Origin of the sequence: Brucella tritici (genome assembly GCF_008932295.1) — a bacterium.
Lineage (GTDB): Bacteria > Pseudomonadota > Alphaproteobacteria > Rhizobiales > Rhizobiaceae > Brucella > Brucella tritici.
Genome location: NZ_WBWA01000028.1, coordinates 1 through 57,671, shown reverse-complemented (window position 1 = coordinate 57,671; position 57,671 = coordinate 1). Strand labels below are relative to the sequence as shown.

Sequence of the window (57,671 nt, the reverse complement as noted above, 5' to 3'; positions counted from 1 at the left end):
TTCCTCCGCGCGCGCTGTACCGTCGACAGCAGTTGCCGCAACGGAAGCAAACAAAGCGAAACGAAGCATGCGTGTGTAATGCGCCATGAAGAATGCCCTGGGTGATCGAGAGATCATGGATGCCGCTAATATGGTTAACAACTGATTAGAGCATTTCCAGCAAAAGTGCGAAGCGGTTTTGCGTCGGATAATGCGACGAAACAAATAGTTAGAGCAGTTCCTGCGACTCCGTTTTAGCTGAAACCGCTCTAGCTGATAGAGCAGATGCCAGATGAACTGGACATGAAGATGGCCGACATCGAAGGAAAGCCGGAAAACTTGTCAGGCCAGACATGAAAAAGGCGCCGCAACCTATCCGGTTGCGACGCCCAAAGCCTTCAACTCATGAACGTTCAGGCGTTCTCACCGACCTTCTGGCCTTCATCCTCAAGCGCACCGCGAATCGGACGGAAATTGAGCCTGTCCGAACCAGCGGTAATCTTGACGATAGAACCATCCAGAATATCGCCCAGAAGAATGCGCTCGGCGAGCGGATCCTGAACTTCCTTCTGGATGACACGCTTCAACGGACGTGCGCCATAGGCCGGGTCGTAACCCTTGTTGGCCAACCATTCGCGTGCATCCTCTTCCAGCTGCAGCACGATCTTGCGATCGGTCAGAAGCATCTGGAGACGCTGCATCTGGATATCGACAATCGCACCCATGTCTTCGCGGCGCAGCCGGTGGAACAGGATGATTTCATCGACACGATTCAGGAATTCCGGACGGAAGGCAGCCCGCACCACGCCCATCACTTCGTCACGAACCGACTCGACATCGTCCTTCTCGCCAAGATTGACGAGATACTCGGCGCCGAGATTCGAGGTCATGATGATGACCGTATTGCGGAAATCGACCGTACGGCCCTGCCCGTCAGTCAGGCGTCCGTCGTCCAGCACCTGCAACAACACGTTGAACACATCCGGATGCGCCTTTTCGATCTCATCGAACAGGATCACCTGATAAGGCCTGCGACGCACAGCTTCCGTCAGAACGCCACCTTCTTCGTAGCCGACATAGCCGGGAGGCGCGCCGATCAGCCGACTCACGGAATGCTTTTCCATGAACTCCGACATATCGATACGCACCATGGCCGTATCGTCTTGAAACAGGAATGAAGCGAGCGCCTTGGTCAGTTCCGTCTTGCCGACGCCCGTGGGGCCGAGGAAGATGAACGAGCCGATAGGCCGGTTGGGGTCCTGAAGCCCGGCGCGCGCACGGCGAACCGCCTTCGAGATAGCCTGAACCGCCTCGCCCTGTCCGACGACCCGCTTCGCGAGTTCGTCTTCCATACGCAGGAGTTTCTCACGCTCGCCTTCCAGCATCCGGTCGACCGGAATACCGGTCCAGCGCGAAATGATCTGCGCAACGTGGTCTGGCGTAACAGTCTCTTCAAGCAGAGAGCCCTTGTTTTCATGGCTTTCGGCTTCGACAAGCTGCTTTTCCAGTTGCGGAATCTTGCCATAGGCCAGTTCGCCTGCCTTCTGGAATTCACCGCTTCGCTGCGCGATGGCGAGAGCATTGCGTGCCTCTTCAAGCTGACGCTTGAGATCGGCGGCAAGTCCAAGCTTCTGCTTTTCAGACTGCCATTTCGACGTTAGTTCCGCCGATTCCTCTTCCAGATCGGTCAGTTCCTTTTCGAGGCGCTGGAAACGATCCTTGGAAGCGGCGTCGGTTTCAACCTTCAGCGCTTCGCGCTCGATCTTCAACTGCATGATGCGACGGTCGATTTCATCCAGCTCTTCCGGCTTGGAATCAACCTGCATGCGCAGGCGCGATGCTGCCTCATCGACAAGATCGATTGCCTTGTCGGGCAGGAAACGGTCGGTGATGTAACGGTTCGACAAGGTTGCCGCAGCAACCAAAGCCGAATCCGAAACGCGCACCTTGTGATGCTGCTCGTATTTTTCCTTCAGGCCACGCAGGATCGAGATCGTATCCTCGACTGTCGGTTCATCGACGAATACTGGCTGAAAGCGACGAGCAAGGGCTGCGTCCTTCTCGACATATTTCCGGTATTCTTCGAGCGTCGTCGCGCCGACGCAGTGCAATTCGCCGCGTGCAAGAGCAGGCTTCAAAAGGTTCGATGCATCCATGGCGCCATCGGATTTGCCTGCGCCGACAAGCGTGTGCATTTCATCGATGAAGAGGATGATCTGGCCAGCAGCCGTTTGCACTTCCGAAAGCACCGCTTTCAGACGTTCTTCGAACTCACCGCGATATTTGGCACCGGCAATCAGCGCGCCCATATCGAGCGCCATCAACTGCTTGTCCTTCAAGGATTCGGGCACATCGCCATTGACGATGCGAAGCGCCAGACCTTCCGCAATTGCGGTCTTGCCGACGCCTGGCTCGCCAATCAGAACCGGATTGTTCTTGGTGCGGCGCGACAGAACCTGAATCGTGCGGCGGATTTCCTCGTCGCGGCCGATCACGGGATCGAGCTTGCCTGCGCGCGCATCCTCGGTCAGATCGCGGGCATATTTCTTCAACGCATCATAATTGCTTTCAGCGGACGCCGAATCGGCGGTGCGGCCTTTGCGCATATCGTTTATGACCTTGTTGAGCGCCGTCGGGGTCACACCGGCAGCGGACAGAATTTCAGACGTCTTTGCGGATTTTTCCATCGCCAGCGCCGTCAGAAGGCGCTCGACGGTGACGAAGCTGTCACCGGCCTTGCTGGCAAGTTCCTCGGCAAGCGAGAAGACCTTGGCAAGCGGCTGCGATAAATAAAGCTGGTCGTTGCCACCCGACACTTTGGGCAGCTTTTCGAGCGCGTTCTGCAGGCCGATGCGCACATCGGCGATCCGGCCCCCTGCCCGTTCGATCAAGGATGAGGCAAGCCCTTCGTCATCATCGACGAGAACCTTCAACACGTGTTCCGGCGTGAATTGTTGATTGCCGGATGACAGTGCGAAAGTCTGGGCAGACTGGATAAAGCCCCGGACGCGTTCCGTATATTTTTCGATATTCATCATGTCTCCTTTGCCCTCCAGCCCGTCAAGCGGCACCGGAAGATGTATGGTGACGAAGCCCCCACACTGGGCGGGCTTCTTTCCAAGACAGCATATGGGACGATGGCCGGGGTTCGGCAAGGGTTACATGCACTTGCAAAACCAAATAAAAATGGCGCGGAAACCGCGCCATTTCTTTGATTTGATACAGAAGGACAATCAGGCGTCGGAATTCGCAGGTTCCGTCGCCGGCGTCTCGTCACCGCTATCCTTGGCGGCACGACGCGGGCGACCCGGACGGCGCGTGGCGCGACGTGGTGCGGCTTCTTCGGCAGATGCTGCATCGGCAGCAGGAGCGACTTCAACGACAGCGGGTGCTGCCTGCTCGGCCACGACTTCAACCGGAGCCGAAGCCTCTTCAGCCACCGGCTGAGCCTGCTTTTCCTGCGGCTGTTCATCCGAACGCTCGTCAGCGTTGAAGCGCTCACGCTGCGGACGGCGACCACGACCGAGACGACGATCACGATTATCGCGTTCGCGCGGCTGCTGGCGACCTTCGCCGGACTTTACCGGCTCGCCACCTTCTTCGCCGTAGACGACCTCGGCAGGGGTGCCTTCGATGACCGGCTGCGGGCCGGAACCGTTGACGGGCTGCGGCTGTGCTGCGACAGGCGTGAAACCTGCTTCCTCATCATCCGAACCGTCATCGTCGAAGGTTTCTTCGCGCTGGAACGGCACCGGATTCTGCGCCATGGCAGCCATGATGATGCGATTGTAATGTTCGGCGTGCTGAAGATAGTTTTCTGCCATCACGCGATCGCCAGATGCCTGTGCGTCCCGCGCAAGTGTCGAGTATTTTTCTGCAATATGTTGCGCATTGCCACGGATCTTCACATCCGGGCCATTGCTTTCGTAATTGCGCGACAGAGGATTGGGGCCCTTGCGGTTATTGTTGTTGTTATTATTGTTATTCCCCCGTCCGCGCATGCGCCTGTTCTGCTGTGCTGGCCTCATATTCATCTCTTTTCAGATTAAAGGGCGTAGAAACTCCACAGCCAAAAAAGCTGCCGGTTTCACGCTATCGAGCCATGGAGGAAGTACGCCCTAAAAACTTCCCACAAATCGACTGCTCCTGAGTTAGGTGCACCTCTATGGGTCACCGAAACTCCGCGGTTGCATTAATGCATAACCATTCCGAAAAGCCTTGCTCTTCGAGATTATGCTTGAAAGTCGTGTACTTCCGCACAAGCCATCCCCAAAGAACCCTCCGGGGAGCATGACCAAAAATCGTCATGGAGCATTTCCGCCACCGCCCATCAGCGGGCAAAACCATTCTGGCTGTATACGGTGGCCGGAAACTAAACGGCTTCGCCGCAAATTCCAAGTGTTTTTTAGCGGTTCGCCGCATCAAAATTACGTATTTGATTTGTGCGCGAAAAGCATGGCCCTTCTGTGGCCGCCAAGATCGCTCGCATCGCCTGCGAGAGAAAAACCTGCGCTTTCAAAAAGCGCCTCAACATCCTGGAATTGTCCGGCGCCGATCTCTACGGCAACCATTCCATCCTTATATAGGTGATCTGCTGCCTTCTGTGCAAGGGCTCTGTAGAAATTCAGTCCATCGGCGCCGCCATCAAGTGCGGCAAGCGGATCATGGTTGCGCACTTCGCGCGACAATTCCGCAATGTCTTCATGCGGAATATAGGGCGGGTTTGAGACGATAAGATGAAACAGCCCGCTCACATTCTGGAACCAGTCGCTTTTAAGTGCTGCAAAACGGTCGCTTACACCATTGGCGACAGCGTTGATTCGCGCCATCGCGAGCGCACCTTCGGCCATGTCGAGGCCAATGCCATGCGCGTGTTCGAAGCGATGGAGAAGCGAAATGACGATCGCGCCCGTTCCCGTGCCCATATCGAGAAGCTCAAGCACGCTGTTCTTTCCCGCAAGCGCCTCCAGTGCCGGAATAACCAGTTCCACCAGCACTTCCGTATCGGGGCGCGGTTCAAGCGTCGCGGCGGAGAGCCTGAAAGGCAAGCCGAAAAACTCGCGAACACCCATGATCCGGTGAACCGGTTCGCCCTTTTCACGGCGGTCGAGGGCATCGGAAAGCGTCTCGATGACAGCAGAATCCACCAATTGCTCCGGTTCAGATATCAGATCAAGACGGGTCTTGCCGGTGGCCCATTCGACCAGAAGCCGTGCATCGAGGTCTGGTGTATCCAGTCCTGCCGCACGAAGCCTCGTCCGTGCATCAGCCATCAGGCGGTCGAGACGCATTTCGCTCACCCTTAGAGCGCATCCCGAAAGTGTGAAACGGTTTTCGGAAAAGATGCGCGGTTCAAAACAAATATCTAGTGGTCTGCTTCCGACATTTGCGCCCCTCGGATATGAGCGCCGGGCAAATGTCGGAGTCAAAAAGACCACTAGTAACTTTATGAATCTAGTGGATTTTCCGAATTTGACCTTTGAAACGTGATTTATATCGGACGGATATCAAACGTCAAATTCAATCCACTAGAGCGCCGATCTGGCCAATCTGCTTGAATCAGATCGAAACGCGCGCTACTGCCCCAGTTCCGTCAGAAGTGCGGTCTGATGATCGGAAATCAGCGCATCAACCAATTCGTCCAGATCGCCTTCCATAACCCGGTCGAGCTTGTAGAGCGTCAGATTGATGCGATGATCGGTAACACGTCCCTGCGGGAAATTATAAGTGCGGATACGCTCGGATCGATCGCCCGAACCGACCTGGCTACGGCGCGATTCAGAGCGTTCGGTTTCTGCCTTCTGGCGCTCCATGTCGTAAAGGCGTGCCCGGAGAATCTGCATGGCGCGGGCGCGGTTCTGGTGCTGGGATTTTTCAGCCTGAACGACCATGATGCCGGTCGGGATGTGCGTAATGCGAACCGCCGAATCGGTCGTGTTCACGTGCTGGCCACCGGCGCCCGATGCCCGCATCGTATCGATGCGGATATCCTCATTACGGATCTCAATGTCAATATCCTCGGCTTCGGGCAAAACCGCGACGGTTGCCGCCGATGTATGGATGCGCCCGCCGGCTTCCGTTTCAGGCACACGCTGCACGCGGTGCACGCCTGATTCGAACTTGAGCTTGGAGAACACGCCCTTGCCGGATACGGTAGCAATGATTTCCTTGTAACCGCCAGCATCGCCTTCGCTGGCCGAGACCAGTTCGACCCGCCAGCCTTTTTCGGCGGCATAGCGCTCATACATGCGGAACAGGTCACCGGCGAACAGCGCCGCCTCCAGACCGCCCGTACCGGCCCGAATTTCCAGAATGGCGTTCTTCTCGTCGGCGGCATCCTTTGGCAGCAGCAAAATCTGGACTTCCTGCTCCAGCGTTTCGATGCGCTTTTCGACTTCCGGCAGTTCTTCGAGCGCCAGTGCGCGCATCTCCGCATCCGTGGAGGCATCGTCACGCATGGCTGCGAGATCAACCGCTTCCTTGCGGGCATCGGTCAGTTCGCGAATCTTGCCGACCACGTCCTGCAGTTCGGAATATTCCGATGCGAGCTTCACATAGGTTTCCGAATCCGGATTATTGGCCATCTGGCTTTCGATCATCGAGAACCGCTTAAAGAGCTGGTCCATCCGGTCCTGCGGCAATGCAATCATGTCATGTCCTAAAAATTGTCAGCGGCGGCAAGAATGCAAAACGAAACGCTGCGCAACCCTGCACCGCGACCGTTCAATCAGATCAATCTGCTTCGCTATAACGGAATATCGTTGTCTTCGGCAAATCTCATCAACAGTTCACGCAATGAATGCGCGCTGTTCGGCTTGTCCAGCTCTTCCGCCAACAAGGCCGTGAGCTTGCCCGCATCAAGCGCATCGAGCATGGCCTTGACGGGACCGATTGCTGCCGCCGACATTGAGATCGACCGAAACCCGATGCCGACCAGCGCCATGGCTGGAAGCGGCCTGCTGGCCATTTCACCGCATAGCGTAACCGATTTGCCGTGGCGATTGCCGGTTTCCACGATGAAGCGCAGTGCCCGCAGGAATGCGGGCGAAAGCTGATCGAAGCGACCAGACATCAGCGAGTTGCCACGATCCGTCGCCATCAAAAACTGGAAAAGATCATTCGAACCAACGGAGATGAAATCGACAAGCGACATCAGTTCCTCAAGCTGCCAAAGCAGCGACGGCACCTCGATCATTGCTCCCAGTTTCAGACACATGGGCAACTGATGGGCGAATCGCGATAAATGACGGACCTCACGATCGATGATCTCGCGTGCGGCCTTCACTTCGCTGACTTCCGTAATCATCGGCAGCAAGATTTTCAACTCGCGGCCGCCCGCCGCCTTCAAAAGCGCCCTTAGCTGGGTGCGCAGCAGCCCCGGACGGTCAAGCGTCAGACGGATGGCCCGCCAGCCGAGTGCCGGATTTTCTTCCTGTACGGTTGAACTGAAATAAGGGAGAACCTTGTCTCCGCCAATATCCAGCGTCCGGAAAGTCACCGGCTTGTCGCCTGCAGCCTCAATGACCGAGCGATAAAGACGTTCCTGCTGCTCGGCACGCGGGAATGTCGAGGCCACCATGAACTGAAGTTCGGTGCGAAACAGGCCGATCCCCGCCGCACCCGAAGCCGACAGTTGCGGCAGATCGACGAGAAGCCCCGCATTCATCAGAAGCGATATATCGACGCCATCCTTGGTGACGGACGGCTTGTCCCGCAACTCACGATAATGGGCCTGACGCCGCGCCCGGAACCGAACCTTTTCGGCGTAGGCCGTTTCCAGATCGGATTGCGGACGCAGATGCATGATGCCTTCATCGCCATCGACGATTGCCGCATCGTTGTTTTCGGCCATGGATACAATACCCTTGGCCTGGCCAACGACCGGAATGCCCATTGCTCGGGCCACGATCACAACATGGCTCGTGGCTGCGCCGTCTTCAAGAACGACACCGCGCAAACGCTCGCGCGGATAATCCAGAAGCTCGGCAGCCCCCATCGAACGGGCGACGATGATCGCGTCCTTGACCAGCGATTCGGCGATGGTCTTGATGTCGCGCCCCATGAGCTGGCGCAGCAGACGATTCGCGAGATCATCGAAATCCGACAGGCGCTCACGCATATAGGGGTCGGTCAGATGCACCATGCGCGCACGTGTGTCGCTCTGCACCTTTTCGACCGCCGCCTCGGCGGTCAGACCGTTGTGAATGGCTTCTTCCAGACGCCGCACCCAGCCGCGATCATGGGCAAACATGCGATAGGCTTCGAGCACTTCGCGATGCTCGCCCTCCGCCGCCACATCGCGGCGCGACAGCATGTCATCGATGGATATGCGCAGGCTGCCAAGCGCCTCGTCCAGCCGGTTCAGCTCTGCCTGACTATCCTCGTTGAAAAGATTGGTGACGACAATGCGCGGCTCATGCAGCACCACATGGCCAAGGCCGATACCGTCGTTGAAAGCCTGTCCTGTCACGCTCATCGGGCGACCGAGATCAAGCTCTATGCCGGGACGGGCCAGACGCAGCCCGTCACCGGTCGCGATGATTTCGGCAAGGACCATGGCGGTGGTTTCAAGTGCTTCGACCTCGTCTTCCCGATAAGCCCGCTTGGTCTTGTTCTGGACGACAAGAACGCCCAAAGTGCGGCCAGCACGCAGAACAGGAACGCCGAGGAAGGAATTATAGGCCTCTTCACCAGTTTCCGGCAGATAGGCGAAAGCCGGATGGCTTTGCGCATCGGTCAGATTGAGAGGACGGGCGCTCGCGGCAATCGTGCCAACCAGACCCTGACCGAGGCGAAGCTGGGCAAGGTGGACAGCCTGCGGATTGAGACCTTCAGTCGCGTAAAGCTCAAGGACGCCATCAGCGCGCAATATATAGAAGGAGCAGACTTCCGCGACCATATTCTGGGCGATTTCACGAACGATCCGGTCGAGGCGCGCCTGCGGTTCCAGCGGCTCTGCCATCAATTCGCGCAACCGCTTAAGCAGTACGCGGGGACCGGTTGTCAGCTCACGCATGATCGTCGGGGGCTCCTTCAAAATTGGTGACGTGCGTTCCGCCAGCCGATTCCCAATACCCGCCCGCGAAGCGTTACGCCAACCCCTTTGTGAGCATTTTTGACACCCGCGTCCAGAACAAATAGTCGCTGCTCGCAAAATGTTGCGGGGCCGCGCACCCTTTCGGCTGCGCGGCCCCGCATACAACTCTGTTTCAAACGGAAACTAAACCGGCTGATTACTTGTCGAGGCCATAGACCGCGTGCAGCGTGCGCACGGCCAGTTCTGCATAGGGGCCGTCGATCAGGATAGAAATCTTGATTTCAGACGTTGTGATGGCGCGAATGTTGATGCCTTTTTCGGCCAGTGCCTTGAAGGCGGTGGCGGCAACGCCAGCATGGCTGCGCATGCCGATGCCAATGACCGAAATCTTGGCAAGGCCGGTTTCGGACTGGATATTGTCGAAGCCGATCTCGCCCTTGACCTTGTCCAGCACCTTCAGGGCCTTGTCGATATCACCGGTTGGAATGGTGAAGGTCATATCGGTCTTGGAGCCGTCTTCCGACACGTTCTGCACGATCATGTCGACATTGATGTGCTCTTCAGCGAGCGGCCCGAAAATGGCTGCCGAAACGCCCGGCCGGTCGGCCACGCGCCGCAGCGAAATCTGAGCTTCATCCTTCGCAAAGGCGATACCTGTGACGACCTGCTGTTCCACGATTTCATCCTCGTCGCAAATAAGGGTTCCGGGCGGGTTGATCGGATCACCCATGCCCGGCGCATCTGGGTCCGTAAAGCTCGAGCGCACGAACGTGCGCACCTTGTGCACCATGGCGAGTTCAACCGAACGCACCTGCAGAACCTTGGCACCGAGCGATGCCATTTCCAGCATTTCCTCGAAGGAAATCTTCGAAAGACGCTTTGCCTTCGGCTCCACGCGCGGGTCGGTGGTGTAGACGCCATCGACATCCGTATAAATATCGCAGCGATCAGCCTTCACACCGGCAGCGATGGCGACGGCAGACGTATCCGAGCCGCCGCGCCCGAGCGTTGCCACGCGGTTGTCAGGACCAATGCCCTGGAAACCGGCAACAACGGCAACCTGTCCCATTTCCATGCGGCGGACGATTTCCGAGCCGTCGATGTCCTGAATACGGGCAGCGCCATGGGCATTGTCGGTCTTGATCGGGATCTGCCAGCCCTGCCACGAACGTGCGTCGACACCGATGGACTGAAGCGCAATCGCCAGAAGCCCGCTCGTTACCTGCTCGCCGGATGCGACGATGGTGTCATATTCGCGGGCATCATAAAAAGGCGAGCTTGCGCCGCAGACTTTCGGCATGTTCTGCACCCAGCCGACCAGTTCGTTGGTCTTGCCGGACATGGCCGAAACGACGACGGCAACCTGATTGCCCGCTTCGACCTCGCGTTTGACGTGGCGCGCCACATTATAGATGCGTTCCAGATCGGCTACCGAAGTGCCGCCGAATTTCATCACGATGCGCGCCATTTAAGGTTACGTCCCGCTGTTTAGAAAAATTACACTCTCACCTGCCCAAATCTTATATTGTTGCGACAGGCAAACCCGGGGTCACATAGCTAAAATGCCACGCTTCCGCAAGGCCGCGATTCGTATCGGGCCTCTTGAGAGCGAAATTGATTTGTTCCTTGACTTTGGAGTACTACCTTGAGAGCAGAACTGCACGCTTCCGCCGCTGGAGAATGAAATGACCGAGACCGCCCGCACCACCATCGACGCTTCGGAAATCGAGCATTTTTCGCGCATTGCCGCGGAATGGTGGAATCCGCAGGGCAAGTTCCGTCCCTTGCACAAGTTCAATCCGACGCGGCTTGCTTATATCAAGGAAAAGATCTGCGCCAAATTCAACCGTGATCCCAATGCGCCGCGCCCCTTCGAAGGTCTGCGCCTGCTCGATATCGGCTGCGGCGGCGGGCTTCTCTGCGAGCCTATGGCGCGCCTTGGCGCAACCGTCATCGGAGCGGATGCCTCCACGACAAATATCGAAGTGGCGAAAATCCACGCCGCGCAGAGCGGCGTCGAGGTCGACTACCGCGCCACGACAGCAGAAGCGCTGGCCGACGCCGGTGAGAAATTCGACGTCGTGCTTAACATGGAAGTGGTCGAACACGTTTCCGATGTGGACCTGTTCATGTCCGCGACCAGCGAAATGGTGAAGCCCGGCGGACTGATGTTCGTCGCCACGATCAACCGCACGCTGAAGGCTTACGGTCTGGCGATCATCGGCGCGGAATATGTCCTGCGCTGGCTGCCGCGCGGCACACATCAATATGAAAAGCTGGTCCGTCCGGAAGAACTGGAATCAGCACTTGCGAAAGGTGGCCTGCGCCTTATCGACAAGCTTGGCGTGACCTATAATCCGCTGGCCGACAGCTGGAGCCGCTCCCGCGACACCGATGTGAACTATATGGTGCTTGCCGAACGCCCCGCCTGATCTCAACCTCTTTGCGCGCGCGTTGTCATGGCAACGCCTGCACAAATGACCAGCGCACCGATCCAGGTCAGCGGCGGATAATGTTCGCCGAGAAAAAGTGTTCCCGAAATAAGCCCAAGTGCGGCTGCGACATAGCCGATCTGGCTAAGATAGACCGGCCCGCCAACCGCCTGTAGTCGGAAGAACAGGGCGAACATGCCAGCCGACGCAATCGACTGGGCCAGCGCAGCCCATGGCGCGAATGCAAGTGTTTCAATCGGAAACTGGCCGGTGAATATGAGTATTCCAGCAAAAAGCATCAGTGCCGATGCGAGATGGCTTCCGGCTGCAAGCTCGGTCGGATCGGAACTCTTCGGCCAGTCAAGCGTGCGATAGACATTGCCGATGGCGAGAAACACAGGAATGAGCAATGCAGCGGCGATCCACAATGGATCGGCTGGTTTCCCCACCTCGCCGCGCGTCATCGCCACCATCACCGCACCGATAAATCCGGCAGCGATGCCGCCAATCCCAAGCGCGTTGGGACGTCGCAGTCCGAACCCCATCGACAGAACAAGCGTGATGACCGGCGAGAGCGTATACATGATGCCGGTAAAACCCGCTCCAAGGCGCGGAATGGCAGAAAGAATGAGAAGATTGGGCACGGCATAGGAGATGAACGCGGTGCAGATATAGTAACGCAGCCGCCCGCCTGAAAAGCCGATCTTCTTTCCCTGCAGGCGAAGAACAGCGAATAGAATGATCCCTGCACTCGCCGAGAACAGAAATGTCCAGATCGCGGGCGGAATACCGGCCTGCGCGGCAATCTTGCCGAGCGGCAAGATGAGGCCCAGCAAAGTGCCGGTTGCAATCAGCAAAAAAGGCGCAGAATCCGTCAGTTTCATGCGCCTTGTCTCCTATGAGGCAATCAGTTCTTGTCTTCTGGAAATACCGGCAACGGCAGAACGTCGACACCGTCTTCAAGCAGCGAATGCAGATCCTCGCGCGACGCTTCGCCGTAGATACCACGTGTTTCAGTCTCGCCGAAATGAATCTTCCTGGCTTCCTCGGCAAATTTGTCGCCGACATAATCCGCATTCTCGCGAACCTTGCGGCTCAACTCCCGCATTTCGTCCAGTATCTGCTTTTGCGTATCGCCCAGCACCATGGCAATCTTTTCCTTGCCGCGACTTGTCGAAACCGCAGGCGCCATCAGCGACTTCTGAACGGCTTGCGAATTGCACACCGGGCAGGCGACAAGCTTCCTTTCCGACTGACGGTCGAAATCGGCATTGTCGCGAAACCAGCCCTCGAATTCATGGCCCTGATCGCAATGAAGCGAAAAGCGGATCATAGAATTTACGCGTCCTCTTTCTGTTTCGCGGAGCAAGTCCGGACATCGAACTCCCGCGCATTTTTCAGGTTCGGTATCTTGCCGCGCGCAGTAGCGCTTTCCGCCACGTCGATGTCGGCCAGAATGACACCCGGTTCATCGTGATCGGCCTCAGCGAGAATCTTACCCCATGGTGAAACGATGATCGAATGACCATAGGTTTCGCGCCCATCCTCATGCAGACCGCCTTGCGCGGCAGAGATCAGGAATGCACCATTTTCGATGGCACGCGCACGCTGCAAGACGTGCCAGTGGGCCTCTCCTGTCTGTTTCGTGAAGGCAGCCGGGCCGGTGATCACATTGGCACCGGCAAGCGCCTGGGCACGGAACAATTGCGGAAAGCGGATGTCGTAGCAGATCGCCATGCCGAGATTTGCGAAAGGCAGTTCGGCAACGACAGTTTCCTTGCCCGGCTCATAGGTCGCCGATTCACGCCAGCTTTCACCATTGTCCAGATCGACGTCGAACATGTGAATCTTGTCATAGGTGACGAGTTTCTCACCTGAGGGCGTGAAAATTCCGGCGCGATTGGCAATCTTGCCATCACCGGCATCGATAGCCGTTGATCCGATATGCAGGAAGATGCCGTGCTTCGCCGCCAATGCCGAAGCTGCCTTGAAGACCAGATCATTGGCTTCGTCACGCAGGCTTGCCTTGAAGGCCACCCGATCACGCATCATTGCGCCGGTCATTTCCGGCGATTGCACGTAAGTCGCACCCTGAGCTGCCGCTTCAGCGACAAGTTTCTCCAAAGCCTCGATATTGCGGACAACATCTGTGCCGGAACGCATCTGTACTGCAGCAGCGCGGAACGTACTCATCGGCTTCTCCCCTATCCGATCAAATTCTAGGCCAGTTCGCCAGTCTTCAGGAGGCCATCCAGCTTACCCTGGTCTTCCAGCGCGAAAAGATCATCGCATCCGCCAACATGAACAGGCCCGACGAAAATCTGCGGGAAGGTGTTACGGCCCGAACGCTCTTGCATTTCAGCACGCAATTCCGGCGATGCGCCTGCATCGATTTCATTATAAGCAACGCCCTTGCGGGTCAGAAGATCCTTCGCCCGGGTGCAATAAGGGCAACCGATACGCGTGTAGATCGTTACATCAACCATTATAAACTCCAATCGTTTTGGCCACTATATAAGCGGCAAAAGCGCTATCTGGAAGCCCTGACGCTTTTCACGAGCCTGTGTAGCCAATTATCCGGTTCAATCCGGAAGAACACGGCTGAACGTCAGCACATCCACGCTTTTTGCGCCGCCGCGCAGCAGGGCCCGCGTCACCGCCTTGACCGTGGCGCCGGTCGTATAGACGTCGTCGATCAGCAGAACCCGTCGCCCGCGAACATGAATCTCGTGTTCCTGCGGCACACGAAACGCGCCGTCCACATTGCGCTTTCGCTCCTTGATGCCAAGGCCGATCTGCTGTTCGGTCCGGCGCACGCGCTTCACGCCTTGCGGCGCAAAGGGTTTCGCCTCCAGTTTCGCCAAGGCGCGGGCAAGTTCCGCCGACTGGTTGAAGCGCCGCTGCCAGAACCGCCAGCGATGCAGGGGCACCGACAGTATCACATCACATTCATCCAGCAATTCGCGGCCCGCGCGCTGCATCCAGCGCGCCATCCAAGGAGCCAGATCAGTCCGGTCATGAAACTTGAGCGAAACCGCCATCCGCTGTGCCGCGCCCCGGTGCAGGACGGCGGACCGGAGACGCCGGAAAGGTGGAGGATCGGCAATCGCCTCCGCACTCATGAAATTCTCACCGAAATCATGACTGAAAGGTATGCCCAGCACAGGACAGTAAGGCTTTTCTATAAAGCGCAGTTCCGGCCAGCATTTCGGACACAGCGTCCCCGGTTCGGACACATGCATCCGACAACCGATACAAGTTGGCGGAAACAACATGTCTGCCGACGAGCGAACAGCGCTGCTGGCCAGACGCCGAAGCCTTTCGCCCGCGCTACGCAAAAAGGTTTGATGCGTTCTATCGTCATCCGCCATTGCATTCGCCCCCGTTCGAATGCATCTATCCCCGCAACGATTGTACTGAACCTTGCTCGAAAGAGAAGACGAATTCCATGCCTGCGCCGACTGATGATAGCGCGATCTTTGATCGCGATCTCCTGCTCTCGTTTCGCCGCCGCGCCTTTGCGCGCGCCGAACCCGGCGCGGATTTCCTGTTGCAGCGCATTGCCGACGATCTCGCTGATCGTCTCGACGCAGTGGAGCGCCATTTTCCCGTCGCCGTCGATCTGGCTGGCCATACCGGCGCGGCGGCTGCAGCCATAGCACAGACTGGCAAGGCCGACCTGATTGTCCGCATCGAACGCGACAGAGATTTCTTGGACAGCCCATACCCCGCTATTGTCGGCGATGAGGAAATGCTGCCGCTGAAGTCCGGCAGCGCCGATCTTATAGTGTCGCTGATGGCGCTTCACGCCACCAATGACACGCCGGGCACAATGGTGCAGATCGCCCGCGCCCTGAAGCCGGACGGGCTTTTTCTCGCCGCCCTGAGCGGCAGCGGAACGCTGGGTGAATTGCGCGAAAGTCTGCTTCAAGCAGAAATCGAATTGACGGGCGGCGCCTCGCCGCGCATTTTCCCGTTTCCGGACGTACGCGATGTGGGCGGCCTTCTGCAACGTGCAGGTTTCGCCCTGCCTGTAACCGACGTCGACAACATCACGGTGCGCTACGATTCGCTGTTCAACCTGATGGCCGATCTGCGCGCCATGGGCATGCAGAACATCCTGCGCGACCGTTCCCGCAAGCCGGTTTCGAAACGCCTTTTCCTGCGTGCCGCTGAAATCTACGCCGAGCGGTTCTCCGATCCGGACGGACGCATCCGCGCCACTTTCTCTGTCATCTGGCTTTCCGGCTGGGCGCCACATGAATCGCAGCAAAAGCCATTGAAGCCTGGCTCTGCAAAAGCATCGCTCGCGGAAGCGCTAAAAAAGGCTGAGGAAGAATAAAGCATGTCTCCCAAAAGCGGGAACCGGTTTTGGGAATAAAGACATGCGAAAGACGGCTAACAATCGCCGTGGTGGCTGCCGTTTGTCTCGATGATGCAGACGGAATTGGGACTTGGCTGAAGCACGCTCTTGCGCACTGTATAGGTCTGGCCTGCCGCGTGCGGCTGGTTGCCGGTATCACGCTTGATCGAACCGGTCATGGTGCGATCGATCCCGGCCGGGAGCACTGACTGGGCTGCAACTTTGTTTGCCTGATCGTTGAGAACCGGCACAATGATGAGAGCCAGAGCAACAACGGCAGAACCGAACAACAGCACAACGCGCAGGATTCCACGACCAGCCTTCGTTAGCGGCTTGGCCGTATATTCGTTGTGATCAGCGCTAAAATAATTGTTGTCGAAACTCATGCTTCAAGACTCCGGGGCAGCTCGAAAACGAGAATGCCTCAACGGAGTGAATCATAGATTAACCAGCCAGCGGAATCGTAACAAATTGCCAACCTTTTTCCACAGTTGTGGACAGGACCCTCTTTACAGAAGATCCAAAAGGAACGGGATCAGCGGTTCGTCGGCTGGTGGCATCGGATAGTCGCGCATATCCTTCGGGCGAACCCATTTCAGCGCCTGCCCTTCGAGTCCCCGCGCGATACCTTCATAACGGCGGCAGACATAGAGCGGCATGAGCAGGTGGAAGTCATCATAGGTGTGGCTGGCAAATGTCAGCGGTGCAAGGCAGGCCACCTTCGTGGTAATGCCGATTTCTTCCTGCAATTCGCGGATCAGCGTTTCTTCCGGTGTTTCGCCCGGTTCCACCTTGCCACCGGGAAACTCCCACAGCCCGGCAAGCTGCTTGCCTTCCGGGCGCTGCGTCAGCAGAACCCGACCGTCCGAATCCACCAGTGCACAAGCTGCGACCAGAAGAATGCGCCGTCCCTTTGCCTCGGTCATTTCTCGTTGCTCTCCCGATAGGCATAGCGATAGGCTTCCTGAAAGCCGAAGCTCTCGTAAAGAGCAAGTCCGGCGACGTTGTCCGCCTCGATCTGCAGCCATGCCGTCTTCGCACCGAGCTTCGCCGCCCATTTGAGCGCAGAACCGACAATCGCGTGCCCATGCCCCTTGCGCCTTGCGTCACGCAGGGTTCCGACATCGAACAGACCCGCCATCACACCGTCCTGCACACACAGCAGGTTGGACACAGCGCGACCACCTTCCTCCAGCACGAACATTCCCTTGTTCGGGCGAACGCTGTTGAGAAGTTCTGAAAACCCGGGCCGCATATCCTCCGGTCTTTCATGGATCGAAAGCGAGGCATCCACGAAGCGCCCGATATCCTTCAACGGGATCTGGTCGATGGCGCCCGACAAGTCCAGCTCCTCGAGATTTGCCGTCATCACGATAGTTTCGTCCCGGCGCTTCCAGCCAAGCCCTTCGAGATAATCCTCAAGCTCGCGCGGCGCGAGCGGCGAAAGCCTGAAGCAGGGAACGCGGCCATAGGCGCGAAAACGCTGTGCTGCCAGTTCCACACGTGTTGGAATATCGCGCGTGTCGCCGGGATCGAGCGGGTTAATCGAGTTGAGACGCCGGGATGGATGCGCTGCGGTCATGCGTATCGCCCAGGTGCCGTCATAGTGGACCGACGTGGCGGGCCAGGCACGGAAGCCGACGGCTTCAAGCTGGCGTACGATAGCGAGACTTGGGGTGCTGGGTTTTTCCATCACTTCGATCAACTTCTGTAATCGCCGTTGATGGCAACATATTCCTTGGTGAGGTCGCAGGTCCAGACGGTTGCCTTGCCCTTGCCTATCCCCAGATCGACGCGAATACGAATATCCTCGCCCTGCATATAGGCAGACGTCGCTGCTTCCGAATAGGCCGGATCACGCTCGCCCTGATGCGCAACGCGAATATCCCCGAACCAAATCGCGAGCAGGTCACGATCAGCGGGTTCGCCAGCCTTGCCGACAGCCATGACCACGCGGCCCCAATTGGCGTCTTCACCGGCAACAGCCGTCTTCACCAGCGGCGAATTGGCGATGGAAAGCGCAATCTTCTTGGCAGAAGCTGCAGACTTTGCGCCCGTCACTTCCACTTCCACCATCTTGCGTGCGCCCTCACCGTCGCGCACGACTTGCAGCGCCAGCGACTTCAGGAGGCGGCCCAGCGCCTTCTTGAATTCACCAAGACGCTTGTCCGCAGGATCGGTGATCTCAGGTGCGCCGCGTTCTGCCGCCGCACCGGTGGCGAACAACATCAACGTATCCGATGTGGATGTGTCACTATCCACTGTCACAGCATTGAAGGTCGAGCCAACGCCCTTGGAGAGCAGGCTCTGCAACACGCCAGCCTTGATCGGTGCATCAGTGACGACGAAGGAAAGCATTGTTGCCATATCCGGCGCGATCATGCCTGCACCCTTGGCGATACCGTTGATCGTGACCGGCACCTGACCGAGCAGCACCGTTTCGGTCGCAACCTTCGGATAAGTATCCGTGGTCATGATCGCCTGGGCGGCTTCGGTCCAGAAATCCTCGACCGCATCCTTGTTCATATCGCCAAGCAGATGCGCGAACTTGCTTGCATCGAGCGGTTCGCCGATCACGCCGGTTGACGCCAAAAAGACATCGGTTGTGGCGCAACCAACCGCTTTAGCGGTGGCTTCTGCCGTTGCTTCCGTCGCTTCACGGCCCTTGACGCCTGTAAAGGCATTGGCATTGCCGGAATTGACGACGACCGCTCGGGCCTTTCCGTGCACGAGATTGCGTCGGCAGAAATCGACCGGCGCCGATGGGCAGAGCGAACGTGTAAAGACCCCTGCGGCTTCTGCCGGTCGGTCGAAGACCATCAACATCACATCCGTTCGCCCCTTATACTTGATCCCGGCAGCAGCGGTGGCGATGCGTACGCCATGAACGACCGGCATTGTGGGGTAGTGTTTTGGAGCAAGGGGAGAAACAGACGCGGACATATGTGCCTCGATGGAATGCGGTTTCGTAGAAAACCCGAAAATCATAATGCCCGGCAAACGGCGCTACGCGAATTTCGGATTCAAAATATGACGCGCGCATTGGAAAGGTTTGCGGGCCAAAATCAAGCGGGAAACGCGAGATCGAAATAAAAAACGCCCCGGCAAGCCGGGGCGCTGATATTTGACGCCAGTTTTTACTGCTGCGGAGCAGCTTCTTCCGGCGCGTCATCCTTGTCCGCGCCTTCCTGGGCTGCGGCGGCATCCTTCATGGCTTTCTCGACTGCGGGGTCCTTGTAGTCGATCTTCATGCCGTCACGCAGCTTCTTGACGGTTTCGACATAACGCTCGCGCATGATGATCGAACGGATCTGGTCCTTGACCTGATCGAATGCCGGTGGCTGCTTGGTGCGACGATCTTCGAGCTGGATCACGTGGAAACCGAACTGGGTCTGGACCGGCTCCTTGGTGTATTCACCCGGCTTGAGCGCAAAGGCGGCCTTTTCGAATTCAGGCACCATCTGGCCTTCGGCGAAATAACCGAGATCGCCGCCATTGGCTGCGGTGCCGTCGGTCGAGCTTTCCTTGGCGAGGTGCTCGAACTTGGCGCCACCTTCAAGCTTCTTGATGATGGCTTCGGCCTCTTCCTTGGTCTTCACGAGGATGTGACGAGCGCGCACTTCCACCTGCGGCGGCATGGCGGCGATTTCCTTGTCGTAGCGCGCACGCACATCGGCATCGCTGATCTTGTCGACAACGGCATCCTTGAAATATTCGTTATGGAGAGCGCGTTCACGCAGGAATTCCATACGATCCTTGAATTCCTGGGACTGGTCGAGCTTTTCCTTTTCCGCTTCACCAGCCATCGCCTTGATGTCGATCAGGGCAGCAAGCGCAGCCAGACGGCGCTGATCGGCGGGAAGACGCGAGAACTGCGGATCAAGATCGCCTGCAGCCTGATCGACTGCACCAACCGTGATGTCGTTGCCGTTGACAGTCGCCAGAACCTTGGACGGATCTTCCTTTTCAGCAGGGGCTGCAGCCGGTGCGGCAGCAGGCTTTTCAGCATCCTGTGCGAATGCGGCACCTGAGTAGCTTGCCAGCGCCACCGAGGCCGCCAGAGACATGCCGACGACAGCGAGAGCCTTGCGATAAGGGGCTTTCAGAATGGCTTTCATATGGAATTCTCTCCTTCGTGACCGCTTACCGGCCCGATGAATGCGGCGGAATTTGGCCCGGATCTCCCCAATATTGCAACAAAGGAAAGGTTTTCCGACCCATGGTGTGGCGAATTCGAAATTCGCATCACTTTGGAGCAGTGTTGCTAACGAATTTTTGATTCAAAGCCACACCGATAATTTATAGAAACGAGTGTGGTTTACAGATTTGAAGTTCCTGAGCGCAGATGCCATGCAAATGACAGGAACTTCAGATCCACCACACTGGAGCAACGTTGACATCGCCCGAAGCCCCTCTTATCTGTCCTTCGGCTTTACGTCCAGTAAGGGGCGGGGGAATTGCGCCGGAAATGCGCCGTATCTGGCAGCTTTCACAACGCAGTTTTCTTGCAATTGTTTCAATACGCGTGAATAAAGCATTCGACATTGCCGGAAGCGCTTCCGGCTGAACGGACAGGAAAGGACCAGTGATGGTCAGCTTTGGCGGCTTTGCCCGCAAGATATTCGGTTCATCCAATGACCGCCGCGTTAAAACCCTGCGCCAGCGGGCTAATCAGATTACTGCTATCGAGAAGAATTACGAAAATCTTACCGATGAGCAATTGCAGGCCAAGACCGCTGAATTCCGTGCTGCGCTGGCTGACGGCAAAACGCTCGACTCTCTTCTGCCCGACGCTTTCGCAACGGCGCGTGAAGCCGCGAAGCGCGTGCTCGGGATGCGCCCGTTCGACGTGCAGCTGATCGGCGGCATGGTTCTGCACGAACGCGGCATTGCCGAAATGCGCACTGGTGAAGGCAAGACCCTGATGGCGACCCTGCCGGTCTACCTCAATGCGCTTGAGGGCAAGGGCGTGCATGTGGTGACGGTGAACGACTATCTCGCCACCCGCGACGCCGAAACCATGGGCAAGCTCTACAACTTCCTCGGCCTGACCGTCGGCGTTATCAAGCACGGCCTTGACGACGATGAGCGTCGCGCGGCCTATGCTTGCGACATTACCTACGGCACCAACAACGAGCTCGGCTTCGATTATCTGCGCGACAACATGAAATATGAGCGCGCCCAGATGGTGCAGCGTCCGCACAATTACGCCATCGTCGACGAAGTGGATTCGATCCTCATCGACGAAGCACGTACGCCGCTCATCATTTCCGGTCCACTGGAAGATCGCTCCGACTTCTACAATCTCATCGACACCTTCATTCCAGCCCTTGAGCCGGAAGATTTTGAAATCGACGAGAAGCAGAAGACCGCGATCTTCACCGAAGTCGGCACCGAGAAGGTCGAGCAGCTTCTGGAAGCTGCGGGCCACCTCAAGGGTGAAAGCCTCTACGATATCGAGAATGTCGCCGTCGTTCACCACCTGAACAATGCGCTTCGTGCGCACAAGCTGTTCCAGCGCGACAAGGACTATATCGTCCGCAATGACGAAATCGTCATCATCGACGAATTTACCGGCCGCATGATGCCGGGACGCCGTTATTCGGAAGGCCTGCACCAGGCACTGGAAGCCAAGGAACACGTGACCATCCAGCCGGAAAACCAGACTCTGGCATCGATCACCTTCCAGAACTACTTCCGCATGTACAACAAGCTGTCGGGCATGACCGGTACGGCTGCAACGGAAGCGGAAGAATTCGGCAATATTTACGGCCTCGAAGTTCTCGAGATTCCGACCAATCTGCCGGTCAAGCGTATCGATGAAGACGATGAGGTCTATCGCTCTGTCGAGGAAAAATACCGCGCCATCGTGCGCGATATCCGCGCCTCGCACGAAAAGGGCCAGCCAATTCTCGTCGGCACGACCTCGATTGAAAAGTCGGAACAGCTGGCCGAACGTCTTCGCAAGGAAGGCATCAAGGAATTCCAGGTTCTGAATGCTCGCTATCACGAGCAGGAAGCCTATATCATCGCGCAGGCCGGTGTGCCGGGGACAGTCACCATCGCCACCAACATGGCTGGTCGCGGTACCGACATCCAGCTCGGCGGCAATCTGGAAATGCGCGTCCGTCAGGAACTCGCCGATGTACCGGAAGGGCCGGAGCGCGATGCCAAGATCGCGGAAATCAAGGCTGACATCGCGCAGCTGAAGGAAAAGGCACTGGCCGCAGGCGGACTTTACGTTCTCGCCACCGAGCGCCATGAAAGCCGCCGCATCGACAACCAGTTGCGCGGTCGTTCGGGCCGTCAGGGTGATCCAGGCCGTTCGAAGTTCTTCCTGTCGCTGCAGGACGACCTGATGCGCATCTTCGGTTCCGACCGCATGGACAGCATGCTGCAGAAGCTCGGCCTCAAGGAAGACGAAGCCATCGTCCATCCCTGGATCAACAAGGCGCTCGAAAAGGCGCAGAAGAAGGTCGAAGCCCGCAACTTTGAAATCCGCAAGAATCTTCTAAAGTACGACGATGTCATGAACGATCAGCGCAAGGTAATCTTCGAACAGCGTCTGGAAATGATGGACGAAGAGGACCTGACCGAGATCGTTGGCGAAATGCGCCATGAGGTCATCGAGGACATGGTCGCGTTGCGCATCCCCAAAGACGCCTATGCGGAAAAGTGGGATATTGCCGGCCTGAAGGAAGACATCATCTCCAAGCTCAATCTCGACCTGCCGGTCGAGGACTGGGCCAAGGAAGAAGGTATCGCGGAAGAAGAGTTCGAAAACCGCATCAAGGAAGCCGCCGACAAAGCTGCTGCCGAGAAGGCTGAACGCTTCGGCCCGCAGATCATGACCTATGTCGAGAAATCGGTCATCATGCAGTCGCTGGACAATCTCTGGCGTGAGCATCTGGTCAATCTCGACCATCTGCGCTCGGTTGTCGGTTTCCGCGGTTATGCCCAGCGCGACCCGCTGAATGAATACAAGACCGAAGCTTTCGAACTGTTCCAGTCGATGCTTGCCAACCTGCGTGAAGTGGTTATCTCGCAGCTGATGCGCGTCGAGATCGTTCGCGAAGCACCGCCCGAGCCGGAATTGCCGCCAATGACCGGCCGTCACATCGACGGCACAACCGGCGAGAACGATTTCGATGAAGCGGCATGGTCTGAACATCAGCACGACGAACGCAATGTACCTGCTGCCGAACGCGATCCGGCCGATCCGCGCACCTGGGGCAAGGTCAGCCGCAACGAAGCCTGCCCATGCGGCTCAGGCAAGAAGTACAAGCACTGCCACGGCGCTTTCGAGTGATGTGAGCCGAGCTCATTATCGCCTCTGTCGAACAAGCCCCGGCAAGCCATTTGCCGGGGTTTGTGCTTTCCAGAGCATGTCTCCCGAAAGTGGGAACTAGTGGATTGAATTTGACGTTTGATACCCGTCCGATATAAATCCCGTTTCAAACGTCAAATTCGAAAAACCCAATAGATTCATAAAATTACTAGTTGTCTTTTTGCTTCCGACATTTGCTCAACGCTCATATCCCAGGGATGCAAATGTCGGAATCAGACCATTGGCTTCGGGAGACGTGCGTAAAAACAAAGGGATAGAGTATTTCCAATGTTTCAATCAAAGCAGGAAATGCTCTAGCACACGATGGACGTCGACACGCGCCGCGAACAGTTGTGTGGCTTGCTTTATTTTAGATATTTCAAATATAGATGCCGTTTAGAAAATACTCACCATTCCTTGAAGTCTTGCGACCTTCGACAGATTAGACTTTTTCTTTTTCTCTTTATAAAGAACTCCTGTCTAAGGTTTCCATGCGCGCCATAGGCAGCAAAGCATAGACGCGAAAAGCCGGGTTATCCGGTGCAGAACAAGCGGGTCCTGAGAGACCCGCAAAGACAGGGTTGGCAAATAGTGCGGTTTTCGGCAGCTGAAACGGCGAGCCGGTTTCTACCCGGCAGGATCGCGGCCAGGCTTCGTCCCTTGACGGAGCGGCTGGATGCTGTGCTTACGGATAGCGGACCGCGGGCAAGCGCGCAGCGCTCGTCCCTCATTGCCTTTTCCGTGCGCGTGGCGAGTGCGGCAATAGCTCTTCTGTCTCAGGTCATTCTGGCGCGTTGGATGGGTGAATTCGAGTACGGCATCTTTGTCCTCGTCTGGCTAACCATGATTATCATCGGTGATCTGGCCTGTTTCGGACTGCACACCACCATCATCCGCTTCGTACCGGAATATGTGCAGCGCCATATGTTCGGCCTCGTGCGCGGCATTATCCGGACCGGACGCATCTTCGCTTTTACAGCCGCTACACTCATCGCGCTTCTGGGTGCAGGGCTGCTGCTTCTGCTCAAAGACCATGTGGCGAACTATTATCTCGTGCCCTTCATCCTCGGCTTCATCTGCCTGCCGATGATCACGCTCGGCAATATGCTGGATGGCATTGCGCGCTCTCGCACCTGGGTGATGATGGCGCTGACGCCAAGCTATATCGTTCGCCCGCTTCTGGTTCTCCTGTTCATGATTATCGCGCATGAAGCGGGACTACCCTCCACTGCGACTATCGCGCTGGCAGTATCGATTGCCGCAACCTGGCTCACCACCGCCGGGCAATTTCTGACTGTCTACCGCTCAGTGGAGAAAGATATTCCCGCCGCGGGACGCGAACAGCGTCTTGGCGAATGGATAAAAGTTGCCCTGCCGATTTTCCTCGTGGAAGGCTTTTTCTTCCTGCTCATCAATGTCGATGTTCTGATGGTTGGCCACGCGCTCGACCCCGAGCATGTCGCGATCTATTTTGCGGCTACGAAGATCATGGCGCTCGCCCATTTCGTCTATTTCGCAGTAAAGGCCAGCGTCGCCCAGCGTTATTCGGACCTGCTGCACAGTGGCGATCGCGCCGAATTTGCAAGTTTTGCCGAGGCCTCCGTACGCTGGACATTCTGGCCGACGCTGTTCCTCGGCGCCATCATTCTGCTCACCGGCTATCCGCTCCTGCGGCTTTTCGGTCCGGCCTTCACAGCAGGCTATCCGCTTCTGTTCATCCTCATTATCGGGGTGATCGCACGCGCCAGCGTCGGCCCGGCAGAAAGCCTCCTCAACATGTCGGGAAAGCAGAATATCTGCGCGCTCCTTTATGCGGCAACTCTTGCTGTCAACGTCATTCTCAATCTGGTCCTGATACCGCGCTTCGGCCTGACGGGCGCCGCCATTTCAACAGCTATTGCCATGCTGATGGAAGCGGCACTTCTTTCGGCTGCCGTATCACGCACCTTGCACATAACCATGTTCATTCTCATTCCACGAGACCGTACCAAGACCTCGGAGGGGACTTTGTAATGGCCGCGAAACCTTTGCTTGAAGAATCAGCAGGCGGAAATGCAGCTCACATCGTATCGGAACTCTCCGAGAGCGGTATGGCGCACGAAGCCATCAAAAAGCTGGAAGAAAGCCTTCACAGCCGCGATATACCGCGCAAGCTTGCGATTTATGGCGCTGCAGCAGGCTTCGAACTGCGCGACGAACTCGACCACCTGAGCAACCGGACCGTCGAGCCGAACGTGTTCTTCAATGCACGGTTTCTGGCGCCAGCCATGCCGCGCCTTGAAGACCGCGAAGTTCGCTTCATGGTCATGCGCGACGAAAACGAAATCCGCAGCCGCCTGCGCTTCGTCATGCCCTATACGATCGAGCGTCCCGGCTTGCCGCTATCGACGCCTGTGATCCGTGCCTGGTCGACACCGTTCGGGCCGCAAGGCACCCCATTGATCGATCACGACGACCCTGTGGGCGTGCTGGAAGACCTTTTCGATATTCTGGCGCGCAGGCATCTCAAATTGCCGGACGTGCTTGTGCTGCCGGAAATGCGCGCCAACGGCCCGGCTGCGAAACTGATCCGCTCGGTTGCGGTGGGCCGACAACTGCCACTAGTCGCCATTGAGCAGAAGGAGCGTCCCTTTCTCGAAAGCGATCTGGATGGGGATGCCTATATCAGACAGGCCATCAGCGCCCACCATCGCCGGGATTATGATCGGCTGTGGCGCAGGCTGGCAGACAAGGGCGAACTCGCCTATCGCGTTGCCCGCACGCCCGACGAAGTGCGTCACGCATTCGAACATTTCCTGACCCTGGAAGCGAGCGGTTGGAAAGGCAAACGCGGCACCGCCATGGCCGTCGACCGGTTTCGCGCCGCCTTCGCCCGTGAAGCGGTCAACAATCTTGCTGAACGCGACTGCGTGCGCGTGCATACGCTGGAACTGGATGGACGGGTTATCGCCATTTTGATCGTCTTTACGGTTTCGGGAGAAGCCTGGACCTGGAAGACCGCATATGACGAAAGCCTGAACGCCTGGTCGCCCGGCGTTCTTCTGATGATCGAAGTCGTAAAGAACCATCTGAACGATCCCAACATCAATCGCACCGATTCCTGCGCTGTCCCCGACCATCCGGTCATGACGCGGCTCTTCGACAAGCGCGAGACAATCGAAACACTGGTGATTGGCCTCAATCCTTCCACGGACAAGCTCGTCCGTCAGGCTGCCTCACAGATCCATCTTTATCAGCGGACACGCAATCTGGCCCGCATCTTGCGCAATCGCATCCGCAGCTTCACCGAGAGGAAATAGGGTCGAATTTAAGCAACCTTAAAAAAGCCTAGAAATCACTGTCCTGAATCTCCTACACCGGATTTATCCGGCAAGAAAGTTGCGATTGCAGTTTTGCAGAAGCCCTGCGAAGCTCCATCCTCAACAGCCACTTTGAGATTTTGAAGGTTCAGGAATGCGGTTTCCACGCCCGATCATTGCTAGCGGCACGCTTTGCGTCCTGACCGCGATTTATCTCCTCGCTTTCACCAACACCTCTTTCTGGCAGCGGCTGATCGCCTATTTTTCCGATCATCCGCAAAAGCTGGTTGTTGGGGCGGCAGCTATCCTTCTCATCCATATCGCCGTGCTGATGGCCTTCTCGGCGAAATATATCATCAAGCCGGTTCTGATTTTCGCAATATGGGTCGCCGCAGGCGGGGCCTATTTTACGGACACGTTTGGCACCATCATTGACCGCAACGTGGTCGAGGCGACGCTGACGACGACAAAAGCCGAGTCGGGCCATCTGATAACGACGGGCTTTCTGCTGCATATGCTGCTTTACGCCGTCATCCCCTCGCTTCTCGTCATCTGGGTCCGCGTGAAGCACCGGCCTTTGCTGCAAAAGCTTCTGGTCAATACCGTTTCGATCATCGTCTGCCTGGCTGTCGCAGTCGCGCTTATTGGCTCCGATTACGGCAGCTTCTCCTCAATGTATCGCGAACACCGCTCCGACATCATGGAACGGCTCATGCCTGGCACACCGCTCAAGAGCACGGTGCAATATATCGTACGTGACCTGAATGACAGGCAGATCGTGATGCAACCGCTCGGCCTCGATGCCAAACAGGCATTGCCGCCGATAGCGTCGGGCAAGAAACTGCTGACGGTTATCGTGGTGGGCGAAACGGCGCGCGCGCAGAATTTCAGCCTTTACGGCTACCCGCGTGAGACCAATCCCGAACTCAAGCAGCAGGATATCGTCACCTTCACGAACATGACGAGCTGCGGTACGGATACCTCGGTTTCGGTGCCGTGCATGTTTTCGCCCTTTCCGCGCGAGGATTATTCGAGCTCCAAGTTCCATAGTTCGGAAAATCTGATGGACCTCCTCAACCATGCTGGCGTGCAGGTTGCTTGGTACGAAAACAATACCGGCAGCAAAGGCGTTTCGGACCGCATACCGACGGTCGACCTGCAGAATTCGAACAATGCGCAATATTGCGAAGGCGGCGAATGTCTTGACCAGATTCTGGTCGACCAGCTCCGCGATCACCTGAAGGACGTCAATGGCAATGCCACGATTGTCCTGCATATGACAGGCAGTCACGGGCCCTCCTATTATCGCCGTTATCCGCCGGAATTCGCCAAGTTCAAGCCAGAGTGCCGCACAAGCGAATTTTCCGATTGCACCAACGACCAGATCGTCAACTCCTATGACAACTCGATCCTCTATACCGACCACATATTGTCGGAGATCATCAACGTCCTGAAAGCAAGCGAAGATCGTTTTGCTCCGGCCATGATCTATATGTCCGACCATGGCGAATCGCTGGGCGAAGATGGCCTTTATCTGCATGCGGCACCCTATTTCATCGCCCCTGACGTCCAGACACACATTCCATTCGTCGCATGGTTCTCGCCGGACTATGCAAACGCCACCAGGCTCGACACGGCTTGCATCAAGCAGGATGCTGCTGCCCCCTCCTCGCACGACAATCTGTTCCACACGGTCATCGGCATGATGGGCGTGAAAACGTCGGCCTATGATCAGGCACTCGACCGCTTTGCCAACTGCCGAAAGGCCAATGTCGCCACGTCGAACTAGTGTGGTGGATTTGAATCCGAAATTCGTTCGCAACCCCGCTCCAGAATGATACGAATTTCGGATTCGCCACACTAGCACATTTGGCGCCAAGCGAATGCGGCTGGTTATGCCAGCCTAACCAATGATTTGAGCCTGCTAACAAAGCGTGGTACACTTTGTCTTGGGAGAGCGCATGGACAGGCGGAAGAGGAGGTCCGCACCGGTGCAATCCGGCACTTTGAACAAGTGTCCGAAGCCCGGATAATTATAAAAGCTTCCGTCTGGCTCAAACGCTATCGCGCCCTCCCGGGGAAGGAGATGCGCCATGGAATATTTTCACTATGTCAGCACACTGGATTACATCCTGCTGGGCTTCATAGCCTTGCTGGTCTTCTGGAATCTGGTTGAAGCGAACTTGCGCAGATAAAGAGCGGCAGCTTATTTCCAAGCCGCTCTGAACGTATATGGCCTGTTCCGCCTGACGCCGTCAGGAACGGTACCGTTGACCGGAACGCAGCCGTGAAGACGGGCGGCTGGGTGGATTACGCGTCATGAGTTCTTACCCTTCCAGTCTTCTTTCCGAAGAGCATGCAAGCTGCGCTTTTGAGCAATTGACCTCGTTTCGTTTAGTCGGTATATCCCAACCCGCTGTCCCTTTGGACCATATCGAACTGCTTCGGCAGAAATGTGCGGGTGTGGTGGAACTGGTAGACGCGCCGGACTCAAAAGCATTAACGCTTAGTTCGCAACTGCACACAATCCTCAAAATTAGAGAGCTTTTACAATGAACCTTCGCGGCTCATACACTACGCTTTTGCACACAGTCAGGCGCATGTGGCGGAAGTTCTCTGGTGGTTCCGCCACCACGGAAAACCGGCCTTATGCCAACATCGGGACCAACCGTAGCAGCCGGGAGCGCTTTGAATCCATGAAGCTACTGAGACGACATAGGTACGTGGATGCAGACGGTCACTGGTACTCAGTGGAGCGGCGGCAATGTCAGTGGACCGGACTAATCATAGAGAGAACAAGGAGAATTACCTAGACATGAAACACGTTAAAGAGGTCTGGGAAGAAGGCAGACAATTCGGCTTACAGCAAGCAGCCCGAAAGGTTGCCGAGATGCTTAAGGGCGTACCGACCACAGCGAAGCGATGCATGGACGCCATAATGGGTCTTCGCAGGGAGAACGTGGTGGACGAAATGGAACTGGGCTTCAAGCCGATGGATAGACCGGAAACAGTCATCCGCACCAAGAAATGAAAATCAGCTTAGACCTTGCCGCCCGTAGGATCATCATGGCGTCAATGCTCTATTACGGACTAGACGAGAGCGTAATACCGGACAGCGAGTTTGACGATATGTGCAACCGCGTGGCCGACAATTGGAAGGACCTCAGTAAGCAGCGTCAAGTCTGTCTGGGTAGTCCCGACAAGATACGGACATCGGGTTTTCATGTGAGGGTTACGACCCTCGCAGAACATGGCGCGGTGTCTTGGCTGCAATCACTAGGACGATATGACCCGAAGGGTGACAGGCGGGTAGTAGCCACGTTGCCCCAGAAGCGTTTGAAGTCAATCGGACACTGGCGACCCACCCACGGGTATATGTGGATTTACGAATAATCAGAAGCACACGGACAGGTGGACAACCGCTGACCACTTGCGTCCAGACACTACGCATATGCACGGAGTTATCCGAATGACGCAACATTTCATCCCACCTTCTCCGCATCTCCACGACCGATGGGAGGACCAAGTGTCACTCGAAAAGGAGATGCTTGTAGAAGGCAGGCAGCGCATGAAGGATCGCATAGACAGGGCTATCCAGAAGCGTGACATGAACCGAATGCGGCCCCATAGGAGCCTGCTTAAGGAATGGGTCTTGCCGGTATCCGAGGGGATCAAAGCTTGGATGTCTAAGATGTCCAGCAAGCGCGGACCTAAGCCGATTGCGTTGCCACGACTCCAGGAATTGGAACCTGAGACCGCCGCCGTGGTCGCCCTCAAGTCCATGCTTCGGATGCTTAGCATTGAGCGGAGAGCCATCCTTGCCGTAGCCACCGAGATAGGAACGTGGTGTGAGCATGAGGCCCGTTGCCAGAAGTGGAAGGAGGAGGAGCCGCAAGACTGGAAAGAGACTGCCGCCCACTACGCCAAGAGAGGATCGAACGCCGCCCATCAAAAGCGCTCACGGATCAGCCTGTTCAATAAGTACGTCTGGGAAAAGATCGGCTGGATTGCTTGGACAGACACCGACCGGATACGGGTAGGACTGGAACTCATTAACATCATCATCGAGACGACCAGACGCTTTTTCATCATCCCGGACCCGGAATGGGTACCTAAAAGGATGAGAGGCGGGGTTTACTCAAAACGTCCATATGTCCTTGAAGCGGACAACGAGCTTCTACAGTGGGTTGCCAGCGCCATGGATGATGAACTTGTCCATGCGCCTGTCTATATGCCGACACTCATTCCTCCTCTGGATTGGACCGGACCACGCGATGGCGGCTACTATACGCCTTTCGTCAAGACACCGTTCCTCATCCGCATCAAGCATAACCAGCAAGACACCAAACAGAACGCACTTGAGGAGTTCGAAGCGCTGGACATGCCAGAGGTCTATGCGGCGCTCAACCGAGTACAGTGTACACCATGGCAGATTAACCGCAGGGTTTTCGATGTCGCTAAGGAGGTCTGGGACAAGGACTTGGCGTTAGCCGGATTGCCGAGACAGGAAGAGATAAAGGTGCCTCCCCGCCCATATGGTGTGGAGGAAGGAACCGAAGAGTATAAGGAGTGGCAGAAACTTGCTGGTGACATCCGCACATCCAATGCCAAGCGCGTTTCCAAGTTCCTAGCCTACAGACGTGCATTCAGCGTGGCCGATAGGTTCAAGGACGAGCCGGAATTTTACTTCCCGCATTATCTGGACTTCCGGGGCCGGATGTATCCGATACCATCTGATCTTAGTCCGCAGGGGCAGGACCTTCACCGGGGCTTACTGACCTTCGCCAGACCAAAGCCGGTAGGGCTTAAGGATGCGGGCTGGTTGGCAATTCATCTGGCCAACTGCTTCGGGGTGGACAAGGTGTCCTATGACGACCGCATTGAGTGGGTGGAGCAGCGTAACGACCAGTGGCTTTCGATTGACGAGGACCCGCTGTTAGACCGCCGATGGATAGGCAAGGATGATGACGACAATTGGCAGAGACTAGCCGCGATCTTTGAATGGGCCAGATGGTTACGTGAGGGGGAAGGCATGATGTCAGCTTTGCCGGTTCGCGTGGATGGGACTTGCAACGGTATTCAGCATCTTTCCGCGATGGTCCTTGATGAGGAAGGCGGGGCATCCGTCAATCTCATCCCCTCAGAGAAGCCCCGCGATATCTATCAAGAGGTAGCCGACCAGCTAACCGAAGTCCTAATAGCAGACATCAACAATCCCATAGCGGAGAAATGGCTGGAGCTATTCGAAGGGGCGGCCCCGCGTTCAGTCACCAAGCGGCCCGTGATGATCCTACCGTATGGCGGAACCACCCATGCGTATTTCAGCTATACGATGGACTGGCTTAAGAAGGCAGACCCGCACGGAAACGTCTTCCCGGTAGCCAAAACGGAAACCTCCAACCCCAGAGTGGACGCGGTGAACTATCTCGTGAAGCTCATCCGCAAGGCCGTAGAGGGGACCGTCAAACGTCCGGTGGAGGTCATGGAGTGGTTACAGCAATGCGCCAAGGAGTCGGCCAAGCGGGGCCTTCCCTTATGGTGGCGTACCCCCGTGGGTTTCTACGTCCGCCAATTCTACGGTGAGAAGAAGGGTACCCGGATTGATACAAATCTGGATGGTCAGCGCATCATGCTTCAAAACTGGCACGATACGAACACTCTGGACGTGGACGGCCAGACCCGCGCCGTAGCTCCGAACTTTGTTCATTCGCTGGACGCCTCCGCGCTCATGTCATGCGTCAACCTCTTAGGACCTAATGGTATCGAATGCTTCACGTCGATCCACGATGCCTATGGTTCGGTAGCCGCCGACATGCACACCCTTGCGTCCTGCTTACGGGAGGCTTTCATCTTAACCTATAGTGAGCCGGTCCTTGAAAATTACCGCCTCGCTTGTATCGCAGCGTCTGCCGGAAAGGCGAAGATGCCGAAACCGCTGGCCAAAGGCTCGCTCGACATCTCGAAAATCCGCGATGCGAATTACTTCTTTGCGTGAACTCTACGCATATACACGAAATAGCCACGTACTTGAAAAGGAATGTGCTTTGAGTAATGAACTTTCAACACGAGTTGACCCTACGCAATTACACATGGTCTCACGAGACCGAGTTGCTAACGTAGCTCACGCTCTCCTCAATGGGGCTAACCACGAGCGAGCGCCAGAGATTCTAGCCGGTGTGGCAGTTCTCTTTGCCGTGATGGCCGAACGCTCTGCCGTCGATCCTGAGGAACTTTACCACCTGGGGCGGCGCATCCTGTTTGCCCCTGCCCCTCATCACCACAAACCGAACGTCCAGATGGAAGCGCTACGGGACTTCGCCGGTCTCCGAGTTCGCAACCAGTCTGTAATCTAAGGAGACATAATGGCGGCTTTCTTATTCTCGCCGGTGGGTCCATTCCGGCACCCTTGGTTCAACACCCCAGACACGAAGTTTAACGCAGACGGTCTTTACCATGCTGACCAGATTCTCAGCGGCAAGGCGGCGGAAGCGCAGGCCCGAAAGATCGAAGAGGCGGCACAGGCAGCACTCGCTGAATATACTCAGGAGATGAAGCCGGGAGAGGCCAAGAAGTGGAAAATCTACCTCCCGTTTGAGCGCCTTGAGGACGACGAGACCGGGGAACCTACGGGCGAAATTCTCTTCACCTACAAGCAGAACGCGAAGATCAAGACCAAGAAGGGTGAGATTAAAGATATCACCATCGGCATCTTCGACTCGCAGGATAACCAGATGGATACCCCCATTTGGAACGGCTCCGAGGGACGAGTTGCATTCACCATGCGACCTATCACGATGGTCTCTTCCAAGCAGGTAGGCGTCCGTCTCGACTTCGCAAAGGTGCAGATCACGAAATTGAAGTCTGGCGGTAGTTCGGGCGGTGGTTTCGGTGAGACCATTGAAGGCGGTTACGTGGTCGATGACGAGCCGAAGGGCTTTGGCGGCGGTAACCCGGATAGCAGCATTGAGGAAGAGGAACAGTATTGAGTCAGGGCAACATCGCCGGATTAATGCTCATCATCTGCATGATCCCATTCGTTGCGGTTGGCCTCTTCCTCACCTTTGACGCCATGATGAAGAAGAAGAAACGATGATAGACATCCTTATTCGAGGAACAATTGTCCTCTGCCTTATGTCGCCCATCATTGCCCTTTTGACGTGGATCATTCGGGATATGCGCCAAGAACAGAAGCGCAAGGGTAACTAGTGGGCGTCTCTCGCGGAAACTGGCGACAGGCCCGCAAAAAGTATGCTCCCAAGACACAGAAGGAAGTCGGACTTCGGTACGGCTTCCGGTCTGGTCTGGAAGAGACTAATGCGAAACACCTTGAAGCCAACGGGATAAGGTTCGGTTTTGAGTCGATAAAGGTTCGATACACCGTTCCAGAATCGCGACACACCTACAATCCCGACTTCCACCTTCTGGAGAATGGAATCTTCATTGAGACCAAAGGGAAGCTGGAACCAAAAGACAGGGCCAAGCATCTCCTAATCCAGATGCAGCACCCGGATTTAGACATCCGGTTCGTCTTTCAGAGACCGCACGACCGAATTTATAAAGGCTCTCCAACGACTTACGCCATGTGGGCCGAAAAGCACGGCTTCAAATGGGCAACTCAGGTCATCCCCCTTGCGTGGGCGAGTGAGCCGGGGCCGAAGAAAAAACCTGAGGACGTACTAGGAATTTCTGCCTAGCGCTTAGGAAAGTTATCCCCACCCCCCAGAGCCATTATATTAGCACGTACTCCAGTACATAAGGAGAACATACAGGTGTGTGGAAATTCCATTCAAGCCGCCGATACGATTAACTCCCGCCTCCTTCTGGCGAACCAAGCCATTGAATTTGCTTCTGAAAGGCTTGAACCGTGGGAAGTCCAGGAGTTCTTATCTGACTTTCGACACGGGGAGCTTACGGCATGGCCTGAGTTCGTGACGTTTGCCGGTGGCTTCACCATAAAGGATGTCGCCGCATGACTTCACAGCTTAAATACAAACCGAGGGACGAAACCAACCGGATTGTCATCCACGACAGTCATACGTCCCCGGACATTACCGCGCTTGAGGACGTTCCCCGGTGGACGGAACTTGCCAATGAGGGAAGCCTGAAAATGGGCCTCCTCTCCATCGGGTACCACTTCATCATCGAACGGGATGGCGAGACAGTTGAATGCCGAAAGCGGGAACTTATCGGCTCCCATGCTCCGGGCCACAACATGGATTCCATAGGTATCTGTCTTGTAGGTGGCCGAGCGGCGGACGGTATCAACCCCGAAGACAACTTCACGGCGGCGCAGAAACATTCCCTCATGGTTCTCATCCGCGACCTTAAGGAGCAGTTCGGCCCGCTTGAGATATTCGGCCATACGGAAATCCAGCGTTACCGACAGCGGAATAAGCCTGACTGCCCGTTTCTGGACATGGACATCCTCCGGGAAGACATCGCGCTATTCGAACAAGGCATTGAGCTTTGAAGTTCGCCCTTATCGCCCTCCTTCTGGGGATAGTCGTGGCGGCTTTCAGCGGTTGCGATAATCAGCCGACCGTCAGGCCAGTACCTCACGACCACCCTTCAAGCAGTCCTATTGGCTTCGGCCCGAAGATGTCCTTCGGACCCTCCCTCAACCTCATGAGCGGTCAATGGGAAATCGGACCTAGTATGCACATGGGTCCTCGTATCAACTTCTGAGGAAAAACTATGCAGAACCATCTTACAGACGCCACGGTGTATAACTTAAGCCCGCAACAGCGTACCGTTTATGACTACCTCATGTCTGGCCGTGAGCTTACCCGGCAGGTAGCAATCAACACCCTCCACGTACAGGAGGTCACCACGCGCATCTCAGAGCTTCGCCGTCTTGGTCTCGACATCAAGTCCGAGTGGAAGCGTGACTTCGGCGGAACCCGTTACAAGTCATACCATGTGGAGATGTCCAAGTGACCAACCGAGTAAAGCTTAACGTTTACGACATCGATAATCCGAGGCGAGTTCTGGGATGGGTCTGGGCACATTGTCTACCGCGCCCACGCCGCTTTGATACCATTAAGTTCGCATGTATGCGGACTGTCCCTCCTCTTTGCGCTGTCAACTACGCTCTCCTTCCAAATGACGTTGAAGTTAACGTAGTGGAGTTCCACATTGCCGAGAACCGTGAAGAGGTTGCAGGAACAAACGGATGGCAGCGCCAAGCCGCTCTCCTCACTGGCTCCTCCCTTGAGCATTTGATGCAAGTTGACATCTTCCGTCTCCCCGGTGAAACCGATGCCGAGGCCGCTCACCGTCAGCACCGAAAGGGATTCTACGGATGAGCAAGGACTACACCAAACCCTCCTACTCCCTATTCCATGGAGTGGTCGCCGTGATGGATGACCATGGGAAAATTACCTTCAAGCCAACCGCCAAGGTAGGTAAGTGAGGCATGAGTGAAGCAGCGGATACGGTCCTCTTCAAGGGACCATGCCCGGACTGTGGCTCTAAGGATAACCTCGCGACATATGCAGATGGTCACAAGTTTTGCTTCACACCGGGATGTGGATTGAAGCAGGGCAAGGCAAGGGACAGTGAGGATATGAACTCAGTGTCAGAGAAGAAGGCCCCACAGAAAGCCGTTCCTTTTACCTCAGTCAACATGCGAGAGGGACTACAGAAGGCACGGGGCCTCAAGTTGGACACGCTTCAACGTTTTGGGTACTTCGTCCACAAGGAGAAAGGTAAGACTCTACAGGTTGCCCCGGTGTATAACCAGAGGGGTGAAATGGTCTACCAGAAGTACCGCGACAAAGATAAGAACTTTTGGTTCACAGAGGTAGCGGATAACGCACCGAAGCCCCGGATGTGTCAGCTTTATGGGCAGAACGTTTGGGGCGACAAATACGACCGCAAGGTAGTAATCACGACAGGCGAGCATGATGCACATTCCGTTGCCGAAGCCTGCCAGTTTAAGATACCCGCAGTATCCGTAATAGCCGGTGACGGTTCCGCCTTGGAACAGTTGAAAACGAATTATCGTTGGCTGGATCGCTTCGAAGAAATCATCCTCTGGTTTGACAATGATGAGTCTGGACAGTCGGTAGTGGCGGAATGTGCCGCCCTCTTCGAACCGGGTAGAGTTAAGACCATCAAGATTGACCGTGTGAAGGACGCCAATGAACTAGCCAAGGCTGGACGACATGGTGACATCTACGCGGCAGTCTGGGGCGCGACACTCTGGGCACCTGACGGGATCGTCAATGCCGCCCTCTGCATTACAGATATGGAGGAGCCGGAAGCGGAGACAATATGTTCCTACCCTTGGCCCATCGTTCAAGATATGACGAAGGGTATCCGAGAGAAGGAAGTTGTCTACCATGTTGCCGGAACTGGTATTGGTAAGACATCGATCATCGTGGAGCTTCAAGAGCATCTGTTGCTGAACAACGTCAAGTTTGGCGTGATGCGATTTGAAGATACTCGCCGGAAGGCACAGCTTGACCTTATGTCGGTGCGAGCTAACCGCCGCCTCCACATTAACCCGATACCTAAGGAAGAGCTTAAGGCGCTCCATACGTCCGTATTCGGCGGTGGACTGGTGGAACTCTTTGACCCGGAAGTGGCTGAGTGGTCTTTCGCGGCGCTTGAACGGTATATCCGCTACATGGTCAAGGGCCTAGACTGTAAGGTAATCTTCATTGACCCTCTTTCCTTCATCGTCGCGGCGGTTGACGCACAGGACGAACGTAAGGCTCTGGACAAGGTTTCCTACAACTTCGCCCGACTGGTGAAGCAGACAGGAGCTAACCTCCAGATTACCCACCACCTTAACCGTGGCGAAGGGAAAGCCTTTGAAGAGGGCGGACAGATCAGCCTTAAGAATATCCGAGGGTCTGCCGGTGTGGCGAACTTCTCCATGGGTGTCCACGCCTATGAGCGTAACCAGCAAGGCGAACGACCGGACCTCACCCGCACACGTATTCTCAAGAATCGCCATGTGGGCAGGACAGGCGTAGCCGATACGCTGATGTGGCACGAGGACATAGGACGCCAGTTACCAACCGACGAGCCTTACCCAGACAGCAACTCAGACAAGGAGGCCCCCGCCTTCGGTCCAATTAACAATCAAGGTGACTATTAGTGAGTGAAAGGCTCCAACGAGAGATAGATGAGGTTCGGAAAGAGGTGCACGTTTTGGGTGTCCGACTTACCCTTGCACAAGCTTGGGTTGGCTTTCTTAACTTCGCGTATGACGCTCTCCTCCACCATGGGGTCAATTATCGGAACCTCAGGGAATACAAGGAATCAACCGAACTGGACGATGCGCAGAAGCTCCCCATGACGGAAGGACGCAACAAGATCACGCAATGGCTTGAACGTCTCCAGAACTCGATCAGCGCAGCAATTCGCCGAAAGAGTTTCAAAGTCGTCCCGAAAGACCCAGAGCCATGAAGGTAGGGGCGCTTTTCCGCCTCGCCAGCTTTTGGGTGGGCATTCACTGGAGTCCGTACAATAGACGTCTCTGCATCAATCCACTTCCTTGCGTCACTCTCTGGGTGACCCTACCGGGAGGCAACACACCATGAAATTACACCTCAAAACGTTGAATGCCATAGCGTGGCTCATTGGGTGGACGGTAATTGTACTGGGGGTCTTCACAGGCATGGTATTCATCTACGACAAATACCTACCTGATTGGATCGGCCCCGCCGCAGCTTTGACCCTCATTGCGAGCGGGATATACGCTTGTATCTGGTCTTTCTTCAAGGAGCGTGAAGAGTACGAAGAATGGGAAAGGCAGAATGACGGATAATGTGCAAGCTTACAGGTAAGACACGTTTCCGTACCTCAAGGAATATCTTCCGAAAGCAGCGCCTTATCCTTCAAGTTGAGTTCAAATGCCGACACATAGAAAACCTTAACGGCTCTGGATACTTTGACGAATGGAGCACGACGCATTGGAGAGACGCAACTGTAGATGACATTCTCAATGGGAATATAAATGAGATTAGCGTTCGACATTGAAACGAACGGTCTCCTTCCAGAACTTAACACCATCCACTCACTAGTCCTAAAGGACCTAGACAGCAAGGACATATGGTCCGCATCTAGCCAAGACATGGCAGACTTGGAGAAGGCCGTTAAGGAACTTCAAGGTGCAGACTATATCACCGGACACAACATTTGCCGATACGACATCCTAGCGCTCAGAAAGCTATACCCTTGGTTCAATCCAAGAGGTACCGCCAGAGACACGCTTATCATGGCCAAGATGATTTGGCCTATGGATCGCCTTAAGGACTTGGACTTCCCAAGGTGGCGAGCCGGTAAGCTCCCCGGCCAGATGATCGGTGCCCAAAAGCTAGAAGCTTGGGGATACCGTCTAGGGAGAATGAAGGGTGAGTATTCGGGGGACGTTAAGACGCTCTCCAAAGAGTATGCCGAACATGGAGACCTTTCACAGGTACCCGAATGGGCAAGGGTCCTAGCGACCGCAGACGCCAAGGGTAATCCATGCCTTGATCCGTGGCTTGCGTGGAACCAACCAATGCAGGACTATTGCGTACAGGACGTGGAAGTTACCGAGCAACTTTGGAACCTCATCCAAGGTCATATCGACGGTACCACTAAGGCGGCTAACGGTGTTGGATGGTCCGAGCAAAGCGTAGAGCTAGAACATAAGGTATGGTACCTCATTGGAGACCAAGAGGAACGGGGTTACGGTTTCGATAAAGACGAAGCTGTAAAGCTTGCTTCCGATCTTAAGACCAGACAGCGGGAACTTGAAAAGGGACTCGTGAAGGTATTCGGTTCATGGTGGCAACCTCAAGACGATGTAAAGACCGGACGGACACCCGCACGGGATTACACCGAGAAGCTGACACAGTTTCCAGATGTAACGTTTGAGCGCTTCTCCCCGAAGACCGGCAAGAGGTTGAAACCGTATGTCGGACCACCTTTGGCGAGCTACTATACTGATGCACCGTTCGTCCGAATTGAGCGCACCACATTCAACCCGAAGTCACGGCAGCATCTTGGAGACCGCTTGCAGGCCGTCTTTGGGTGGGTACCTCAGGAGTTCGGCGGTAAGAACAACGATCAGGCAAAGGTGGATGAAACCACCCTCAAATCCATCCCGGACTCAGTGCTTCCGGTAGACATCCGGGAAATCATCCTAGAATTTCTCGTGGTCTCGAAGACCTTGGGGCAACTGGCAGATGGCAAGAAGTCTTGGATAGACCTCTGCACCGAGGATGGACGCATTCATGGCCGAATGGATACCCTTGGAACCGTATCCCATCGTGGCGCTCACAAGGACCCGAACCTTGGACAGGTTCCGTCCGTTAAGAAGGCCAAGAACGAGAGTGGAGAAGAGGTCCCCGTATATGGATGGAAGGGCGGCTTCGGTGCGGAGTGCCGAAAGCTCTTCAAGCCGGGGAGGCCCGGATGGTTCCAGACTGGTGTTGACGCTTCCGGTTTGGAGCTTCGACTGTTAGGCCACTACCTGACACCGTATGATGGTGGAGAGTTTGCAACCCGCGTATCCTCCCCCGGCCTAGACATTCACTCAGAGAACGCAAAGATTACTGGCCTGTCCAGAGCGGACACAAAGACAGTGACCTACGCATTCCTCTATGGCGCAGGACCGCTAACAATCGGTCTAGGCGTAGGCGTACCTGAGGAGCTTCTTGAAGAGCTAGGTACGAGTTCCGCCGCTAAGCAGTACGTGGCGTTTCTCAAGCGGGTCATGCGCACCAAGTTTATTGAACCCGATGTAAACACTTTGGCGCATGTCGTTAAGGGACAGCAAGTACAAAAGGCGTTCCTAGAAGGCATTACAGGGTTGAAAGACTTCAAAAAGGACATTACAGAAAAGGCCAAGAAAGACGGCTTCATAGTTGCCCTTGATGGTCGCAAACTCATGATCCGCAAACCTCACGCATCTGTGAACCAACTTCTACAGGGAGGCGGCGCTATTGTGTGCAAGGATTGGGGTATTGAGACGGACGCCCTTTTGCGTGAATGCTACGCACTTACACGAGATGTAGACTATGGGCAAATGGCTTGGGTCCACGATGAATATCAATACGAACACAGAGAGGAGGGCTTTGGCCAGATCATCCAAGAAGCCTCCGCAAGAGCAATCTCGATCACAGCCGAAAAGTTTGACTTCCGGGGAAAACTCGCAACAGACGGAAAGACCGGCCTTAACTGGTACGACTGTCACTAAGGGGCGCTCCCGTATAGTCCCTGCCGGTGGGTACTTCGGACCTATGCCGATGGAAGTCTGGGATGTCTTAGATAAGTGCTGGTTTGACCCACCTTCTATCTCATCCAACTACGCGCGTGAACGCGCTCCTTTCATCGCCTTAGCATCCTCCCTTGGTTGGATCACCATCATTGCGCCAGACGGTCTTACTTTAAGCCGGTCTTGGCATGTTACCTATCATGGCCTTTCGGCCTACCAGAATAAGGAAAAATTGGAATGTTCCTGATTAACTGGTTCATCCTTGGCGCTGTACTGCTTATGCTCTACGCCTTGGATGTGTTTCCAGACCCTACCGATGTCAAGCGTACCTTGTGGCGTCGGGTCTATATGGTGTTTCTCCTCGTACTTACATATCCGGCGTGGGTTACCATCATCCTCATGTTCGCACTCACTGACCTATTCCGTGAAGAGATTACATTCCGTGAGGCTTTGAAAATCCTCATCAAGGATGTCACAGTGGATTACTGGACTGCCGTAAAGAAGTGTTGGCATGGCCGCTAAGACCGTCCTGTTAGTGGATGGTGATACCATGGCCTTCCGTGCAGCCGCAGCCGTACAGCACACCATGGAATATCCAGATGGACTTATCCAGCCGTTCGCCCGACGATGGGAAGGGGAGGCAGTTCTAGACGATATGTTGGAACGCCTTAAGCAGCGCCTCAAGGCCGACGAGATGATACTATTCCTCTCCTGCCCCTCCGAACAGAATTGGCGACTTGGTGTTGAATCCTCTTATAAGTCCAACCGTAAGGCTTCCGTCCGCCCTCTCCTTCTGACCATCCTAAAGGATTACCTGAGGACGCGATACGGTGCCGAACATATTGCCTTCCTTGAGGCAGACGATGCGATAGGCATCTGGGCTACTCGACCCGACTGGGGAGACACTAATGTCATTGTGGTGGGCCGAGACAAGGACTTTGCCACCATCCCCGGCCAGCATTACCAGCTTAAAGACGACAACGAAAAGGGACAGCCGATTGTCCGCACAGTCACGAAGCTGGAGGCCATCAAGAACCACTATGTGCAGGCGCTTTCAGGGGATGCCGTGGATGGATACCCCGGATGTCCCGGCATGGGTAAGACCAGAGCCACCCGCATTGTAGAGGAACCCGAACGCTTGGTTGCGCGGAAGGGAGTTATCTCGCGGGGCATCAATAAGGGAAAGACAACCGTTAAGTGGCACTCCGCTGGACCTTGCTCCATTTGGGAGGCCATCGTCTGTAACTACGAAAAGGCTGGCCTCACTGAGGAAGATGCACTTCGTAATGCAAGACTCGCACGTATCCTCCTCTGGGATGAATACGACTTTGATACCCATACGGTTCGCCTGTGGGTACCCGGTGACGATTAAAGGAATATAATGGAATCGAAAGAACTAGTTGCCTTAACCGGCAAGGGCGAAGCCCGCATGAAGCCTGTAGACGTGGACACGATTGATAACGTTCTGAATGCACAGGCGGCATATCTGGAAGCAGTCTCCACAGCATATGAACACTTCAATATCAACGTTAACGCCAAACACCCAGACGAAGCCATTGAGGGGGTAGTACGCGCACTGACTGCCGTTTCCGGTGTTCTCCTCTCCCATATCGCACTTTCGCGGGTCTGAGATGGAAGCCGATTTTAACACGGCGCTGACCCTCTTCCTTCACGCCAACCGCAATATCCTCACCGACTTTCAGAAGCGTGTGATCCAACTGGTACTCGATGCTGACCATGGACCGGATGAAGCGGCGGAAGCACTCCAAATCATTAGCAACCAAATAACCCATCTCCGCTATATCGGTTGGCAGCCGAAAAGTAAGTCTGGTGATATGGTCAACCGACCATCTCATTATGACGTATTCGTAATGGAACCGACATTCTTTATCGTGGAGACTGGCGGCTTTAACTGGTGCCTCGAAAACTTCTTCAAGTATATCTGCCGCTTCCCCTTCAAGAATGGCATTGAGGACCTTCGCAAGGCCATGCGGAACCTAGAGATGTTCCTAAAGTATGCGGACGGTGACCCGGAATGGAGCCGTTAACATGAAGCCACCCCGTATCGGGGCTGACCTCGTGGAGTTCCTTAAGAAGCAGTACCCTCCTAGATGTATCCGTTCCGATGAGACACCTATTGAGGCACATAGGTATGCCGCAAAGGTAGAACTCGCCCAGACACTCATTAGGATGGGTATGAGGGATGACGAGGGGATCATAGAGATTCAGGAGGATTAGCCATGTGTATTGGCGGTAAGCAACCTGAGGCCCCGACAAACAGTCCGAGCTATGCTCCGGATGATGCATACAAACACTTCGAGATTACCTCTCAGGAAGTCGGAAAGGATGAGACTAAGCAGATTCTCCAGACTGACGATCCGCAGAAGGTTTCAACCCCGAAGGTAAAGACCAGTAACGACAGCATAAGGATGTAACGATGTGCACTGGAGGTAAGCCTAAACCAGCAACCACCCCCGCCCCTGCACCAGCACCGGCACTTCCGGCTCCCGATGTCCCAGACATTGGTGAAAGCCGCCGCCGAGAATCGCAGGATGAATTTGGTACGGATGCGCCAACCTACCGCGTGAAGCGCACCACAAATACCCCCTCAATGAATCCCGATAGCAATATCGTAATGTGAGGACTTAATGGAAGATTTGGACGACACCAACTTAGGTGTTTCCGCCGAAGACTTCTATGAAAGCCAGATATCCAAACGTAACGGGCCGGTAGCGCTTGGCAGACGCCTAGCCGATATTATCAGCCCCTCTACCTTCCCCCCTGAGCAATGGCAGGCCGGTGACCCGCTTCCGGTAATCAACCAGTCTGTTAACGCTTACGCCATCAATACGCTCTCCTCTAAGATGATGCTTAGTGCGCTTCCTCCTGGACTACCCGGATGGAAGTTTACTCCTGAGGAACACAAGCTTAATCAGGACGTGGCGCAGGACCCGCAGATGTATTCTCAGGTCCTCTACGCCTTGTCCCGCCGTGAGGAGATGCACCGATCCCGGCTGGAAGCGACACACTGCCGAGCAGCCATTACGCTCTACTACAAGCTCTTGCTTCTGACCGGAAACGCTCTGGTCTATTGGGTGGATATTGACCATCCGATTATCTACAACATGCACCATTATGTGGTGAAGCGGGATGCCTCAGGCGTTCCTATCGTGGTGGTCCTTAAAGAGACCGTCTCGCGCATGGTTGCAGACGAGGACGTAGTAGACGCGGCGGAAAGGAACCGGACCCGCGCAGAGTCAACCGGTAACCCTTGGGATGAAGAGATAGACATTTATCATGTCCAGAAGCTCATCAACCGGGATGGAAAGAAGGAATACGTTTACTGGCAAGAAGTTGAAGGCGGAGAGATAATCGAAGGGACAGAGGCTTGGGCCGACTTCGATACCCCCACGCTGTATGCCGGTGGTATGATCCCAGAGTATGGTTCGAATTGGTTTCTACCATATTGCGCCGATTACGAGGGTGACCTACAGGCGGTAGAGAACTTCTCCGCAGCATTGCAGGACGGTGGTGCAGCAGCCGCACGATTCCTCACACTCGTTGACCCGAACGGGGCGACGGACCTTAGCGACATCCTTGAGGCAGAGAATCTTGACGTTGTTCCCGGACGACAGCAGGACGTGCATACGCTTCGCTCTGACAAAGGTGGAGACCTCAGGGTTACCTCTGAGGAAATGGAGAAGGCATCCCGACGCCTTGGCCAAGCGTTCCTCATGTTCTCATCGATCCAGCGCAGCGGTGAGCGAGTAACGGCGGAAGAATGGAAGATACTTGCAACTGAAATCGACCAAGCCATGGGCGGTCTCTATTCCAGTGTCTCCCAGACCTCGCAGCGGTTCTTTGTACTCCGCTTCATCCATCTCCACGAAGAGACGGACCCCCAGATAGGAAAGCTCCCTGAGGGGCTTGTACGTATCGCGGTAGTTACCGGGATCGACTCTCTTGGAAGCTCATCCGAGCTTAGCCGCTTCAAGGAGTTCATGGCAGACGCAAACGAACTTGGAAACAGTCCGACAACTGCAAAGTATATGAGCATTTCGGATGGCCTGAGGCGTCTAGCAACTTACCACAACATCAAATCCGAGGGTCTGATTTTACCTGAGGAGCAAGTCCAAGCGAGAGACGCGGACGAGCAGAACAAGGCCATGCAGCAATCCCTCATGGAAAAGGCAACAGGACCCGCAGTGTCGGGAGGAGCCGCCATGATGCAGCAGATGCTTGATAGTGGCCAACTACCAGAAGGAATTACCCAGTGACAGCAGAATCCGCAGACTTCGACATGGGCGGCGGTAACCAGTCGTTGACAATTGAGATGGGTGAAGGGGCAGACGGTTCCGAGACCATCAAGCGAAATGACCATGCCACCATCGAGTTCAATACCGATGATGTACGTAAGGAAAACGATGAAGGAGAGCTTGAAGGAACTCTTGAAGACGATGATGGTGATAATGGCGAAGGCGATGCCAGCACCACTATTGATACGGATGGAGATAACGAAGGCGAAGATACGGGAGAGGACCTTGGCGCATTCGACCCCGAAGATCAGGAAGTAGTTTCCCGCTTCGACGCACGTTATCTTGACGCTGATGGTGACCTTGACCTTGAAGGCGCTCTTAACAAGGAGTTCTGGGATAACGCCGCCAAGGGTAAGGAGGGCCTTAATGAAGCCACTTACGAATACCTCAAGTCCAAGGGCATCAAGCAGTCCACCATCAAACAGGTGGAAGCTATGGCGCTTACCCAGAAGGACAGCGAAGAGCAGGGCGTCAAGGCTCAAGACCAGAAGCTATTCAGCATAGCAGGCGGTCCAGATAAGCTAAAGGAAGCGCTCGCATGGGGTAAGGCCGGTGGCTACACCAAGGAGCAGCAGGCCCGTTTCAATCAGATCACTTCCGGTACCGACCTAGCGGCAAAGGAGGAAGCGGTTGAAGCTTTGATGTCTCGCTTCTCTCGCGCCAACCCTACCCCGAAGCCGAAGCTTCCCAAGCGTAATGCTACCAATGGGCAGGGCGGAAAGGGTCCAAGCGTCAAGCCTTTCAAGGATCGCGCTGAGATGCGGGCAATGCGTGACGGACTCCGAGATAATGACGTGAAGGGTTGGGCGCAGTACAACGCTCGCCTCCGCGCTACAAAGGACTTCTGACCATGGCATCAAGACTACGTAAGGGCGTTACCGGCGCTCTGACGGCTCTTGGTATCTCAGCGGTAGCATTCATCGGCACACAGGAAGGTCTACGCCTCAAGTCTTACCCGGACATCATTGGCGTTTGGACGGCCTGTTATGGTGAAACCAAGAATATCAAGCCGGGAATGACCTTCACCAAGCCTCAGTGCGACAAGATGCTGGCCGACCGCTTGGTAGAATTTGAGACAAACATGCGGTCCTGTCTCAAGGCTCCAGATCAGATACCGGATAAGCCATATCTGGCCTTCCTCTCACTCGCTTACAACATCGGGTCACCAACCTTCTGCAAGTCCACGATTGCCCGCAAGGCAAACGCCGGGGACCTCTCCGGGGCGTGTGATGCCATCACCTTGTATAATCGTGCAGGAGGCAAGGTGGTGAAAGGTCTCGTAGATCGCCGGGAACGTGAACGGGCTTACTGCAAGGCCGGTATTTAATGTCCAAATATGCAGACCTTACGATAGCCTGTTTTGGCTTCCTTATCCTCATGGCGGCAGGAGTTACCGGATACACTAAAGGATACCGCGTAGCAGAAGCCGAGTGGAGCTTGAAGCTGGCGAACGAAAAAACAGCAATCACCAACTCTCTCAATAAGGAAATCCAGAGGCAGATAGACGCTAACGCAGAAAGCAAGAAGCGTGAGGCCGAAAGGATTGCCGCAATGGAGGCAGAAAATAAGCGCCTAGAAGAACTCGTAGGAGAACTGCAAGATGCGGAGAAGCTTGACCCTAATAGGGATCATGGCGGCATCTCTCATGATAGCGGGATGCGTATCAACAAAGTCCGTTGAAGTAGTCCCGCCACCGAAGCCCATCATATATCCAATTGACCAGACACTTCTAGAGACATGCCGGGAAGCCTCAGAGCTACCTAACAGGGCGATAGTCCAGAAGGAAGTTGAAGCGCTTTGGATAGCAGACCGGAAGGCACTGACACAGTGTCGTACCCGTCACCAAGCCCTAACCGAAACAATCCAAATCCGGGATGCCCTTATTCAGGCTCCCTAAACATATCCGCGTAACACGACACTACGCATTTACACAAGGAAAACAAAATGAGCGTTTATACCGATTCCCGTTCGACTCCAGGTCAGAAGCCAAATGGTAGCGATGATCGCGAACTCTTTGCACGTAACTTCACGGATTACGTCCTTGAGGCATGGGAAGAGACGTTCGACTTCGAAGGTCACACTTTCGTAAAGCCGATCACGTCCGGTAAGTCGGAAGTATTCCCGATTATTGGCCGCAAGCGTGACGCTGTGGACCACGTTCCGGGTGAGATTATCCTTGGTGGCAAGGTCCCGCATAACGATGTTGAAATCGGCCTTGACGCAATGATTATCGACTCCGCGTTTATTGCCGAGATTGACGAGCTTCTGGCGCACTACCCGCTTAGCCGTCCGTATGCATCGCAGCTTGGTCAGTCCCTCGCCTCGGAGTCGAATGCCCGAATTGGCCGCACTCTCATCAACGCCTCGCGTATGGCTACGGGTCTTGGTGGCCTTCCGGGTCATCCGGCACCGGGCTACTACTTCGATCCTGAGGTAGCAACCGATCCGGCCAAGCTTGAGGAAGCCGCTTACAAGGGCGTGGAATATATCCGCACCAACGATATTGGCGGTGGCGCAATGACCTACTGGCTCCCATGGCAGCAGCAGCTTTTGCTGGCCCGCTACATCGGCATCGACTCCCAGAAGACGACCGGCTCTGGTAACCGTTCCAAGGCTACCGTTGGTCTGGTTGCAGGCATCGACGTGAAGGGTACGAACTCCATCCCGAAGACTAATGTTACTGCGGGCCGTGAAAAGTACCGTGGCGACTTCACCAAGACGGTAGGCGTTATCGCTAACCCTATGGCCGTTGGTACGCTTCGCCGCCGTGGTATCCGCGTGACGATTGACGATAAGAGCGACCGTCTGGGTACTCTCATGATCGCTTCCAAGCTGGAAGGCCATGGCCCGCTTCGCGGCGAGTGCTCCTTTGAAGTCACGAGCGCAGACCGCGCTCCGGTGGCTGGCGGCGAATAATTAACTCCACAACTTACGAGGCTCCGGCGAAAGCCGGGGTCTCCCCTTCAATATGGAGTAGGACACAATGGCATCACTTGAGGCCCCGCGCAGGATTACCGAACTAGATGCGGTGAACATCATCCTGCACAATGCCGGTGAGGAAACCGTTATCACCTTCGGGCCGAACTCCAAGCCTAGCGCACAGAAGGCTAAGGAGATGCTGGCAGAGGAGAGCATCCGGTTACAGTCGGATGGATATAACTTCTGTACCAGCCGCAACCTAAGACTTTCCCCGAACTCCTCAGGGGAAATATTCCTCCCCGATAACATCCTTTCCTTCCAACCAACAGGACCGTCCGCATGGATGGACATTCAGGAAAAGAGCAACAGACTTTACGATGCGTCCAATGACTCCCTACGGTTCAACTCCGAGGTATTTGTTGAGGCGGTATTGGCTCGCCCATTCGCAGACCTCCCACAGCCCGCACGGTGGCTAATCGCCCTTAATGCGGCCATGAGGTTTGCAAACTCCGAGAACCCCGGCAATGCAGGCTTGAGGGTGACCGCTAAGGACATCGAAGCGGCAGAGCGCAGCCTTAAGCAGTACGACAGACGCCTACGGAAGGGCGGACTACGTAGACACAATCCCCACTTTAAGAGACTTCGAGGTAACAGGTAATGGCGACTGACTCACAGACCCATACCAGCCTCATCCAAGGTATCAGCCAACAGTCTGAAATCGCCAGAGGTACAGCAAGCTGTGAGGACCAAGAGAATTGTCTTAATGAGGTTCTTCTGGGAGCAGTAAGCCGGATGGGATCGACCGTAAGAGCGGCCTTTGCGGCTACCTACGACGAGCCTTATGTCCATGAGATGGTTCGGTCTGGAGATGAGCAGTATAATATCATCATTGAAGGTGGAAGCCTTCGCATCTTCAACCGTGTCACCGGACAAGAGGCGGCGGTATCGGGAGACATTGGTAACTATCTCGCGCAGAGCGGACCAGCCCGCAAGGCTTTCCAAGCGGTCACGGTAGGAGACACAACGTTCCTTCTCAATAGGCAGCGTGTAGTATCCATGAGCGGTATTACAACCCCCGGTAGGCCAAACCAAGCGGTAGCTTACATTAAGGCCGGTGGATACCTCATCACGTATACGCTCAATATTTACGTCAACGGTAGGGGCTATACAGCATCTTTTACCACACCAGATAACAGTGAGTCGAAGAACGCACAGTTCATAACTACGGACTATTTGGCGGAACAGTTTCGGGTTGCACTAATAACGACTGTCTTTCCAGCTATTGCAAATGATGGCGGCGGCGGGTTTTCTGTTAATCGGTACGGCAGCACTCTGGTTATACAAGGCGGACACCTGGAGTTCGACATTGAGACTTCGGATGGTGTAGGCGATACCTATTTCGTCTCTTTCCGGGACAGCGTTAAGACCATCACTAACCTTCCTACGAAGTGCGTCAACGGTTATCAGGTTTCCATAGCACCGGACGGCTCAGCGGATTCCGAACGTTACTACCTCCAGTATTCGGGCGGGGTTAACACCGGAAAGTGGGTAGAGGTGGCGGCTCCGAATACGATTACCGATATTGAGCCCTCGACTATGCCTCATCTCATTGAACTTGTGGGCCTCAACCAGTTCCGTGTTCGCGCAGCAACATGGGGCAAGCGCTTGGCGGGGGACGGTAAGTCAACCTCTAAGGACCCCTCCTTTGTGGGATACCCGATCAAGAGCCTACAGTTCATCGCGGGGAGACTTGCGGCAGTTTCCGAGTTCAACGCCATCCTGTCCAGAGCTAGAAACGGCTATGTATTCTTCCCGGATACCGCACAGACGAACCTTGACACAGCCCCGATTGATTATGACGCCTCGAACGGTTCTTCCACCCTCATTGAGCATGGTGTCGTAGCGGGAGGGAAGCTCCAGTTTTGGGGAAACCTCCAGCAGACATATTTGGATACGGGACAGGAATCCTTGAAGGAAAAGACCACTGAGGTCCTGCCGCTGGCCAACTATGAATATGACGGCGAGTACCCGCCGAAGCCGATTGGCCTTTCGTCTCTTCTTTTCGGGACAACCGTGGGGCGGTGGGGCGTAGTCACCGAGGTATTCTTTAAGGGCGGCGTTCCTCAGGGTGAAATCGTCGTTTCGGCCCACGTTCCGAAGCTACTTGATGGAAAGTTCCGAACGATTGCCTCAGGTCAAGCTACTGGGAAAATCCTATGCCTGACCACGAACAAGCCGAACATGGCTTATCTCTACCAGTCATACAATCAGGGTGCAGACCGAGTACAATCCGCTTGGAATAAGTGGTCCTTCCCCGCGCCCCGTAAGATTCTTTGGGCAACCATTATGGGATCGGTCGCCTACTTCCTCTTCCAGTGGGACGGCATATGCACCCTTGAAGTGGTCCAGTTGGACGCGGAAGGGGATGAGCCTAATGAGAAATTTCCTCTCAGGTTAGACCACCGTGTCAGTGAAGCAGGGGCCGTTTACAATGAGGCGGGCTATTTCACTCTGACCCTCCCTTATAACGTGGACGATGCCAAGAGGTCTTATTTCTCTTGCTTCGAACGCGAGGATGTAGCGGAGTTCTCTCAGCGGGGCAGACAGTTAGGATATACGTGGGTAGACGCTCGGACCATCCGCGTCCCGACTGACAGCCCTAGCCGCAAGTTCTTCTTCGGTTCGATCCCTGTTGCCCGGCGCAAGGATACCCGCTTGTTTGCACGAGACAGGGCAGACCAGCCGATTATCCATGACAAGCTCCTCATCTACCGCGTTTCCGTCTCCCACAAAGACACCGTGGAATATGACATCGTGTATCATCGGCGGGACGGTTCGAAGGTCTCACAGACTTTCACCGGACGTATCCTTGGTGACGCAACCATCATGAATCAGGACGTTCCGGTTACGACAGGAAGTTTCACAGCTAACGTCAACTCAGTGGCAGAGGATGCCGTTATCGAACTGGTCAATAAGACCCCGTTTCCGGCTATCTGGACCGCCATGAAGTACACGTATGAGCTTACCGTCAAGGCTGGACGATGAGGTACGTTTTTGAGGAAGTATCCCGTAGACGTATCGAGCAGGCAATGGATGACATCCGACTGGCAGACCTCAAGGAGTGGTACGCCGGGACAGGCACAACGGACATCCCCGAACATCTATCTTACGTCTATGATAGCGCAGCCTACGGAAAGGTGGCCATAGGGAAAGACAATGAGGTCTTACTGGCCTTCGGAGTCGATCCTTGGGAACCAGAGGTTGGGAACATTTGGATGTTTGCGACAGATACCGCCGAGAGATTGGCCGTGTCACTCCACAAGGAGGCATTGAAGTATCTGGAAGAGATGCAATCCCTATTCCCGACACTCCGCGCCCTCTCCGATAGTCGGAACACCAAGCATCATCGTTGGCTAGAATGGCTAGGCTTCTCCTTCATACGTGAGGAAAGCTCCGGGCCGTTCGGCCTCCCATTCAAACTCTATACGAGGAGACAGTAATGTGCGTTTCAGCCGCCGTAGCGGTAGCAACGTCTGTGGTCTCCTTCATGTCAGCACAGGCAGATTATGACCTTCGGGCAGAGCAATGGCAGCAGAATTACGTCAATGCGCTTGCATCGGGCCGCGACGAGCAGAACCAACTCCAGGTCAGAATGATCCAAGAGCAGGACGCTAATGTCCAGCGCCAGCACCTTAATGAGATCGAAGGGGCCGAAGTTAAGGCCGAGGCCGAGGTTTCAGCCGCTAATGCCGGTGTATCGGGTATCTCCTTGGATAACATCCTCGCCGGGATCAACCGCAAGGTTGGCATGAAGAAAGTAGCCGACGAAACCAACCATATGAATACCGTAGCGCAGCTAAGCCACGAGATGGAAGCGACGAATACCAATATTCAGAACCGCATCAATTCCGTCCAAAGGCCGACCTCGCCGAACCCTCTAGGCTATGCCCTACAAGGCATCGGTGGAGCGATGGACGCCTACGCGAAAGCTAAATAAGGACCCGTAAGTGGCAAGATCACAAGTTCGGGAGGTCTCAGGACCTTCCGAGATTCGCCCAGTAGCAGCCCCCGTAAGTACCTACGTGCGGCCTGCCGATCCGGGGCGGAACTCTCTTGCAGACCTCGCAAATGGTCTAGCAGCATTTGACCAAGGACTTAGCTCCTTTATGGCCGTCCGTAAGCAGGAAACCGAAGAGGCCGATAAGGCCCGCGCCATTACGGACTTCCACCGAAACAACCAAGTATCCTACGCCGAGGCGGTGCGTCAGGGTCTTATTCCTGCATCGTCAAGCCGTTCCTATATGGAGTGGTACAAGCGCTCACAGGGCGAGCTTGCCGGTCTCAAGCTACAAGACAAGTTCAATCTGGATTACCAGCAGTGGGAAGGACGCAATTCCGCCGACAGCACAAGCTACTCCGCGTGGGCTTCCCAGTGGATGAAGGAGAACGTAGGGGCAGAACAAGACCCCGATACGCTCAAGGGACTTGCTCCCCATCTGGAACGCCTCGCAATGGGTGGCATGGACACCTTTATGCGGGATCGAAACAACCGCATTGTGGAGGACGCAAGGGCAACTTCCGGCTCGCTCATTACGGACAACCTCCTCAGGGCGGTGGATGACGGGAAGGCGACAGGACACATTGACTATGATTCCGTCTGGAATCGGACAATGGAGCTTCGACAGGAAGCCCTATCCAAGGGCGAGGACCCCGTAGCATACGACAAGATGATGGTGGACACGATCCTCCTTCAAGCCGAGACTTCGCGGGATGACACCATACTGTCATTGCTGGACAAGAACCTTCCGGGCCGGGACAAGCCTCTTTCCTATGATCCAGATGTTCGCGGAAGGATCGCACAGTCTCGTGAGCGCATTGAGAACAAACTGGCCTCCCAAGCGACAACCGAGGGGGTTGCACAGGAACGTGCCGATAAGAAGCAGCATGAGGAATATTGGTCCGAAGCCGTAGCCTTGATGGCCAACGGTGAGGAAGTTCCCGAAGACCTTATCGTCAAGCTTTCCCGTCGCGATGGTATGGCCCGCATGAAGATCGCCAAGTATAAGAAAGAGTACGGCGATATGGACGTTGAAGAGGACCCGAAGGCTATCCTTGAGGTCATGTCCAAGATTTATGCTGGCGGTGGGAAAGATGTCGTCCTTGAAGCACAGGAAAAGGGCATCATTCTAAAAGCCGAAACTCTCCAGAAAGCCTATTCCACGGTTGATACTGTTAGGAAAGCTTCTCAGGACGATGGTGTATTCTCTTCCGCAACCTTTAAACAGTACCAGAAGTTCATCCTTAATAGCACTTCTACCGGACCACTGGACTTCAACGGTGCAAGGGAATTGACAGAGGAAGGTATGGAGGCAGACGGCGATTTTCGCATGATGGTCTTGAAGTGGGAATCCGAAAACCCCAAGGCCGGTATCATAGAGCGCGAAAAAGCCATCCGGGAAATTGGCGAAATCATTAAGGGCCGTCTCGTAGCCGATCCTAACGGTTCGGGCGACCAGAAAATGTATGTCTCCGATAGTGACCGCGAGAAACTGGAGAAGCAGGCGCAAGAGCAAGAGCAATCATCCGCAACACCACAGACACCAGCCACTCCCCCGGTTCAACAGGCACAGCGGGAACCGGATGGCGGAATCTTCTCGTATATCCCCCAGGTCATAGACGATGTGGGCCAATATGTATTCGGTACTCCCGACAAGGAAGAGTTCTCCAACGGTGACGAATACCGTGGCGCTGCAAAGGCTACCTCCCCTCTTGGACAGGCCGTAGAGAACAAGGCGAGGAATGACGCCATCACGAAACTTGCAGAGAAGCGGGGCATATCGTTTGAGGATGCGGAGAGCCTAGTCAATCAGCGTGTCCAGAAGATTCTTGAGGATGATCCAGCAAAGGCGGTGTCTCAGGAATCCAAGGACAAACTGACAACCCTCTTCCAAGACCCCCCAAAGTTGGAACGCCTTACGGCTTCTAACGTCCCTGTAGCCCCGCTCCTTAATCTCTTTGGTAAGACCGAGGGGACCGACAGAGGGGAAGGATACAATGAGACTCTGGGTTACGGTCGATACACTGGTGGCAGCGTTAACCTTGTAGGAATGACGCTTGGTGACATCGATAAGCTCCAGACACAGATGCTACGCCATCCTGATAATAGGCATAACTCATCAGCAGTCGGACGTTATCAGGTTGTTAGAACCACGTTGCGCGATGTTAAGCGGGAACTCGGTCTTACGGACGACATGAAGTTTACCCCGAAGTTGCAGGATCGTATTGCCATCCGCCTCCTTGAGCGGAGAGGTCTCAAGCGGTGGCTATCCGGCGCGATGTCGGACGATCAATTCATGAACAACCTTGCCCTTGAGTGGGCATCTATCCCCAAGGCGTCAGGCCGTGGAGCATATAGAGGCCAGAGAACGGGTAGTTCTACGGCAGGCGTAAAGCAGGCCCTCAATGCAGTACGTTCTAAGAACTCTGCCGGATAGACCTAAGGAAACAATATGGAAAATGATGAACTCTTTAATCAGGCTCTTCAAGAGCTTGATGGGGAGGACGTTGCCGCACCTTCTGAGGACATCCCACAGGGGGAGGCAGTAGCGACCCCCGAACAGCAGCCAGAAGACAAATCTTGGTGGCAGCGCGGCGTGGACATGTGGAAGTCAGCCGGTGCAGGCATCGCGAAGGCAGGCTTGGAAACGAAGGACTTCATCTTTGGTGAACCCGCCGAGGAGGATAAGTCCAACTTCCGTAAGCAATTTGAGCAACGATCCAAGGAACTTGCCGACGACAGTATGGCTAATTCGCTCACGATGGGCGTCTCCCAGATCGTCACCGGCCTTATTGGTGCTGGCAAGGTCATGGCCCCAGTGAAAGCCGCCAAGTGGTTTCAGGCTGGAGGCAAGGCCGCTCAGGCAGGCTTTGAGGTAGCACGAGGAGCAACAGCCGGTGCGGTCGTTCTGGACCCGCATGAGGAGCGTCTTTCAAACTTGGTCGAGACGTTCCCGGACCTCCAGAACCCCGTTACGGAATACCTCGCAGCCAAACCAGACGATAGCGCCGCCGAGGGCCGCTTTAAGAATGCCCTCGAATCCATCGGTGCGGACTTCGCCCTCATGGGCGCGGTGAAGGCCATTAAGTTCCTCCGGGCAGGCGATCAGGTAGCAGCCGACAAGGAAATTGCGAAGCTGGCTAATCCTGAGGGCGAATACAAGAACTACCACGATGCCGCCACGAAGGACCGCACGGTAGTAGGTCAGCAAGATGAGTTTGGTCTGAATATCGAACAGACACAGAAGGAGATGCCACTTGAGCGCAGCGACAACGGGACTTCTAACGGTACTGATAATCCAGCAGCAGCAACGCAGGCAGCGGGAACGGATGTTGGAGGAAGCCCAAAGGCGGCAGGAGCAACAGAAGAAGAAGTCACAGACAAAGTAATATCTGGCTCTTCCAAACCACGAGGACCAGATGGTGAGGTAGCGATTCCGACCGAGGCAGAACCACCCAAGGTAATCCAGTCGGAAGGGATCAGCGACGACGACTTGGCGTCTATCCTCAAGGGTCAGGAAGATGACGCAAAAGCTCTCCAACAATACGGCTCCAAGGAAGCCGCCATGGAGGCAGGACATAAGTTCAACCAAGGGGTATCCCTACCGTGGCAGAAGCTATCGGGTACGGAAGATACCATGAGCTTAATCCGCCAGACAGCGGATGTTTTGAAGCCCCGTTATGACATTGCCAAGGGCGGGGACGTTTTGAAGGACTCCAGCGTCAAGAACTTGGCGGATGAACTGGGCAGAAACTTCAACGAAGATCCCGCATTGATCCTTGGTCAGCTTGCAGAGGTTGGTGAGAAAGCTAAGGAGATGGTCCCCTTCATGGAGGCCGGGATGCGCATCTCCAATAAGATGTTTCAGGATGCGGACGCATTGGCATCACGTATCCGCAATGGTGCGTTAGAAGAGTTTGATGGGAATGCCGCAGCGGCTAATCAGGCCCTTAAGAAGCGCATCACGGCGGCGGTGGATGTCATGGCATCGGTGGAATCCATCCTTTCCAATAGTGGTAGATCACTGCGACGGGCAAGGAGTGAGTTCCGCAACACGGCAGAGGACCTAGCGGGACTCCGCAACATACCGGACGATAAGCTTGCAATCGTCATGGAGAAGGCAGGGGGAGACCCCGCCAAGCTTCGGATGCTGGCTAATCGGAACTGGCTGGAGCGGGTCATGGACAAGTCCACGTTCTATATGACGAATGGACTCCTGTGGATGTGGCCTACCCATCTGGTTAACATGACGACCAACGCTATGATGCTGGTTGGACGGCCTACGGAAAAGATATTTGGGTCTGCCGCCCTCCAGCTTGTCACGAAGGATGCCGCCAAGAAGGCAGAACTTTCCAGCATCTCCAGACAGGCCATGCGGGAGTATACCTATATGGTTTCGTCCATTGGTGACGGCCTTAAGTCCGCATTGGAAGCTTTCCGGCGGGGTGACTCCATACTTACGCCTCACAACTCCGAGTATTTCAATTCGTCCTCCACCGGGATTGCAGCCGACGCACTGAATTGGAAGCCGGTTAACAGTGTGTGGGACGTGGTGGAAAATGCTTGGACATCCGCAACGTGGCAGAACATCGTTGGACTTCCGACGCGGACAATCGGCGGTGCAGATGAGTTCTTCAAGCTTCTCCGCTATCGTTCGGTCGTGCAGTCTCGTGCGTATGTTAAAGCCGTGGAGAAGGGTCTTAATCCTCAGGAGACCAAGGCGTATATCGAGAAGTCCCTTAACAAGGCCATCGATCCAGCAAGCGGACAAGCCTTGGACCAGACGGCACTACTTGAAGCGCAGACCACGACATTTCAGCAGGACCTCAATTACGCTACGACGATTGGCGGCTCCCTTGGGCGTGGTATTCAGAATCTCCGCAAGTCTGCCCCAATCACGGCTCTTATCCTCCCGTTCGTGAAAACGCCGGTCAATGTTCTCCGCTATGGCATTAAGATGACTCCCGGTTTGAACCTTGCACAGAAAGAGTACCGCCAGATGCTTTCCGGGCAGATGGGCGCAGAGGCGAAAGCACATGCGATGGGTCAGATGGCTATTGGTTCTCTCTTTGCAAGTTTCGTGGCCCATCAGACCTTGAATGGTACGATCACCGGGGCGGGTCCGAAGGACCAGAAACTTAAGCAGGAGCTAATGGCGACCGGCTGGCGTCCTTACTCTTTCGTCTCTACGGATGCGGAAGGAAATAAGCAGTACCTCCAGTTTAGCCGGTTCGATCCTGTAGCAACCGCTATGGGATTAGTCGCGGACGTGGTGGAGATGTACCAGAAGGACCCGGAAAGGGACTATTCGGACGTTCCACCGGCTCACCCAACCAAGTATACCTTTTTGGAAGTTTCTCACTGAGTCCCGGAAGTCCTGACATGATGCTATCCACAAAGCCTCTTGCCTCACGGATATAAGGGTCAGGGTTGGTACCGCGAAGAAGGGAACTTCCGGGAATCATGGAACCTGCCGTCCTTCCAAACCACTTGGGGCCGAACTTTTCAGGATCGTCAAACGCCTTCACCGCTGAGTTGATATTCTGGAGGAACGTCTTTTCCCCCAAGTTCTTAGCCATGGCGATTGAGATAGCGAGGGCAACGTCCGAATAGTCCCTTTCCGGGTCCTTCTGGTACATCTCCACCACGTCCGCGACTAATCCCATAGCGGTTGCTACAGGATCGAACCGGCTAAACTGGAGGTACTGCTTATTTCCTTCCGCATCC

The 57,671-nt window shown here is 55.3% G+C and carries 50 protein-coding genes (1 of these 50 running past the window's edge); 33 read left to right on the top strand and 17 right to left on the bottom strand.

Features of this window, described 5'->3' with window-relative positions:
- The 7 genes from F9K91_RS21340 to F9K91_RS21310 all read right to left on the bottom strand — a co-directional run.
- Nucleotides 1–87: the beginning of a L,D-transpeptidase gene (locus F9K91_RS21340; protein WP_151555322.1), read on the bottom strand. 1,380 nt of this gene lie to the left of the window's left edge; only the first 87 of its 1,467 coding nucleotides appear in the window; the start codon lies at nt 85–87; the stop codon falls past the left edge of the window.
- A 305-nt stretch (nt 88–392) separates the two neighbouring features.
- Nucleotides 393–3,014, bottom strand: coding sequence for an ATP-dependent chaperone ClpB (clpB, locus tag F9K91_RS21335; RefSeq protein WP_151555436.1), 2,622 nt, complete (start codon nt 3,012–3,014; stop codon nt 393–395).
- 198 nt (nt 3,015–3,212) lie between these two features.
- A complete protein-coding gene (locus F9K91_RS21330) occupies nt 3,213–4,007 on the bottom strand; it encodes a DUF4167 domain-containing protein (RefSeq protein ID WP_151678671.1) in 795 nt (264 codons plus the stop codon).
- A 399-nt stretch (nt 4,008–4,406) separates the two neighbouring features.
- The gene (prmC, locus tag F9K91_RS21325) at nt 4,407–5,270 is read right to left on the bottom strand and encodes a peptide chain release factor N(5)-glutamine methyltransferase (protein WP_235913336.1); all 864 of its coding nucleotides are present in this window, start codon (nt 5,268–5,270) and stop codon (nt 4,407–4,409) included.
- 285 nt (nt 5,271–5,555) lie between these two features.
- Nucleotides 5,556–6,629, bottom strand: a complete 1,074-nt coding sequence (gene prfA, locus F9K91_RS21320; RefSeq protein WP_151678670.1) for a peptide chain release factor 1 — start codon at nt 6,627–6,629, stop codon at nt 5,556–5,558.
- 95 nt (nt 6,630–6,724) lie between these two features.
- Nucleotides 6,725–8,995 carry a phosphoenolpyruvate--protein phosphotransferase gene (gene ptsP / locus F9K91_RS21315; RefSeq protein ID WP_061344453.1) on the bottom strand — a complete coding sequence of 757 codons (2,271 nt, stop codon included), beginning with the start codon at nt 8,993–8,995 and terminating at the stop codon, nt 6,725–6,727.
- Nucleotides 8,996–9,212: 217 nt separating this feature from the next.
- Nucleotides 9,213–10,484 carry an aspartate kinase gene (locus F9K91_RS21310; RefSeq protein WP_151555325.1) on the bottom strand — a complete coding sequence of 424 codons (1,272 nt, stop codon included), beginning with the start codon at nt 10,482–10,484 and terminating at the stop codon, nt 9,213–9,215.
- Nucleotides 10,485–10,701: 217 nt separating this feature from the next.
- Here F9K91_RS21310 and ubiG point away from each other — a divergent pair, with 217 nt between their 5' ends.
- Nucleotides 10,702–11,448: a bifunctional 2-polyprenyl-6-hydroxyphenol methylase/3-demethylubiquinol 3-O-methyltransferase UbiG gene (gene ubiG / locus F9K91_RS21305; RefSeq protein ID WP_151555326.1), complete on the top strand. Its 747-nt coding sequence runs from the start codon at nt 10,702–10,704 to the stop codon at nt 11,446–11,448.
- Nucleotides 11,449–11,450: 2 nt separating this feature from the next.
- On the opposite strand, the gene F9K91_RS21300 is transcribed toward ubiG, so the two are convergent.
- From F9K91_RS21300 to F9K91_RS21280, 5 genes are all read right to left on the bottom strand, one after another.
- Nucleotides 11,451–12,332: a DMT family transporter gene (locus F9K91_RS21300; protein ID WP_151555327.1), complete on the bottom strand. Its 882-nt coding sequence runs from the start codon at nt 12,330–12,332 to the stop codon at nt 11,451–11,453.
- A 23-nt stretch (nt 12,333–12,355) separates the two neighbouring features.
- On the bottom strand, nt 12,356–12,781 hold the full coding sequence (locus F9K91_RS21295) for a DUF1178 family protein (RefSeq protein WP_151678669.1): 426 nt from the start codon (nt 12,779–12,781) through the stop codon (nt 12,356–12,358).
- A 5-nt stretch (nt 12,782–12,786) separates the two neighbouring features.
- Nucleotides 12,787–13,641 carry a carbon-nitrogen hydrolase family protein gene (locus F9K91_RS21290; protein ID WP_151678668.1) on the bottom strand — a complete coding sequence of 285 codons (855 nt, stop codon included), beginning with the start codon at nt 13,639–13,641 and terminating at the stop codon, nt 12,787–12,789.
- Between the two features lie 26 nt (nt 13,642–13,667).
- Nucleotides 13,668–13,934 carry a glutaredoxin 3 gene (grxC, locus tag F9K91_RS21285; protein ID WP_061344459.1) on the bottom strand — a complete coding sequence of 89 codons (267 nt, stop codon included), beginning with the start codon at nt 13,932–13,934 and terminating at the stop codon, nt 13,668–13,670.
- Nucleotides 13,935–14,030: 96 nt separating this feature from the next.
- Nucleotides 14,031–14,819: a ComF family protein gene (locus F9K91_RS21280; RefSeq protein ID WP_151678667.1), complete on the bottom strand. Its 789-nt coding sequence runs from the start codon at nt 14,817–14,819 to the stop codon at nt 14,031–14,033.
- Nucleotides 14,820–14,896: 77 nt separating this feature from the next.
- Here F9K91_RS21280 and F9K91_RS21275 point away from each other — a divergent pair, with 77 nt between their 5' ends.
- Nucleotides 14,897–15,790 carry a methyltransferase domain-containing protein gene (locus tag F9K91_RS21275; RefSeq protein ID WP_151555330.1) on the top strand — a complete coding sequence of 298 codons (894 nt, stop codon included), beginning with the start codon at nt 14,897–14,899 and terminating at the stop codon, nt 15,788–15,790.
- Between the two features lie 56 nt (nt 15,791–15,846).
- Here the strand turns inward: F9K91_RS21275 and F9K91_RS21270 are convergent, their stop codons facing one another.
- From F9K91_RS21270 to F9K91_RS21250, 5 genes are all read right to left on the bottom strand, one after another.
- Entirely contained in the window at nt 15,847–16,197 is a 351-nt protein-coding gene (locus F9K91_RS21270; RefSeq protein ID WP_151678666.1) for a hypothetical protein, read from the bottom strand.
- 123 nt (nt 16,198–16,320) lie between these two features.
- Entirely contained in the window at nt 16,321–16,737 is a 417-nt protein-coding gene (gene mutT / locus F9K91_RS21265; protein WP_151555332.1) for an 8-oxo-dGTP diphosphatase MutT, read from the bottom strand.
- Nucleotides 16,734–17,504 carry a GNAT family N-acetyltransferase gene (locus F9K91_RS21260; protein ID WP_061345193.1) on the bottom strand — a complete coding sequence of 257 codons (771 nt, stop codon included), beginning with the start codon at nt 17,502–17,504 and terminating at the stop codon, nt 16,734–16,736. Before F9K91_RS21260 ends, mutT begins: the two co-directional genes overlap by 4 nt.
- 8 nt (nt 17,505–17,512) lie before the next feature.
- Nucleotides 17,513–18,754: a bifunctional glutamate N-acetyltransferase/amino-acid acetyltransferase ArgJ gene (gene argJ, locus F9K91_RS21255; protein WP_151555333.1), complete on the bottom strand. Its 1,242-nt coding sequence runs from the start codon at nt 18,752–18,754 to the stop codon at nt 17,513–17,515.
- Between the two features lie 194 nt (nt 18,755–18,948).
- Nucleotides 18,949–19,929, bottom strand: coding sequence for a peptidylprolyl isomerase (locus F9K91_RS21250; protein ID WP_151678665.1), 981 nt, complete (start codon nt 19,927–19,929; stop codon nt 18,949–18,951).
- 470 nt (nt 19,930–20,399) lie between these two features.
- On the opposite strand from F9K91_RS21250, the gene secA reads away from it, so the two are divergent.
- From secA to F9K91_RS21095, 31 genes are all read left to right on the top strand, one after another.
- Complete coding sequence (gene secA, locus F9K91_RS21235; protein WP_061344464.1) at nt 20,400–23,120, top strand: preprotein translocase subunit SecA; 2,721 nt, start codon at nt 20,400–20,402, stop codon at nt 23,118–23,120.
- Nucleotides 23,121–23,729: 609 nt separating this feature from the next.
- Nucleotides 23,730–25,151 carry a lipopolysaccharide biosynthesis protein gene (locus tag F9K91_RS21230; protein WP_167522247.1) on the top strand — a complete coding sequence of 474 codons (1,422 nt, stop codon included), beginning with the start codon at nt 23,730–23,732 and terminating at the stop codon, nt 25,149–25,151.
- Entirely contained in the window at nt 25,151–26,437 is a 1,287-nt protein-coding gene (bspF, locus tag F9K91_RS21225) for a type IV secretion system effector crotonyl transferase BspF (RefSeq protein WP_151555334.1), read from the top strand. Before F9K91_RS21230 ends, bspF begins: the two co-directional genes overlap by 1 nt.
- Nucleotides 26,438–26,591: 154 nt before the next feature.
- Nucleotides 26,592–28,226, top strand: a complete 1,635-nt coding sequence (locus F9K91_RS21220) for a phosphoethanolamine transferase (RefSeq protein ID WP_151555335.1) — start codon at nt 26,592–26,594, stop codon at nt 28,224–28,226.
- A gap of 1,026 nt (nt 28,227–29,252) precedes the next feature.
- Nucleotides 29,253–29,468, top strand: a complete 216-nt coding sequence (locus F9K91_RS21215; RefSeq protein WP_151678664.1) for a hypothetical protein — start codon at nt 29,253–29,255, stop codon at nt 29,466–29,468.
- Nucleotides 29,465–29,830, top strand: coding sequence for a DNA ligase LigA-related protein (locus tag F9K91_RS26725; RefSeq protein ID WP_412842188.1), 366 nt, complete (start codon nt 29,465–29,467; stop codon nt 29,828–29,830). Before F9K91_RS21215 ends, F9K91_RS26725 begins: the two co-directional genes overlap by 4 nt.
- Nucleotides 29,831–29,963: 133 nt before the next feature.
- Nucleotides 29,964–32,432 carry a DNA-directed RNA polymerase gene (locus tag F9K91_RS21210; RefSeq protein ID WP_167522246.1) on the top strand — a complete coding sequence of 823 codons (2,469 nt, stop codon included), beginning with the start codon at nt 29,964–29,966 and terminating at the stop codon, nt 32,430–32,432.
- Nucleotides 32,433–32,613: 181 nt separating this feature from the next.
- A complete protein-coding gene (locus tag F9K91_RS26055) occupies nt 32,614–32,790 on the top strand; it encodes a hypothetical protein (RefSeq protein ID WP_167522245.1) in 177 nt (58 codons plus the stop codon).
- 9 nt (nt 32,791–32,799) lie between these two features.
- The gene (locus F9K91_RS21205; protein ID WP_151678662.1) at nt 32,800–33,423 is read left to right on the top strand and encodes a hypothetical protein; all 624 of its coding nucleotides are present in this window, start codon (nt 32,800–32,802) and stop codon (nt 33,421–33,423) included.
- Between the two features lie 219 nt (nt 33,424–33,642).
- Nucleotides 33,643–34,131, top strand: a complete 489-nt coding sequence (locus tag F9K91_RS21200) for a hypothetical protein (protein ID WP_151678661.1) — start codon at nt 33,643–33,645, stop codon at nt 34,129–34,131.
- A 275-nt stretch (nt 34,132–34,406) separates the two neighbouring features.
- Nucleotides 34,407–34,907: an N-acetylmuramoyl-L-alanine amidase gene (locus tag F9K91_RS21195; protein WP_151678660.1), complete on the top strand. Its 501-nt coding sequence runs from the start codon at nt 34,407–34,409 to the stop codon at nt 34,905–34,907.
- Nucleotides 34,908–35,131: 224 nt separating this feature from the next.
- Entirely contained in the window at nt 35,132–35,374 is a 243-nt protein-coding gene (locus F9K91_RS21190) for a helix-turn-helix domain-containing protein (protein WP_151678659.1), read from the top strand.
- A gap of 478 nt (nt 35,375–35,852) precedes the next feature.
- Nucleotides 35,853–37,544 carry a toprim domain-containing protein gene (locus F9K91_RS21185; RefSeq protein WP_151678658.1) on the top strand — a complete coding sequence of 564 codons (1,692 nt, stop codon included), beginning with the start codon at nt 35,853–35,855 and terminating at the stop codon, nt 37,542–37,544.
- A 441-nt stretch (nt 37,545–37,985) separates the two neighbouring features.
- On the top strand, nt 37,986–38,216 hold the full coding sequence (locus tag F9K91_RS21180) for a hypothetical protein (RefSeq protein WP_151678657.1): 231 nt from the start codon (nt 37,986–37,988) through the stop codon (nt 38,214–38,216).
- 189 nt (nt 38,217–38,405) lie between these two features.
- The gene (locus F9K91_RS21175) at nt 38,406–40,634 is read left to right on the top strand and encodes a DNA polymerase (RefSeq protein WP_151678656.1); all 2,229 of its coding nucleotides are present in this window, start codon (nt 38,406–38,408) and stop codon (nt 40,632–40,634) included.
- A gap of 255 nt (nt 40,635–40,889) precedes the next feature.
- Nucleotides 40,890–41,174 carry a hypothetical protein gene (locus F9K91_RS21170; protein WP_151678655.1) on the top strand — a complete coding sequence of 95 codons (285 nt, stop codon included), beginning with the start codon at nt 40,890–40,892 and terminating at the stop codon, nt 41,172–41,174.
- Nucleotides 41,164–42,024: a hypothetical protein gene (locus F9K91_RS21165; RefSeq protein ID WP_151678654.1), complete on the top strand. Its 861-nt coding sequence runs from the start codon at nt 41,164–41,166 to the stop codon at nt 42,022–42,024. The genes F9K91_RS21170 and F9K91_RS21165 overlap by 11 nt, the downstream gene beginning before the upstream one ends.
- 9 nt (nt 42,025–42,033) lie before the next feature.
- Nucleotides 42,034–42,282, top strand: coding sequence for a hypothetical protein (locus tag F9K91_RS21160; protein ID WP_151678653.1), 249 nt, complete (start codon nt 42,034–42,036; stop codon nt 42,280–42,282).
- A gap of 1 nt (nt 42,283) precedes the next feature.
- Complete coding sequence (locus F9K91_RS21155; RefSeq protein WP_151678652.1) at nt 42,284–42,700, top strand: DUF3310 domain-containing protein; 417 nt, start codon at nt 42,284–42,286, stop codon at nt 42,698–42,700.
- 1 nt (nt 42,701) lies between these two features.
- Nucleotides 42,702–42,890 (top strand): hypothetical protein, encoded by a 189-nt coding sequence (locus F9K91_RS21150; RefSeq protein WP_151678651.1) that lies wholly within the window; start codon nt 42,702–42,704, stop codon nt 42,888–42,890.
- A 410-nt stretch (nt 42,891–43,300) separates the two neighbouring features.
- Nucleotides 43,301–44,929 (top strand): portal protein, encoded by a 1,629-nt coding sequence (locus F9K91_RS21145; protein WP_151678650.1) that lies wholly within the window; start codon nt 43,301–43,303, stop codon nt 44,927–44,929.
- Nucleotides 44,926–45,816 carry a hypothetical protein gene (locus tag F9K91_RS21140; protein WP_151678649.1) on the top strand — a complete coding sequence of 297 codons (891 nt, stop codon included), beginning with the start codon at nt 44,926–44,928 and terminating at the stop codon, nt 45,814–45,816. Before F9K91_RS21145 ends, F9K91_RS21140 begins: the two co-directional genes overlap by 4 nt.
- Nucleotides 45,817–45,818: 2 nt before the next feature.
- Complete coding sequence (locus F9K91_RS21135) at nt 45,819–46,295, top strand: lysozyme (protein ID WP_151678648.1); 477 nt, start codon at nt 45,819–45,821, stop codon at nt 46,293–46,295.
- Nucleotides 46,295–46,648 (top strand): hypothetical protein, encoded by a 354-nt coding sequence (locus F9K91_RS21130; protein ID WP_151678647.1) that lies wholly within the window; start codon nt 46,295–46,297, stop codon nt 46,646–46,648. The genes F9K91_RS21135 and F9K91_RS21130 overlap by 1 nt, the downstream gene beginning before the upstream one ends.
- 264 nt (nt 46,649–46,912) lie before the next feature.
- Nucleotides 46,913–47,884: a major capsid protein gene (locus F9K91_RS21125; protein ID WP_151678646.1), complete on the top strand. Its 972-nt coding sequence runs from the start codon at nt 46,913–46,915 to the stop codon at nt 47,882–47,884.
- 67 nt (nt 47,885–47,951) lie between these two features.
- Nucleotides 47,952–48,545, top strand: a complete 594-nt coding sequence (locus F9K91_RS21120) for a hypothetical protein (RefSeq protein ID WP_151678645.1) — start codon at nt 47,952–47,954, stop codon at nt 48,543–48,545.
- On the top strand, nt 48,545–50,932 hold the full coding sequence (locus F9K91_RS21115) for a phage nozzle protein (RefSeq protein WP_459562245.1): 2,388 nt from the start codon (nt 48,545–48,547) through the stop codon (nt 50,930–50,932). Before F9K91_RS21120 ends, F9K91_RS21115 begins: the two co-directional genes overlap by 1 nt.
- Nucleotides 50,929–51,387: a hypothetical protein gene (locus F9K91_RS21110; RefSeq protein ID WP_151678643.1), complete on the top strand. Its 459-nt coding sequence runs from the start codon at nt 50,929–50,931 to the stop codon at nt 51,385–51,387. The genes F9K91_RS21115 and F9K91_RS21110 overlap by 4 nt, the downstream gene beginning before the upstream one ends.
- On the top strand, nt 51,387–51,884 hold the full coding sequence (locus F9K91_RS21105) for a virion core protein, T7 gp14 family (protein WP_151678642.1): 498 nt from the start codon (nt 51,387–51,389) through the stop codon (nt 51,882–51,884). The genes F9K91_RS21110 and F9K91_RS21105 overlap by 1 nt, the downstream gene beginning before the upstream one ends.
- Before the next feature lie 169 nt (nt 51,885–52,053).
- Nucleotides 52,054–54,381 carry a lysozyme family protein gene (locus tag F9K91_RS21100; protein ID WP_151678641.1) on the top strand — a complete coding sequence of 776 codons (2,328 nt, stop codon included), beginning with the start codon at nt 52,054–52,056 and terminating at the stop codon, nt 54,379–54,381.
- 15 nt (nt 54,382–54,396) lie between these two features.
- On the top strand, nt 54,397–57,309 hold the full coding sequence (locus tag F9K91_RS21095; protein WP_151678640.1) for a hypothetical protein: 2,913 nt from the start codon (nt 54,397–54,399) through the stop codon (nt 57,307–57,309).
- Nucleotides 57,310–57,671 lie beyond the last annotated feature (362 nt).

Coding starts and splice junctions, on each gene's coding strand:
- clpB (WP_151555436.1), bottom strand. CDS start 3,014: ATGAATATCGAAAAATATACGGAACGCGTCCGGGGCTTTATCCAGTCT.
- F9K91_RS21330 (WP_151678671.1), bottom strand. CDS start 4,007: ATGAGGCCAGCACAGCAGAACAGGCGCATGCGCGGACGGGGGAATAAC.
- prmC (WP_235913336.1), bottom strand. CDS start 5,270: ATGCGTCTCGACCGCCTGATGGCTGATGCACGGACGAGGCTTCGTGCG.
- prfA (WP_151678670.1), bottom strand. CDS start 6,629: ATGATTGCATTGCCGCAGGACCGGATGGACCAGCTCTTTAAGCGGTTC.
- ptsP (WP_061344453.1), bottom strand. CDS start 8,995: ATGCGTGAGCTGACAACCGGTCCCCGCGTACTGCTTAAGCGGTTGCGC.
- F9K91_RS21310 (WP_151555325.1), bottom strand. CDS start 10,484: ATGGCGCGCATCGTGATGAAATTCGGCGGCACTTCGGTAGCCGATCTG.
- ubiG (WP_151555326.1), top strand. CDS start 10,702: ATGACCGAGACCGCCCGCACCACCATCGACGCTTCGGAAATCGAGCAT.
- F9K91_RS21300 (WP_151555327.1), bottom strand. CDS start 12,332: ATGAAACTGACGGATTCTGCGCCTTTTTTGCTGATTGCAACCGGCACT.
- F9K91_RS21295 (WP_151678669.1), bottom strand. CDS start 12,781: ATGATCCGCTTTTCGCTTCATTGCGATCAGGGCCATGAATTCGAGGGC.
- F9K91_RS21290 (WP_151678668.1), bottom strand. CDS start 13,641: ATGAGTACGTTCCGCGCTGCTGCAGTACAGATGCGTTCCGGCACAGAT.
- grxC (WP_061344459.1), bottom strand. CDS start 13,934: ATGGTTGATGTAACGATCTACACGCGTATCGGTTGCCCTTATTGCACC.
- F9K91_RS21280 (WP_151678667.1), bottom strand. CDS start 14,819: ATGGCGGATGACGATAGAACGCATCAAACCTTTTTGCGTAGCGCGGGC.
- F9K91_RS21275 (WP_151555330.1), top strand. CDS start 14,897: ATGCCTGCGCCGACTGATGATAGCGCGATCTTTGATCGCGATCTCCTG.
- F9K91_RS21270 (WP_151678666.1), bottom strand. CDS start 16,197: ATGAGTTTCGACAACAATTATTTTAGCGCTGATCACAACGAATATACG.
- mutT (WP_151555332.1), bottom strand. CDS start 16,737: ATGACCGAGGCAAAGGGACGGCGCATTCTTCTGGTCGCAGCTTGTGCA.
- F9K91_RS21260 (WP_061345193.1), bottom strand. CDS start 17,504: ATGGAAAAACCCAGCACCCCAAGTCTCGCTATCGTACGCCAGCTTGAA.
- argJ (WP_151555333.1), bottom strand. CDS start 18,754: ATGTCCGCGTCTGTTTCTCCCCTTGCTCCAAAACACTACCCCACAATG.
- F9K91_RS21250 (WP_151678665.1), bottom strand. CDS start 19,929: ATGAAAGCCATTCTGAAAGCCCCTTATCGCAAGGCTCTCGCTGTCGTC.
- secA (WP_061344464.1), top strand. CDS start 20,400: ATGGTCAGCTTTGGCGGCTTTGCCCGCAAGATATTCGGTTCATCCAAT.
- bspF (WP_151555334.1), top strand. CDS start 25,151: ATGGCCGCGAAACCTTTGCTTGAAGAATCAGCAGGCGGAAATGCAGCT.
- F9K91_RS21220 (WP_151555335.1), top strand. CDS start 26,592: ATGCGGTTTCCACGCCCGATCATTGCTAGCGGCACGCTTTGCGTCCTG.
- F9K91_RS21215 (WP_151678664.1), top strand. CDS start 29,253: ATGAAACACGTTAAAGAGGTCTGGGAAGAAGGCAGACAATTCGGCTTA.
- F9K91_RS26725 (WP_412842188.1), top strand. CDS start 29,465: ATGAAAATCAGCTTAGACCTTGCCGCCCGTAGGATCATCATGGCGTCA.
- F9K91_RS21205 (WP_151678662.1), top strand. CDS start 32,800: ATGGCGGCTTTCTTATTCTCGCCGGTGGGTCCATTCCGGCACCCTTGG.
- F9K91_RS21195 (WP_151678660.1), top strand. CDS start 34,407: ATGACTTCACAGCTTAAATACAAACCGAGGGACGAAACCAACCGGATT.
- F9K91_RS21190 (WP_151678659.1), top strand. CDS start 35,132: ATGCAGAACCATCTTACAGACGCCACGGTGTATAACTTAAGCCCGCAA.
- F9K91_RS21185 (WP_151678658.1), top strand. CDS start 35,853: ATGAGTGAAGCAGCGGATACGGTCCTCTTCAAGGGACCATGCCCGGAC.
- F9K91_RS21180 (WP_151678657.1), top strand. CDS start 37,986: ATGAAATTACACCTCAAAACGTTGAATGCCATAGCGTGGCTCATTGGG.
- F9K91_RS21175 (WP_151678656.1), top strand. CDS start 38,406: ATGAGATTAGCGTTCGACATTGAAACGAACGGTCTCCTTCCAGAACTT.
- F9K91_RS21170 (WP_151678655.1), top strand. CDS start 40,890: ATGTTCCTGATTAACTGGTTCATCCTTGGCGCTGTACTGCTTATGCTC.
- F9K91_RS21165 (WP_151678654.1), top strand. CDS start 41,164: ATGGCCGCTAAGACCGTCCTGTTAGTGGATGGTGATACCATGGCCTTC.
- F9K91_RS21160 (WP_151678653.1), top strand. CDS start 42,034: ATGGAATCGAAAGAACTAGTTGCCTTAACCGGCAAGGGCGAAGCCCGC.
- F9K91_RS21155 (WP_151678652.1), top strand. CDS start 42,284: ATGGAAGCCGATTTTAACACGGCGCTGACCCTCTTCCTTCACGCCAAC.
- F9K91_RS21150 (WP_151678651.1), top strand. CDS start 42,702: ATGAAGCCACCCCGTATCGGGGCTGACCTCGTGGAGTTCCTTAAGAAG.
- F9K91_RS21145 (WP_151678650.1), top strand. CDS start 43,301: ATGGAAGATTTGGACGACACCAACTTAGGTGTTTCCGCCGAAGACTTC.
- F9K91_RS21135 (WP_151678648.1), top strand. CDS start 45,819: ATGGCATCAAGACTACGTAAGGGCGTTACCGGCGCTCTGACGGCTCTT.
- F9K91_RS21130 (WP_151678647.1), top strand. CDS start 46,295: ATGTCCAAATATGCAGACCTTACGATAGCCTGTTTTGGCTTCCTTATC.
- F9K91_RS21125 (WP_151678646.1), top strand. CDS start 46,913: ATGAGCGTTTATACCGATTCCCGTTCGACTCCAGGTCAGAAGCCAAAT.
- F9K91_RS21120 (WP_151678645.1), top strand. CDS start 47,952: ATGGCATCACTTGAGGCCCCGCGCAGGATTACCGAACTAGATGCGGTG.
- F9K91_RS21115 (WP_459562245.1), top strand. CDS start 48,545: ATGGCGACTGACTCACAGACCCATACCAGCCTCATCCAAGGTATCAGC.
- F9K91_RS21110 (WP_151678643.1), top strand. CDS start 50,929: ATGAGGTACGTTTTTGAGGAAGTATCCCGTAGACGTATCGAGCAGGCA.
- F9K91_RS21105 (WP_151678642.1), top strand. CDS start 51,387: ATGTGCGTTTCAGCCGCCGTAGCGGTAGCAACGTCTGTGGTCTCCTTC.
- F9K91_RS21100 (WP_151678641.1), top strand. CDS start 52,054: ATGGCCGTCCGTAAGCAGGAAACCGAAGAGGCCGATAAGGCCCGCGCC.
- F9K91_RS21095 (WP_151678640.1), top strand. CDS start 54,397: ATGGAAAATGATGAACTCTTTAATCAGGCTCTTCAAGAGCTTGATGGG.